Annotated in this window: 52 protein-coding genes, 1 tRNA gene and 2 pseudogenes (1 of these 55 running past the window's edge); 27 read left to right on the top strand and 28 right to left on the bottom strand. The window is 42.4% G+C overall.

Going from position 1 to position 57,671, the window contains the following annotated elements; genetic code table 11:
• Together V7L05_RS34315 and V7L05_RS34310 are read right to left on the bottom strand one after the other, a co-directional pair.
• Positions 1–696 carry the 5' portion of a hypothetical protein gene (locus tag V7L05_RS34315; protein WP_335170730.1) on the bottom strand. 417 nt of this gene lie to the left of the window's left edge, so 696 of the gene's 1,113 nt are visible here — the first part of the coding sequence; it begins with the start codon at positions 694–696; its stop codon lies off the left edge, out of view.
• A gap of 210 nt (positions 697–906) precedes the next feature.
• Complete coding sequence (locus V7L05_RS34310) at positions 907–2,391, bottom strand: galactose oxidase-like domain-containing protein (RefSeq protein ID WP_335170729.1); 1,485 nt, start codon at positions 2,389–2,391, stop codon at positions 907–909.
• Positions 2,392–2,997: 606 nt separating this feature from the next.
• Between V7L05_RS34310 and V7L05_RS34305 the strand changes: the two genes are divergently transcribed.
• The 3 genes from V7L05_RS34305 to V7L05_RS34295 all read left to right on the top strand — a co-directional run bounded on the left by V7L05_RS34305 (position 2,998) and on the right by V7L05_RS34295 (position 6,183).
• Positions 2,998–4,053 carry a glutathione S-transferase family protein gene (locus tag V7L05_RS34305; protein ID WP_335170727.1) on the top strand — a complete coding sequence of 352 codons (1,056 nt, stop codon included), beginning with the start codon at positions 2,998–3,000 and terminating at the stop codon, positions 4,051–4,053.
• A gap of 163 nt (positions 4,054–4,216) precedes the next feature.
• Positions 4,217–5,101: an aspartoacylase gene (locus V7L05_RS34300; RefSeq protein ID WP_335170726.1), complete on the top strand. Its 885-nt coding sequence runs from the start codon at positions 4,217–4,219 to the stop codon at positions 5,099–5,101.
• 98 nt (positions 5,102–5,199) lie between these two features.
• Entirely contained in the window at positions 5,200–6,183 is a 984-nt protein-coding gene (locus V7L05_RS34295) for a polysaccharide deacetylase family protein (protein ID WP_335170725.1), read from the top strand.
• A gap of 302 nt (positions 6,184–6,485) precedes the next feature.
• On the opposite strand, the gene V7L05_RS34290 is transcribed toward V7L05_RS34295, so the two are convergent.
• Positions 6,486–7,052, bottom strand: a complete 567-nt coding sequence (locus V7L05_RS34290; protein ID WP_335170724.1) for a hypothetical protein — start codon at positions 7,050–7,052, stop codon at positions 6,486–6,488.
• Between the two features lie 506 nt (positions 7,053–7,558).
• Here V7L05_RS34290 and V7L05_RS34285 point away from each other — a divergent pair.
• Positions 7,559–7,798, top strand: a complete 240-nt coding sequence (locus V7L05_RS34285) for a hypothetical protein (RefSeq protein WP_335170723.1) — start codon at positions 7,559–7,561, stop codon at positions 7,796–7,798.
• 723 nt (positions 7,799–8,521) lie between these two features.
• Here the strand turns inward: V7L05_RS34285 and V7L05_RS34280 are convergent.
• Positions 8,522–9,322: a CDP-diacylglycerol diphosphatase gene (locus V7L05_RS34280; protein WP_335170722.1), complete on the bottom strand. Its 801-nt coding sequence runs from the start codon at positions 9,320–9,322 to the stop codon at positions 8,522–8,524.
• A gap of 907 nt (positions 9,323–10,229) precedes the next feature.
• Here V7L05_RS34280 and V7L05_RS34275 point away from each other — a divergent pair.
• The 3 genes from V7L05_RS34275 to V7L05_RS34265 are packed head-to-tail and all read left to right on the top strand — an operon-like array spanning position 10,230 to position 12,518.
• Positions 10,230–11,828, top strand: a complete 1,599-nt coding sequence (locus V7L05_RS34275; protein WP_335170721.1) for an Hsp70 family protein — start codon at positions 10,230–10,232, stop codon at positions 11,826–11,828.
• Between the two features lie 5 nt (positions 11,829–11,833).
• The gene (locus V7L05_RS34270) at positions 11,834–12,133 is read left to right on the top strand and encodes a type II toxin-antitoxin system HigB family toxin (protein ID WP_335170720.1); all 300 of its coding nucleotides are present in this window, start codon (positions 11,834–11,836) and stop codon (positions 12,131–12,133) included.
• Positions 12,117–12,518 carry a helix-turn-helix domain-containing protein gene (locus tag V7L05_RS34265; RefSeq protein WP_335170719.1) on the top strand — a complete coding sequence of 134 codons (402 nt, stop codon included), beginning with the start codon at positions 12,117–12,119 and terminating at the stop codon, positions 12,516–12,518. The genes V7L05_RS34270 and V7L05_RS34265 overlap by 17 nt, the downstream gene beginning before the upstream one ends.
• A gap of 268 nt (positions 12,519–12,786) precedes the next feature.
• On the opposite strand, the gene V7L05_RS34260 is transcribed toward V7L05_RS34265, so the two are convergent.
• From V7L05_RS34260 to V7L05_RS34250, 3 genes are all read right to left on the bottom strand, one after another.
• Positions 12,787–13,326: a L,D-transpeptidase gene (locus tag V7L05_RS34260; RefSeq protein WP_335170718.1), complete on the bottom strand. Its 540-nt coding sequence runs from the start codon at positions 13,324–13,326 to the stop codon at positions 12,787–12,789.
• A gap of 766 nt (positions 13,327–14,092) precedes the next feature.
• Complete coding sequence (locus V7L05_RS34255) at positions 14,093–14,608, bottom strand: L,D-transpeptidase (protein ID WP_335170717.1); 516 nt, start codon at positions 14,606–14,608, stop codon at positions 14,093–14,095.
• A gap of 113 nt (positions 14,609–14,721) precedes the next feature.
• Positions 14,722–15,354 (bottom strand): bifunctional 4-hydroxy-2-oxoglutarate aldolase/2-dehydro-3-deoxy-phosphogluconate aldolase, encoded by a 633-nt coding sequence (locus V7L05_RS34250; RefSeq protein WP_335170716.1) that lies wholly within the window; start codon positions 15,352–15,354, stop codon positions 14,722–14,724.
• A 209-nt stretch (positions 15,355–15,563) separates the two neighbouring features.
• Here V7L05_RS34250 and V7L05_RS34245 point away from each other — a divergent pair, with 209 nt between their 5' ends.
• The 5 genes from V7L05_RS34245 (at position 15,564) to V7L05_RS34225 (ending at position 21,032) form a co-directional block, all read left to right on the top strand.
• Positions 15,564–15,827, top strand: coding sequence for a hypothetical protein (locus tag V7L05_RS34245; protein ID WP_335170715.1), 264 nt, complete (start codon positions 15,564–15,566; stop codon positions 15,825–15,827).
• 552 nt (positions 15,828–16,379) lie between these two features.
• On the top strand, positions 16,380–16,652 hold the full coding sequence (locus V7L05_RS34240; protein WP_334829023.1) for a GlsB/YeaQ/YmgE family stress response membrane protein: 273 nt from the start codon (positions 16,380–16,382) through the stop codon (positions 16,650–16,652).
• A 515-nt stretch (positions 16,653–17,167) separates the two neighbouring features.
• Positions 17,168–18,898, top strand: a complete 1,731-nt coding sequence (locus V7L05_RS34235; protein ID WP_335170714.1) for a PAS domain-containing sensor histidine kinase — start codon at positions 17,168–17,170, stop codon at positions 18,896–18,898.
• A 315-nt stretch (positions 18,899–19,213) separates the two neighbouring features.
• Complete coding sequence (locus V7L05_RS34230; RefSeq protein WP_335170713.1) at positions 19,214–20,044, top strand: metallophosphoesterase; 831 nt, start codon at positions 19,214–19,216, stop codon at positions 20,042–20,044.
• 160 nt (positions 20,045–20,204) lie between these two features.
• Positions 20,205–21,032, top strand: coding sequence for a metallophosphoesterase (locus V7L05_RS34225; protein WP_335170712.1), 828 nt, complete (start codon positions 20,205–20,207; stop codon positions 21,030–21,032).
• 606 nt (positions 21,033–21,638) lie between these two features.
• Here V7L05_RS34225 and V7L05_RS34220 read toward each other — a convergent pair.
• The 4 genes from V7L05_RS34220 to V7L05_RS34205 all read right to left on the bottom strand — a co-directional run bounded on the left by V7L05_RS34220 (position 21,639) and on the right by V7L05_RS34205 (position 23,508).
• A complete protein-coding gene (locus V7L05_RS34220) occupies positions 21,639–22,325 on the bottom strand; it encodes a hypothetical protein (protein WP_335170711.1) in 687 nt (228 codons plus the stop codon).
• A 294-nt stretch (positions 22,326–22,619) separates the two neighbouring features.
• On the bottom strand, positions 22,620–22,961 hold the full coding sequence (locus V7L05_RS34215; protein ID WP_335170710.1) for a WD40 repeat domain-containing protein: 342 nt from the start codon (positions 22,959–22,961) through the stop codon (positions 22,620–22,622).
• Positions 22,958–23,392, bottom strand: coding sequence for a WD40 repeat domain-containing protein (locus V7L05_RS34210; protein ID WP_335170709.1), 435 nt, complete (start codon positions 23,390–23,392; stop codon positions 22,958–22,960). Before V7L05_RS34210 ends, V7L05_RS34215 begins: the two co-directional genes overlap by 4 nt.
• A complete protein-coding gene (locus V7L05_RS34205; RefSeq protein ID WP_335170708.1) occupies positions 23,290–23,508 on the bottom strand; it encodes a J domain-containing protein in 219 nt (72 codons plus the stop codon). The genes V7L05_RS34210 and V7L05_RS34205 overlap by 103 nt, the downstream gene beginning before the upstream one ends.
• Here V7L05_RS34205 and V7L05_RS34200 point away from each other — a divergent pair.
• The gene (locus tag V7L05_RS34200) at positions 23,482–23,619 is read left to right on the top strand and encodes a hypothetical protein (RefSeq protein WP_335170736.1); all 138 of its coding nucleotides are present in this window, start codon (positions 23,482–23,484) and stop codon (positions 23,617–23,619) included. The genes V7L05_RS34205 and V7L05_RS34200 overlap by 27 nt on opposite strands.
• A gap of 233 nt (positions 23,620–23,852) precedes the next feature.
• Here V7L05_RS34200 and V7L05_RS34195 read toward each other — a convergent pair.
• Positions 23,853–23,925, bottom strand: a tRNA-Val gene (locus V7L05_RS34195).
• Between the two features lie 177 nt (positions 23,926–24,102).
• Here V7L05_RS34195 and V7L05_RS34190 point away from each other — a divergent pair.
• The 6 genes from V7L05_RS34190 to V7L05_RS34165 all read left to right on the top strand — a co-directional run bounded on the left by V7L05_RS34190 (position 24,103) and on the right by V7L05_RS34165 (position 30,630).
• On the top strand, positions 24,103–24,690 hold the full coding sequence (locus V7L05_RS34190) for a metal-binding protein (protein ID WP_335170707.1): 588 nt from the start codon (positions 24,103–24,105) through the stop codon (positions 24,688–24,690).
• Positions 24,691–24,740: 50 nt separating this feature from the next.
• Entirely contained in the window at positions 24,741–25,556 is an 816-nt protein-coding gene (mazG, locus tag V7L05_RS34185; RefSeq protein ID WP_335170706.1) for a nucleoside triphosphate pyrophosphohydrolase, read from the top strand.
• A 371-nt stretch (positions 25,557–25,927) separates the two neighbouring features.
• Entirely contained in the window at positions 25,928–26,896 is a 969-nt protein-coding gene (locus V7L05_RS34180) for a DnaJ C-terminal domain-containing protein (protein ID WP_335170735.1), read from the top strand.
• Entirely contained in the window at positions 26,893–27,195 is a 303-nt protein-coding gene (locus V7L05_RS34175) for a chaperone modulator CbpM (RefSeq protein WP_335170705.1), read from the top strand. Before V7L05_RS34180 ends, V7L05_RS34175 begins: the two co-directional genes overlap by 4 nt.
• A 391-nt stretch (positions 27,196–27,586) precedes the next feature.
• Positions 27,587–28,999 carry a folate/biopterin family MFS transporter gene (locus V7L05_RS34170; protein ID WP_335170704.1) on the top strand — a complete coding sequence of 471 codons (1,413 nt, stop codon included), beginning with the start codon at positions 27,587–27,589 and terminating at the stop codon, positions 28,997–28,999.
• A gap of 131 nt (positions 29,000–29,130) precedes the next feature.
• On the top strand, positions 29,131–30,630 hold the full coding sequence (locus V7L05_RS34165) for a carotenoid oxygenase family protein (RefSeq protein ID WP_335170703.1): 1,500 nt from the start codon (positions 29,131–29,133) through the stop codon (positions 30,628–30,630).
• Here the strand turns inward: V7L05_RS34165 and V7L05_RS34160 are convergent.
• Positions 30,602–31,792, bottom strand: coding sequence for a universal stress protein (locus V7L05_RS34160; protein ID WP_335170702.1), 1,191 nt, complete (start codon positions 31,790–31,792; stop codon positions 30,602–30,604). The two genes, V7L05_RS34165 and V7L05_RS34160, sit on opposite strands and share 29 nt — an antisense overlap.
• Before the next feature lie 59 nt (positions 31,793–31,851).
• Here V7L05_RS34160 and V7L05_RS34155 point away from each other — a divergent pair, with 59 nt between their 5' ends.
• Entirely contained in the window at positions 31,852–31,995 is a 144-nt protein-coding gene (locus V7L05_RS34155) for a hypothetical protein (RefSeq protein ID WP_335170701.1), read from the top strand.
• On the opposite strand, the gene kdpC is transcribed toward V7L05_RS34155, so the two are convergent.
• From kdpC to V7L05_RS34125, 6 genes and pseudogenes are all read right to left on the bottom strand, one after another.
• Complete coding sequence (kdpC, locus tag V7L05_RS34150; RefSeq protein WP_335170700.1) at positions 31,989–32,591, bottom strand: K(+)-transporting ATPase subunit C; 603 nt, start codon at positions 32,589–32,591, stop codon at positions 31,989–31,991. The two genes, V7L05_RS34155 and kdpC, sit on opposite strands and share 7 nt — an antisense overlap.
• A gap of 365 nt (positions 32,592–32,956) precedes the next feature.
• On the bottom strand, positions 32,957–35,062 hold the full coding sequence (gene kdpB, locus V7L05_RS34145) for a potassium-transporting ATPase subunit KdpB (RefSeq protein WP_335170734.1): 2,106 nt from the start codon (positions 35,060–35,062) through the stop codon (positions 32,957–32,959).
• A gap of 335 nt (positions 35,063–35,397) precedes the next feature.
• Positions 35,398–37,083: a potassium-transporting ATPase subunit KdpA gene (kdpA, locus tag V7L05_RS34140; RefSeq protein ID WP_335170699.1), complete on the bottom strand. Its 1,686-nt coding sequence runs from the start codon at positions 37,081–37,083 to the stop codon at positions 35,398–35,400.
• Positions 37,084–37,200: 117 nt separating this feature from the next.
• Entirely contained in the window at positions 37,201–37,470 is a 270-nt protein-coding gene (locus V7L05_RS34135) for a hypothetical protein (RefSeq protein WP_335170698.1), read from the bottom strand.
• A gap of 23 nt (positions 37,471–37,493) precedes the next feature.
• Positions 37,494–37,685, bottom strand: a pseudogene (locus V7L05_RS34130) (tyrosine-type recombinase/integrase); the annotation flags it as partial.
• Positions 37,686–38,020: 335 nt separating this feature from the next.
• A pseudogene (locus V7L05_RS34125) lies at positions 38,021–40,696 on the bottom strand (beta strand repeat-containing protein); the annotation flags it as partial.
• Positions 40,697–41,400: 704 nt separating this feature from the next.
• Here V7L05_RS34125 and V7L05_RS34120 point away from each other — a divergent pair.
• Together V7L05_RS34120 and V7L05_RS34115 are read left to right on the top strand one after the other, a co-directional pair.
• Positions 41,401–42,498 carry a sensor histidine kinase gene (locus tag V7L05_RS34120; protein WP_335170733.1) on the top strand — a complete coding sequence of 366 codons (1,098 nt, stop codon included), beginning with the start codon at positions 41,401–41,403 and terminating at the stop codon, positions 42,496–42,498.
• A gap of 92 nt (positions 42,499–42,590) precedes the next feature.
• Positions 42,591–43,262: a response regulator gene (locus V7L05_RS34115; RefSeq protein ID WP_442937126.1), complete on the top strand. Its 672-nt coding sequence runs from the start codon at positions 42,591–42,593 to the stop codon at positions 43,260–43,262.
• A 1-nt stretch (position 43,263) separates the two neighbouring features.
• Here V7L05_RS34115 and V7L05_RS34110 read toward each other — a convergent pair whose 3' ends face one another.
• The 8 genes from V7L05_RS34110 to V7L05_RS34075 all read right to left on the bottom strand — a co-directional run bounded on the left by V7L05_RS34110 (position 43,264) and on the right by V7L05_RS34075 (position 49,085).
• Positions 43,264–43,599: a XisI protein gene (locus V7L05_RS34110; RefSeq protein WP_334738668.1), complete on the bottom strand. Its 336-nt coding sequence runs from the start codon at positions 43,597–43,599 to the stop codon at positions 43,264–43,266.
• Entirely contained in the window at positions 43,587–44,003 is a 417-nt protein-coding gene (locus V7L05_RS34105; RefSeq protein ID WP_335170695.1) for a XisH family protein, read from the bottom strand. The genes V7L05_RS34110 and V7L05_RS34105 overlap by 13 nt, the downstream gene beginning before the upstream one ends.
• 330 nt (positions 44,004–44,333) lie before the next feature.
• The gene (locus V7L05_RS34100; RefSeq protein ID WP_335170694.1) at positions 44,334–45,542 is read right to left on the bottom strand and encodes a 4-hydroxy-3-methylbut-2-enyl diphosphate reductase; all 1,209 of its coding nucleotides are present in this window, start codon (positions 45,540–45,542) and stop codon (positions 44,334–44,336) included.
• 61 nt (positions 45,543–45,603) lie between these two features.
• Complete coding sequence (locus V7L05_RS34095; RefSeq protein WP_335170693.1) at positions 45,604–46,437, bottom strand: SGNH/GDSL hydrolase family protein; 834 nt, start codon at positions 46,435–46,437, stop codon at positions 45,604–45,606.
• Between the two features lie 174 nt (positions 46,438–46,611).
• Positions 46,612–48,009: an ammonium transporter gene (locus V7L05_RS34090; RefSeq protein WP_442937127.1), complete on the bottom strand. Its 1,398-nt coding sequence runs from the start codon at positions 48,007–48,009 to the stop codon at positions 46,612–46,614.
• A gap of 274 nt (positions 48,010–48,283) precedes the next feature.
• The gene (locus tag V7L05_RS34085; protein WP_335170691.1) at positions 48,284–48,466 is read right to left on the bottom strand and encodes a transposase; all 183 of its coding nucleotides are present in this window, start codon (positions 48,464–48,466) and stop codon (positions 48,284–48,286) included.
• Between the two features lie 112 nt (positions 48,467–48,578).
• Positions 48,579–48,902 carry a YnfA family protein gene (locus V7L05_RS34080; RefSeq protein ID WP_335170690.1) on the bottom strand — a complete coding sequence of 108 codons (324 nt, stop codon included), beginning with the start codon at positions 48,900–48,902 and terminating at the stop codon, positions 48,579–48,581.
• Between the two features lie 12 nt (positions 48,903–48,914).
• On the bottom strand, positions 48,915–49,085 hold the full coding sequence (locus tag V7L05_RS34075) for a hypothetical protein (protein ID WP_335170689.1): 171 nt from the start codon (positions 49,083–49,085) through the stop codon (positions 48,915–48,917).
• Between the two features lie 99 nt (positions 49,086–49,184).
• Between V7L05_RS34075 and V7L05_RS34070 the strand changes: the two genes are divergently transcribed.
• The 4 genes from V7L05_RS34070 (at position 49,185) to V7L05_RS34055 (ending at position 56,596) form a co-directional block, all read left to right on the top strand.
• Complete coding sequence (locus V7L05_RS34070) at positions 49,185–53,921, top strand: GAF domain-containing protein (RefSeq protein WP_335170688.1); 4,737 nt, start codon at positions 49,185–49,187, stop codon at positions 53,919–53,921.
• Positions 53,922–54,322: 401 nt separating this feature from the next.
• A complete protein-coding gene (locus V7L05_RS34065) occupies positions 54,323–54,748 on the top strand; it encodes a DUF4363 family protein (RefSeq protein ID WP_335170687.1) in 426 nt (141 codons plus the stop codon).
• A gap of 588 nt (positions 54,749–55,336) precedes the next feature.
• Positions 55,337–56,152, top strand: a complete 816-nt coding sequence (locus tag V7L05_RS34060) for a hypothetical protein (protein WP_335170686.1) — start codon at positions 55,337–55,339, stop codon at positions 56,150–56,152.
• 9 nt (positions 56,153–56,161) lie between these two features.
• Positions 56,162–56,596, top strand: coding sequence for a DUF488 domain-containing protein (locus V7L05_RS34055; RefSeq protein ID WP_335170684.1), 435 nt, complete (start codon positions 56,162–56,164; stop codon positions 56,594–56,596).
• A 327-nt stretch (positions 56,597–56,923) separates the two neighbouring features.
• Here the strand turns inward: V7L05_RS34055 and V7L05_RS34050 are convergent, their stop codons facing one another.
• Positions 56,924–57,214 carry a ribbon-helix-helix protein, CopG family gene (locus tag V7L05_RS34050; RefSeq protein WP_335170683.1) on the bottom strand — a complete coding sequence of 97 codons (291 nt, stop codon included), beginning with the start codon at positions 57,212–57,214 and terminating at the stop codon, positions 56,924–56,926.
• Between the two features lie 116 nt (positions 57,215–57,330).
• Here V7L05_RS34050 and V7L05_RS34045 point away from each other — a divergent pair, with 116 nt between their 5' ends.
• Complete coding sequence (locus tag V7L05_RS34045) at positions 57,331–57,615, top strand: DEAD/DEAH box helicase family protein (RefSeq protein ID WP_335170682.1); 285 nt, start codon at positions 57,331–57,333, stop codon at positions 57,613–57,615.
• Positions 57,616–57,671: the final 56 nt, after the last annotated feature.

Below are 57,671 nucleotides of genomic sequence, written 5' to 3'. Positions count from 1 at the left end.
TAAACCGATGAGTCGCCCATCATTAGTGCCTAGCAAGCTCCCAAGTTCTTGATCCTGGTTAAGTCCTGAGATGATCAAAGTTTTTACAGGTGTACTCAAAAATGTAATGCGAGTAGGTGCCGCCTGTATGTTAGTAGTGCTAATAGGAGTAACAGCTACGACAAGCGTGCCATCACTTAAAGAAGTGAAACCACTCAATATCTCATTAGACTGTACTAAAGGTGTAACGCGATCGGCAGGTTGAGCATCGCCTAAAGAGGTCAAGTTATTCAATATCTGATTAGGGTCTACTAAAGCTCTAATGCGATCGGCAAATGTGCCATCGCTTAAAGAACTGAAAATACTCAATGCCTCATTAGACTCCCCTAAATCTGTACCGCGCTTGGCAAGTATCTGAGAGGCTAGTGGAGTTAGAAGTTGATTCTTTCCTGAAACTAAGGATTGCAAAACAAGTCCTAGTCCTACAGGCTTAATATTTGTGAATACATTGTTTGAGCCATTGCTGTCTAATTCAGTGGTGTTTACCTCTGGAATAGCCCTTTGGTCAGTGGTGATGATATTGCCAGAACCTATACCGATAATTTTTAAACTTGGTGTTTGCGCCAAGACTTTGTTGCTTAGATAACTAATTCCAGATACTACAGTTCCAGCAAGTGCCAACTGGCCAAATTTTCGACGTGATAGCTTGTAACTCATATTTCCACTCCTAGAATTTAGGTAAAGTGCAGTGTATTGAACATAAACGCGTCAGGGACTGACAAATAAAAAAATACTCAACTTACTGATTGTGGGGTGGGCATCTCGAATCTCTTAGCCAAAGGCGGGCAAGACTTAGGCGTGAGCGCTCAGTCGAACGCTGCCCACCCCGCAAGATTGGATAATTTATTTGTTAGAAATCTCTAACGCTTACGATAATTGCGTCCAGGTTGCTACTGAGGGTGTCCCATTGTTGTCACTAATAAAAAGCATGTACCAGCCTGGTGGTGCGATGTTTCGATTGTCTGTTAGCGTGACATTAAGAGAAGTAGAGTTCCTATAACTAATTGGTACATCCACTAACCTTTGTTCTGCATCGCAGGAATGGGTGGTTGCCATTGGTCTAATCAGACTAACCCATTTAATATTCGCAGCCTGGGGTGTTTGAATCGTAAATTGCAGCCCGTAGCTCAATCTTTGAGGAGCCTTCTGAATGATTGGTCGTGACCGCGACATATATGCAGGACTGTAGATTTCTAATCGCAGTTCATTGACTCTCCGAGCGGGATTACCCCCAGCTGTGGCTACCCTACCATCTGGCAGAAGCAAGGCCACCGAGTGATATACGCGGGGGACATTTTGTTTAGCGACTGCTGTCCAGGTATTTGTGACTGGATTGTAGATTTCTGCTGGCAGCATTGATTGTGTTATGTCCTCATTCATTTTGCTACCATTGCAAACAAACACTGTGCGATCGGGCAACAAAACGGCGCTCAGATGCATCCGAGCATATTTTAGAAACCTTGATCCTACGTAAGTTGGGTTAGTAGCTTTTAGATTTACAATATTCACCCTGTTTGTTGCCGTAGTATTATTACCCCCACCCATAATCATCACCCTTTGGTCTTGTGCAGGTGGTAAAAGCACACTGGCAGCTTGATTACCGAAATCTGGGGCTTGCAGCCCTGGCACCACTTTTTCTGCAATAGATTGTGTAAATGTCCCTGGCAGGGTTAGTATCCTTGGTGTCACTCCACCGCCGCCCATGTAAGCACCTGAATAAAAGACGTTTCCACTACTTAGTAGAAATATTTGTGCGTATTGCGGTAAGGCACTAGTTGTTGGAAAAGCGTTCCAACCATTTGCAAATGTAGAAGAATAAATTTCTGGTTGTCTGTTGAGGTTGCCATCTTTATCCAATCCAGACACTGCAAAGATCCGACCACTGCCTAGTGTTAACAAAGTCGCATACCAGCGGCCATTATTCATTGATGGCTTCTTGACCCATTTCTCGGTAATGGGATCAAACATCAGAGCAGAGAATGAACCATAAAATGGATCGTAGCGCAGAGTTCCACCCGCAACCATTAACAGACCATCAGCGGTGAACGAGTGACCGGCGCAAAAAAGGTCAATAGGTTGATTATTACTATCCAATGGAGGCGCTTGGCGCGAAAAGGTTCCCTTGTTTACATCCCAAAGCACACTGTCATAGGGAGTATTTAAGTGATTGGGATCATTACCTGAGCCACAGAAAAATAATATCTTACCAGTACGAAGTAGGGCGGCATGTATAGGTAGGATTGGAAGACTGTAGGACAATACTTGCCATTTGTCTGTGGTAGTAGCCTGAGCTATCAAAGTTCCTAAATCCGTTTCCTCTCGAAAGTTAGTCTTGTTATTTGGTTGAGTCATTTTATTTACAATTATTCCTACGTAAATTTTATTTAATTTATTCCTAAATTTATATCTATACTTTTTTAGGTTTACTTAGTGTTAAGATGTGATGTTTTTTATAACAAGCTAATGTAAAATCAGTTTTGTCAAGAGTAATTACGCTGTTAACCATCCATGCTCCTGAGTATCTAATTACGCCTAGTATTGGGTTTTTGGGTTAAGGATAAACGATGCTTTTAAATATGATGGGTAGACGCAAAGAGAAGCTTGAGGGTCAGCTTCTTTTGCTCATAACTTTGAAAGCAGCTTGCATTGGGAATCGCTGGCTGAAAATTTGTGTTTCTGACCTCGATTTTTGACTAGGCTTGAAACACTATTACTTATTGACAAATATCTTAACTTGTTAACAATGGTGTGATGTGACAAAGGGTACATAGATACCAAGATGCAACTTGAATGACGATTAGCTTAAATCTGAGAGATTTTTCGCAATGAATAATGATATAAAATACAGGCAAAGCGTAGTAAAGTAAAGTAGTAAAACTCAGAGTGGGTTGTAAGCAGGGAAACCTACTGAGTAGAAACAGTGGTAATGTCAATCCCTCCCAAAGCAAGATTGTCGCCATGAGCAACTCAACTCCAATGGATGACCAGAAAAATCTCCCAAAGAAAAAGGGCAGGACACTCCCTCCCAAGCTGATCATCTGGCTGGGAAAGTATATCTGGACGACTATGTGGCAGATAATGATGTCAAAGCTTGCTCCTAGCAATCAGTCGGGAGCGTATATTCGTCCTAATAGCCAGTTTCGGAAGTTCATTGGTACAGAGTCAGGGAATCCTTACCCACCAGCAACAGGGCGCTACAAACTCTATGTTGGGCTGGGCTGTCCTTGGGCGCACCGAACCCTGGTTGTGCGATCGCTCAAAAAACTCGAAGCGGTAATATCAGTATGTATCGTCTCTCCTTCTCCCATTGAAGGCGGTTGGATATTCAACCAGGAAGAACAGGGTTGCAGCACACTAGCTGAATTTTATCAGCTGGCAGAACCTGGTTACAGTGGACGCTCTACAGTGCCAGTATTATGGGATAACCAAACAAAAACTATCGTTAATAATGAGAGTGCAGAGATTATTGTGATGCTGAACTCTCAGTTTAACGAGTTCGCCAACAATCCGACGCTAAATCTTTACCCGGAAGAACTCAAAGAGAAAATTGACTGGTGGAATGAGAAGATTTATCACGCCGTAAATAATGGTGTATATCGCTGCGGCTTTGCTCAAACCCAAGAAGCATACAATCAAGCCTGTAATGAACTGTTCGCAACTCTCGATGAGATTGAGATTGCATTGCAGAATAGTCGATATCTGTGTGGGGACAATCTCACACTCGCAGATGTCCGTTTATTCACAACGTTATTTCGGTTTGATAGTGCCTACTACGGTTTGTTTAAGTGTAATCGGCGGCGAATTCAAGACTATCAGAATCTGGGAGGTTATCTACGTGATCTATATCAGCTTCCAGGTGTTGCTGACACCTGCGATGTAGAAAGTGTGAAGCGGGATTACTACGGGAACCTATTCCCACTCAATCCGGGCGGGATTATTCCCGATGGCCCTGATATGTCTGATCTTAATCAACCACATGGGCGCGATCGCATCGGCAAAGTGCATACTTCATAAGGTACATTAAAATAATTCGTAATTCGTAATTCGTAATTAAGTTTTGTGACGGGGATTTGAATTAGGCTTCAATTCGTGCTGCCTGTCTTGCTGGGGAATTAAACTGAACATACTTTGTTGAAAACTGATACCTCGATGGCTGTATTCGGGAGTTGGTGTAATCGTGAACCAGATTAATCGAGTTGCAATTGTTGGTGGAACTCATGGCAATGAGTTTACAGGGGCTTACCTGATTCAAAAATTTGCCCAGTTTCCCGATTTAATTACTAGACCAAGTTTTGAGACAGTCACTCTGTTAGCAAATCCTAACGCTTTTACGGCGGCGAGGCGATATGTAGAGAAGGATTTAAATCGCTGTTTTCTCAAGCAAGATTTACAAGATCCGACTCTGAACAGTTACGAAGAATTGCAAGCTAAATCAATCCAGAACACCCTGGCATCAAATGCGGATAAACAAGCAGATTTCATCTTAGATTTGCACAGCAGTACAGCTAATATGGGTCTGACAATTATTTTAGTAAACAGTCATCCCTTAAACTTCAAATTGGCTGCTTATCTGAGCCATATAAGTCCTTTGGTGAGGATTTATCGCTGCTCTTTTAAATCAATTGAAGAAAACCCATTTGTAAATTCCCTGTGCGAATTAGGCTTTGCGATCGAGGTTGGGCCTATTGCCCAAGGTATTTTAAAAGCGACACTGTTCCAAGAAACAGAGGAACTTGTTGATACGGTTCTAGACTATCTAGAACAATTTAACCAGGGTCAAATTACATCAACTAACGAAACTTTGATTCTCTATGACCATTTATCAGTTGTGGACTATCCAAAAAAACAGGATGGGACAATCTTTGGAATGATTCATCCAGAGCTTCAAGACAAGGATTATCAACCCTTAAACCCAGGAGATCCAATTTTTATCACATTTGATGATAAAACAATTATTTATGAGGGAAAATCTACCGTTTGGCCTATTTTTATTAATGAGGCAGCTTACTATGAAAAGGGAATTGCAATGTGTTTGACTCAGAAGCAGCAAATCAATATCTAGTAAACTGTGGCGTAAGTTTACCTACCTTTAACCAGTTGCTCAAGCCCCTAACATTATAATAATTTACGTTTAAAATTGTCCAAAGACTTAAACTAATAATGCAAACCAAGCCACCAGTAAACAAACCAATAGCCAGTCTTTCTTTAGATTTGGATAATATTTGGTCTTATCTAAAAAATCAGGGCGCTCCGGGTTGGGAGACTTTCCCTTCTTACCTGGATATCGCAGTACCTCGTTTCTTAGATATTCTTCAGCAATGGGATTTGACAATCACAGTATTCATTGTGGGTCAGGATGCAGCGCTGGAAAAGAACACCAAGGCATTACAAGCGATCGCTAACGCTGGTCACGAAATTGGCAATCATTCATTTTACCATGATCCTTGGCTACATCTGTATTCAGAGGATGAGATTGAACAAGAGGTGGCGATCGCTGAAGAACATATCAAGCGCGTCACTCATCAACATCCTATCGGCTTTCGGGGGCCGGGATACAGTTTTTCTCCTGCGGTATTGAAAGTCTTAGCACGACGGGGATACGAATATGATGCTTCGACTTTTCCCACATTTTTGGGGCCGATAGCACGAGCATATTATTTGATGACCTGTAAACTGAGTAAGGAAGAACGCAAGAAACGGGAAGCCCTGTTTGGCGGTTTCAAAGACGGTTTGCAGCCTCTGAAACCTTACCAGTGGCACATGGGTAAGGATAAACTCACTGAGATTCCCGTTACCACCATGCCAATTTTCAAGGTGCCAATTCACTTCAGTTACATCATGTATCTGAGTACATTTTCTTCGGAAGTGGCGTTACTCTACCTGCGAATTGCCCTGTGGCTGTGTAAACTTACACGCGTCCAGCCTTCTTTGCTACTCCATCCTACAGACTTTTTAAGTCAAGAGGATGTGCCAGAACTATCATTCTTTCCTGGTATGAGTGTCCCTACCTACAAAAAGCTGGCAATAGTGAATAAAAGTTTAGAACTTATATCCAGTCAGTTCAATGTTTTGACTGTTGGACAACATGCCAAATTCGTAGCCGGTGCCCGTCAACTGCCTGTATTAGTGCCTCAAAAGAGGTAATATAGCAGTCCTAAATCATTTGTAAAAATAAATTAACCGCAGAGGCGTAGAGAACGCAGAGAGAGGAATCGGAGATTTTCACGACTCATTTAGGATTGCTATATCAGTCCAATTTGTATCCTTAATTACAGGCAAAAGAAACTTTGAACTCTCTTTGAGAAGGAGAAAATAGTGTTGGCAAAAAGATAAATTTATTTTTATAATAGTTCCCTATTCCAATGTCTTTATAAGAATAATCCCTCTTCCAGATGGTTGAGGGATTTTTGGTGAAATATTCCCAATTTGGGAAAAATGTTTTTGGTTTACTTAGTGGTAACGCGCTGTCCGATAAATGTAAACGTAAGTGGCACCCCTTTGGAACCAGTAGCTTCTTGCACAGTTGCATTTAAATCAAAGAAACGAAGCTGGATTGTTCCTTGCAGCGTCTGAGTACTTTGATTGAACTTGATGCTATAATTTTGACCACCAACGCTGAGAGGATTGCTTGCTAGAGGTAGAGAACCTGATAAATTGAAGTTTAATATCGTGGCGCTAATGTCCCCATTTTTATTACACTTCCAAGAACCGTGAGAGGTAGTGAAAGGATTGAACTGATTTTTACCTTGGTAAACACCACCTTGGTTAGAGTCTGTAACCAAGATATTACCGTCAGCGATCAGTGTGATCAGTGAGCGAGATGCGAACTTACCTGTTGAATCAGATATTGTCGTGAGATATGTACCAGTAGCAAACTTTGTGCAAACTGCCTGTTGTGAATTCGTATCATTCACAGATGCAGCATTTACCTTGTGAATGTTCCAGATATCAGAAATGCTTATTGCAGAAAGCACGCCAATTGTCAATCCAATCAAATTTCTACGAATTTTCATGGTACAACTATAGATAATTTACGAAACTCTACTAGAAACATACTTATAAACAAGAAACATTCTTGATAAATTTTGGTTAAGTCTTGGTTAAAAAAGGCTTTACCCGAATGGGAGATTGAGCCGAGATCGGTGAAAAATAGTGCCACTTAAGACAAACCCGTTATTCATTCGCGGGTTCGCATAGAATTCAATTGGAGAATTCTGGCTTCTGACTCCTGAATTCTTTCTTGATCAGATCCTTATTATCTTTTAACTGTTGATGCCAAAAATATTTTTTAACTTACTCAAATCAAAGTTTGAGATTAATTTTAGCTATGAATTTAGTTGGATTCGAGGAAAGATATCACAGTCTACTGCTCCGATCTTTATGCAATAAAACTTTTGTCTGTAAAAATCGGGGCTTTTTCAGGGGAGCCAGTTCTGTTGAAGCCAGCTGACATTTGCTAGCAAGAATGTGTAAAGTAAGTGAGTGCTATTACTATATTCAATATTTGAAACATCTATCTATGGCTAGAAAAAATCAACGTCTTTTGCTGCTAGTTCTTTCCTGTAGTATAACTGGTGTAATTTTAGGAGGTACTGCCGGTTGGGCAGAAAGTAGTCTCTGCTTGGATGACAGTAAGGTTACAAGTGAGTGTCTAACTCAAAATCCAATCCAAAAAACTATCCAAGGGATGAGTACCGGATTGGTAGCTGGGGCTGGGGCTGCTTTCGGTGCAGTATGGCAGTTACGGCATGAAGATTGAGCGTGAACTACCACTAACCCGGAGTTCCGGGTTAGATTAGGTTTCTGTACTAAAATCCTGATTTATGTGGCTTTGGAAGAATACCGATTTATTAATGCACGAGCAAATTTCTGGTGTTGTTCAGCTAGATTTTGAGGAGAGATGAACTGAGCATTGCCCATAAAGCGGTACACCCAGTGACAAAACTCCTCCAGCGATCGCTCAGGAAATTTAACAATATAATCTATGTAAGTAGGTTTGCTATGTGTCTTATTTATAAGTCTGGGTTAATCGCCTGGATTGGTGAACGAAATAATCAGCTTTTTGGTCACTTACGTTGTTTTATTGACAAAATATTACCCCAGATATACATTGCTGAAACTATTACTGTAAAAGGATTACGATTACAGCCTTAACGAACAATTTCCCCGTTTCGGCGATCGCTGAGGTTTTCGGGGTTTGTCATAGTGTGCGTTTTGGTGATCGCAGTATTGAAAGTGGCTCATCAAGTCCAAGCGCGTAACTTTCGGTATCACTGCTCATTTCACCCTTTGCACTATGCTGCCACTATGACCCTATCAAGGTTTGAGGCTTTATTTTCTAATACAAATTCAAATAATATAGCTAAAACTTGGAAACCAAAGTCTCGTAAGCCTTGCAGCGATTGCTTTCTCCAAGACTGATGATGAAAGAGGGCTAAGTAAAATTTACCATTTTTCCCTATTGACGCAACAACGCCTGTCGTCAAGGTTTCTGAGCGATGGTGCAGGCATGGTCAAGCAATTCCTCCCCATCAGCGAAGTCGCCTTGCAGTGCATCCGCCGTATCTGTCAGCAAGATGAAGCCATCGCTTCCATCCTCGAATACCACCCCCAGCACCACGAGAGTCTGGCGTTTCATGTCATGTACCATGGATTGTTGTACATCTTGTGCCAGCAGCACGAATGGATTCACGCCTTGCAAACTTGCGGAATCGACGCGCCTAGCCCGATAGGGATGCCCATCCAGATGGAAAGGCAGATTCGCCCAGTGCGACCCGATGGCGCTTAAGTGGGCACGTAGTTGCGCCCGCACGTCGGGGGCTATGCAATCGATATGGATGTGCAACTGGTTCTGGCTGCGTCCAAAGGCGGAATTGACCGCCATGCCTATCGCATCCCTCGCCAGCATTCGTCCCAAGCGCTGCGATATTAGAGCGCGCGAGTCCCAGGCGAACTTCCAGTAATTTGAGGTATCCCTCGCCAGCAGGCTAGCGCTTTCAATGCCGGAAATCCGGGCAGTTGGTAGAAGCAGATATTGCGTCTTTCCTACCCGGTCTTTCAACAGGACATAGCCCTGTTTCAAATCAACCAAGGTACAAGGCGCGGGATTGCCTTGCTTTTCTTGGTTGGGGACGCAAGCCTCATGGACGATGCGCCACAAGGCATTGCTCTTGCGAGTATGATCGGCAATCAAACCTGTCACCGCACCTACCAGTACTAGCGCGGTAACAGCCCTGCGCCAGAGACGGGACTTGGGCAAACCTCTTGTAGAAAATAGGCGCATTACTTACTTCCTATGTGGCATTGACAGTATACAAATTCTTAAAAGTTTACCAATTAGAGGTGCTACTTAGCAAAATTAGCTTGACAGACTACTACTCTGTAAAGTTTGAATTGAGGGATAGAGTCAGGGAAAATAATCTAAAAGGAATTGTGACTGAAAAAACTTAGCACTGATGCCAAAGAAAAAGTACATCGTCACCTTGACAGCCGAAGAGCGAACAGTATTAGAAGAGTTGACTAACCCTCTTTTGTCACTCACTCTATGCAGAGGAAAAATAGAAATCGGAGTTAGACAGTAAAATAAAAAATGGTGATCGCTTCAATAGGCGATCATACAAACTGACTTTTCCCGTTAAGTCTTGAAAAGCTTGCTCACAAAGGATTTAAGAAACAGCACAGCAAATATGGTACACAGTATCATAATCAAAAGCACCGCCAATAACAAACGTCATTTCTTCCTCTGTCAATTCTTCAATCTGTGGTTGCTGATTTTCAATTTTAATTTTAGCTTTAATAAAAACCCTCTTAATCGCTTATTCCTCAAACTACTGAAAAAATACTAGCAATGCAATAGCTTGATAGGATTCGGGCGATTTATGACATTTCAGCATCTGCGTGTGAAGTGAGTTTAAGCACCTCATGCCAATAAGAAAAAGACTGCAACTATGATAAAGCCTGCTGTTGAGTTTATTGCTCCTTTTATACATTTACAGCCAATGATTTCCATGCTTTCTGACAAGCCAATTGTCTAACTGTGCTAACACTTAGCTGCAACGGACTGAATCGATATCTGGGTTGGGATGCAAAGAAGCAAGCGTGTGGGCGCATTTGCATTCTTGGTGGGTTATAGAGAATAATCACAGATAAAGCAGCTTTGGCATCTTCGTGCGAGAGAATAAATATAAAATATGGCGATCGCAATCGATTTTGGTACTAGCAACACAGTCATTGCTCGTTGGAACCCTGTCACCCAGCAGCCAGAAACCCTGAATCTACCAGGTTTATCAATTAAACAAAGTCTCAATCCGCCACTGATTCCCAGCTTGGTTTATGTTGAAGACGCAACCCAAAATAAAGTCTTAGTCGGGCAACAAGTACGCGATCGCGGTCTTGACCTCAAAGGCGAAACGCGATTTTTCCGCAGCTTCAAGCGGGGTATCGGTGCAGATATCCAAGGTTTCTTACCCGAACTAGATGGGCAAATTGTCACTTTTGAACAAGTCGGGCAATGGTTCCTTACTCAGGTGATTGAACAACTAGCGCCCCTGCAAGGGGGTTTAGATTCTCTAGTTTTAACGGTACCCGTAGACAGTTTTGAAGCCTATCGTCACTGGTTGGGAAAAGTTTGTCAAGCCCTTCCCGTCGAACAGGTGCGAATGCTGGATGAACCGACAGCCGCAGCTTTGGGTTATGGCTTGGCAGATCAAGAAATTCTCTTGGTGATTGACTTTGGTGGTGGCACTTTGGATTTGTCCCTTGTGCGGTTGGATCAAGGTGTGCAAGCAACCACAAAGCCCTTGGGATTTCTCCTCAAGTGGGGTAATAAGTCCTTGGCTGAAGATTCAAAGCAAAAAGTCAAAACTGCCCGTGTCCTGGCGAAAGCTGGGCAAAATTTGGGCGGTACTGATATTGATAATTGGTTAGTAGATTACTTTGCCAAAACTCAAGAGTTGGCGGTAAGTCCCTTGACAACACGATTGGCAGAACGGGTAAAAATTCAGCTATCAACCCAAAACCAAGCTAGTGAAGTTTATTTTGATGATGAGACATTTGAAAGCTATGAACTGGAATTAAACCGCGACACTTTTGAAAATATCCTCAAAGAACACGCATTTTTTGAGTTATTGGATGAGTCGATGACAACACTGTTGCAGCAAGCAAAACGCCAAGGGATAGAACTTCCAGATATTAATGCAGTTTTATTAGTTGGTGGGACAGTGCAATTACCAGCAGTGCAGACATGGATTAAACAGTATTTTGAGCCAGAAAAAATCCGTTGCGAACGTCCTTTTGAAGCGATCGCTCAAGGTGCATTACAGTTAGCTCAAGGGATACAAATCAAAGACTTTCTCTACCATAGTTATGGTATCCGCTACTGGGATCGCCGCAACCAGCGTCACAAATGGCATTCTTTAATTAAAGCTGGACAGGCATACCCAATGAGTCAGCCAGTAGAATTAGTCTTAGGCGCTTCTGTGGAAAATCAGCCTAGTATTGAACTAATTATGGGAGAATTGGGAGCAGATACGGGTAGTACTGAAGTTTATTTTGATGGCGATCGCCTGATTACTCGCCGTCTGGACAATAGTGAAACCAGCGTCAAACCCCTCAACGATCAAGAAGGTGCGAGGACAATTGCCCAACTGACACCAGCCGGATATCCTGGAAGCGATCGCGTCAAAATCCTCTTTCAAGTTGATGAACAACGCTTTTTGCGAATCACCGTTGAGGACTTGTTAACTAATGATACACTTTTGGAAAATCAACTTGTGGCACAGTTGAGCTAGATATAATGCACATCATCAGTCGTAAAAAGCTGCGGGAATTTTGCCAAAAGTATGCTGATTCCTGTGATGCGCTTAACAGCTGGTACAAGGCTGCCAATAAAGCTACATGGAATAATCTTGCCCAAGTGCAAGCAGTTTATCCTCAAGCAGAAGCTGTTGGGAATTTTACTGTTTTTAATATCAAAGGCAACAAATATCGTCTGACAGTTGATTTGGTTTACAGTGACCAAATAATTTATCTTAAATACATTTTGACGCACGCAGAATATGATCAGGATAAGTGGAAAAATGACCCTTACTTTTAACCGTGAAACTTATGCTAGTTTGCTTGCTAAATATCAACCCAAGGTTATTAAAACAGATGAGGAAAACGAGCAAGCTATTGCACTAGCTGAAGAACTGTCTCATCGAGTTAACCGAACTTTAGAAGAGTCGGCATTATTAGATTTGTTGATCGCTCTGATAGAAAAGTATGAGGATGAGCATTATCCAATGGGAGAATCAACGGCACGCTCAATGTTTCTCCATTTTATTGATGCTCAGAGTGTTAAGGAAGCTGAGTTGGTAGCAATTCTCGGTTCAAGAGAGGTTGTTTCTCAAGTTATGAGTGGAAAACAAGAAATTACTCAGGAGATGGCTAAAGACTTAGGCAACTTTTTTCAGGTTGATACTAGTTTGTTTGAGAATTAGGCGATGTCTACGACGGGCTACGCCTACGCTTTTTCTCATTCCAGCCGAGTTATTGCTAACCACCCATTTTTAACCATCCAAAAACTTGATTGACGGTTAGTGCAAGTTCAATTTCTGGTAATACAGTGTTTTTAGTCTAGCAGTATGTATTGAAAGGTGCGTTCACGGAGTGGAACACACCTTTCCATAAATCAAGGTAAGAATTGCCGCAACAATCAATTCATCATCACGATAATTCGTAATGAAACTCTTAATTACGAATTACGAATTATTTCCGTACCACTACTAAAGTTCCCATTGAAGCCCAGTTGTAAAGATTGCGAGCTTGCTTAACAGGTAAATTTACGCAACCGTGGCTGACTGGAGTCCCAAAACGGTTATGCCAGTAAGCACCGTGGATGGCATAGCCTCTGTAGAAATACATTGTGTAAGGAACGTCAGGAATGTTGTAGTCCTTACCTCGCATTCGGTGAGTGCGATATTTGGAATTAATCCGAAATCTACCTATGGGTGTAGGAGTCGATCGCTTACCTGTGGAAATGCGGTATGAATGAATAACTTTATTACCTTCCCATGCACGTAAGCGTTGCTCTGACAGGTCAATTTCAATCCAGCGAGGTTGGGATCTTTGCCTGATATTAGATAGAGTGATGCTGTTTTCATCGACTGACGTGGCTGTTGCTGTAGTCGAGTTGGGTGTACCTGCTAACGGTGATGACCAAGAGAATAAAGTCACCACCATCAGCGCCACGCCTGTACAAAAAGTTCCAGAGGAACGAATTCCACCACTGCGAATCCAGGTTTGCATTGTGCCTCATTTTCTAAACTACGCAAAAATTATGAAGTGAAGTAATTTTCTGGAACTCTACAAATTTCCAGATCGACTACTCGCTTCCTGTGGAGGATTTACGCAATTCATCCGCTAATGCTTCTCAAGATAAGTCCTAAGCTAATCTGCGTCCAATTTGCACATTTGTCATTTGTTATTGACTACAGGAACACAGATTTATTCGTCTAGACAATTCAGGTCATATGGAAAAGCCCACAAAAAACCTAACCCCCTAACCCCCTTCCCGATGCGGGAAGGGGGAAAATTCAAAGTCTCTTTCCTTTTAGGAGAGAGAAATAGAAGTGAGGTTTTCCAGATACCGTGAAAAGTCAGATTTATTTGTAGGGTGTGTTACGGCTTCTGTAACGCACCAAAAATATCGGAATGGTGCGTTAGCCAAGGGCATAACGCACCCTAGAAAACAGAAGTTTTGCATTTTGTTTAATCCACATTCCTAATGACTAATTACAAAGGACAAACTTTACAAAAAATCTGTCATTTAAATGCCTAAATGCAAACCTTCCCCGAATTCATATTTGCATTTGTAATTTCACACAGGAATTGTCAGGATTTACGCTTATTTCTTTAGGCAGTCGTGCAAATGCTCTCTTCTATATTTTATTTCAAGTTCAGTAATTCCGACTCCGAAGATTCCCAGCATAAAATCTTGCTGGGAATCACTTAATTGTCTTGATTTATTGTTATTTATGATTTTACCTAAATTGCCTTCTGGCTACTTCACCTACTATTTCTGGATAACAACTGGTGTCCCTACCGATGCCCACTCGAATAGCCATTTAGCATGTTTAGGTGCTATATTCACACAGCCGTGGCTCACTGGAGTGCCAAATCTCTTATGCCAGTAAGCTCCGTGAATAGCGTAATTACCTTGGTAAAACATTGCATAAGGAACGTTGGGAACATTGTAGTCTTCTCCCTGCATCTGTGTAGTTTTGAACTTGGATTGAATCTTAAAAGCACCAACAAGAGTGGGAGTGGATTTTTTGCCGGAGGAAATAGCACTTCCATAAACCACTCTGTCACCTTGCCAAGCTATTAATCGTTGCTTTGAAAGATTAATTTGAATCCAGCGCTGATCCGATTGTTGTAATGTCTGGATTGTTTGTGCAATCACTTGATCTTTGGAATTCGCCCAAACTTCACTCGTTCCAGTAGTAGTAAAAACACTTAAGGACAGTGCTGTACCACTGAGGAGTATTTGTAAACGACGCACCCAGTCAGGATAAATCAGTATTTTCATTTTAGATACACTCACATTCAAATCATGGGATATTGAGAAACTTATCAGTTTTCACCTTTATTTCCATATCTATTACTTTAATAGACGTGAATTTTTGATGATTTGATTCTAAGTTAAGCTAACTGTTGAATCAGCTTTCTTGCCCCAGATGCGATCGCCTGCCAATTTCCCTCTGTGACAAGCTTTTGAGGAAATAATTCACCGCTCAAACCGACAGCGATCGCTCCCGCTTGCAAAAATTCTTTGGCATTTTCCAGAGTCACGCCGCCAGTAGGAATTAAGGGAATCTGACCTAGCGGACCTTGCAAACTTTTGATATAATCAGCCCCTCCCACTGCTTGCACGGGAAACACTTTTACACAACTAGCGCCCTGACTCCAGGCGGTAACAATTTCTGTAGGAGTCATAGCTCCTGGTATAATAGGAACATTTTTTTCTTGTGCCGCCTGAATCATTGCGGGGTCAACGTGTGGTGTGAAGAGGAATTGCGCCCCAGATGCGATCGCTTCTTCTAGCTGTTGCACATTAAATAGCGTACCAGTGCCAATGATACAAGCTGGTAATTCTGAGCGTAGTTGACTGATTAATTCCCCAGCGCGATCGCTATTCCAGGTAATCTCAATTAACTGCATTCCCCCAGATGCTACAGCCATTGCCATTTGCTGTCCCACTTCTATTTTAGAGGCGCGGATGACTGCGATCGCTCGATGTTTTTGCAATTGTGATAACCAAATTTGATTAGGCATTTTGACTGGAGATTGGGGACTGGGGACTAGAGAATAGTTTTCCTAATACCTAATTTTCAATACTAATACCCAGTACCAATGCCCATCCCCTTAAAACTTGCTTCTTGCATCAAGCTATGAGATATTACATATAAACATCATAAAATCTATCGACTTACCGTATTTTAAGATTAAATACCTCAGTGTTTAGGTCTAAAGGAGTAATTAAAATGACAATTGCGCGACAAAACACAGCAGCATCCTTAGCAATTAGCATTCAAGATTCTGAAAGCGTAAATATAGGCAGCTTGTGGAAGCTTGTGCGACTAGGTGCAGGATTTTGGTGGCACACTAAGGCATATGGAACGATTCTGGGCGTCATGCTGCTGGCCTTGGTAAGCCTAATTCTCTTAAGTATGCATTGGTTTTACCGCAGACTGTTCCCATTTATCAGCCATCGAGTCATTAGCAGTGATGACGGGATAAGCAATTAAATAATTCGTAATTCCTAATTCGTAATAGAGCCTCCGGCACGCTACGCGAACGTAATTAAGTTTTGTAACGGGGATTTAGCGCAAAGTCGAGCCAGTGCGTTGGGCGCCCGTCATACATATTTAGGACTTACGCATAAGAGATCCCCCAACCCCCTTAAAAAGGGGGCTTTTAGATCCCCCCTTTTTTAAGGGGGGTTAGGGGGGATCTCCTAATATTGCCTGATTTTGCTTCCTTTACATTACTTTAGAGGCAGTCTTTGAAAACTCAGCTTAATTCTTCTAGTAGAGGAGAGAGCTAGTTAAAAGGCATATACTGCAATTACCAAGCAATAGTTTGTTTGATAAGCCCCTAGTTAAAGACCTACTAGGAGCTTTTTTTAATTGATTATCTACCTCAATTGGTTCATATATTAAAAAACTTAGTATCGTCAGTATCGATTAAACTATTCCTTATGGATATAATTAATTAATTCTGATGATAGATGGAATCAAAAGATTAAGATTGCTAATATATTTGAAGTGAAGTGAAAAACGTTTACCGAATTAAGAACAATGAATATTCTTGCTTGGATTGTATTAGGTCTAATTGCTGGTGCGATCGCAAAAGCTATCTACCCTGGTCATCAAGGTGGCGGGATTCTGGGAACAATCGTGCTAGGAATCATCGGTGCTTTTGTTGGCGGTAGTTTAGGTGTATTCTTTAGTACGGGAACCTTAGCTCTAGCATCTCCTACTTTCAGCATTCCAGGAATTGGGGTAGCAGTTCTTGGTGCAATTGTCGCAGTCTTCTTGTGGAATTTGTTAACCAACCGCAGTGCTGTGTAGAAATAAAGTTGCGGTGAATCAATGACAAAGATTTAGCAAATTCATCTAACTATTTTTAACTTGGGAATTAAATAAAAAAAATAGCATCAGCCTAATAACAGGCTGGCGCTATTTTTTTTATTATTGATAAATCAAATAATATGATGTTGGATGTTATGAGCAGCTTTAGGGGTACTAGCAGTAGTGGGTATCCAATAGTCGGTAGCAGCTTATCGGCGAGCGGCACTAGTGGCTGATTGTCGCCTCGCAAGAGCAACCCTTATAAAAAACTCCACCCACTCAAGGGAATTGAGTTATTAGTCATTAGTCATTAGTCATTAGTACCAATGACCAATGACTAATGACTAATAACTAAAGCGGCGGGGCGGCTATCCCTCTACAGACACCTGGGGATGGAGTTTCCCGCCGCTTTCTATAAATCAGCAATAAATCTGGGAATAATAAATATCACTAAGGCTGAGACACGCATAGCTAGACGTTTAAGTTTTTGCTTGATTTTAGATCCAACTAAGCGTATGAATGATTGCAAATCTCTCAATGACTCCTCTGACAAAGAATATACACAGCAGCAAAACTTCTCGCTGGCTTTTCTGCTGCGGATGATCAACGGTATATCTGACCCAATTTTTGTCAAAAACTACCAACATCAGTGGATACTACTTAACGATGCCTTCTGTAATTTCATCGGGCATAGCCGAGAAGAATTAATTGGCAAATCTGACTATGATCTCTTTCCCCCAGCAGAAGCTGATGTGTTTTGGGAAAAAGATCAACTGGTTTTAACTACAGGCATAACTGATGAAAATGAGGAATTTTTTACAGATTCCTATGGCTTAACACACTTTATCCTGACCAAAAAATGTTTGTTTGAGGATGAGCTAGGTAATCATTTCTTAGTTGGGACTATTCGTGATCTCACACAGCAAAAGCAGGTAGAAGCTGCCCTGCGCCGTAGTAATGCTGTGCTACAAGCTCAACAAGAAGCTTCAATCGACGGCATTCTGATTATTGATGAAAATCGTCAAATTGCATCATACAACCAACATTTCTCCCATTTATGGCAAATTCCTCCGGCAATAATCCAGAGTGGTTCAGACTGGCAACTGCTAGAATGTGTGCTAGACCTACTAGAAAATCCAGCAGAATTTCTCGCTCAAGTCGAATATCTGTACCAGCATCCAGAGAAAAACAGCCATGATGAAATTGTGCTGAAGGATGGACGGACGTTAGATCGTTATTCTGCGGCAGTGCGCTCCCCCGATGGAGATTGTTACGGCAGAATTTGGTATTTCCGAGATATCACAGAACGCAAACAAGCAGAAGTAGACCTCCGACAGCAAGCACAAGAACTAGAAACAGCATTATACAAACTACAAAGCACCCAAACTCAGTTAATTCAAAGCGAAAAAATGTCCAGTTTGGGTCAACTAGTTGCAGGTGTGGCACACGAAATCAACAACCCACTTAGCTTTATTTACGGCAACCTGAACCCGGCTGATGAATACACCCAAAATTTATTTTCACTGTTAGATATCTACCAAAGACATTATCCCCAATCAGTTAAGGCAATTGATGAGTTTGCAGATTTAATTGAACTAGATTTCTTAAGGTCAGACTTACCCAAATTATTCCAATCGATGATCATGGGAACAGAGCGGATTCGAGAGATTGTGCTTTCCCTGCGGACTTTCTCACGCTTAGATGAAGTGGGAATGAAAGCGGTTGATATTCATCAGGGAATTGACAGTACGATGATGATCATCCAAAGCCGCCTCCAAGCTACTGACCAGCGCCCGAAAATTGAGTTGATCAAAGAATACGACAACCTTCCCTTGATTGAATGTTATGCTGGGCAGTTAAACCAAGTATTTATGAATATTTTAGTGAATGCCATCGATGCTTTAGAAGATTCATTGGTTATAGGTCGGTGGGCAACAAAAAAACAACTAAAAACGGATAATCCCCGAATTTATATTCGCACCCAATTACTAGCGCCAAATCAAGTCACAATTTGCATTGGCGACAATGGACTGGGAATACCAGAAGATGTTTTAAAGCAAATATTTAATCCCTTTTTTACGACCAAGCCCGTTGGACGAGGTACGGGGATGGGGCTGGCTATTAGTCACCAAATTATCACAGAAAGACATGGCGGTTCTTTAGAATGCCTTTCGCAACCAGGAGTTGGTGCTGAGTTTATCATTTGCATTCCCCTCATTCAACAACGTCAAATTTCTAACTCCTGACACGGAAAAATTATGCTGACAGTCACATAGCAGTTGAGTTGTTGCGGCTCTTAAGCTGCGCTTTTCCCTTGCGCTCCAAGTAATTAAAAGATAAGCTAAGTTAGGCAATCATTGCTTAAGCCGACAAAGAGTAACTTCCATTAATCCACTTTGATGTCAGTCAATAGCAAAGCTGCATTGAACTTAGGCAAGTATAAATACGGTAAAATCTACAATTTTCATGAATTTTTCAATAAATTGCGCTGGTCGCTACACACAATCTGACAATGTTTAGTTAAGCTGTAAGCGCTATGATTGAGCTTTATTGAACGTCTTATGCATTGGTTATTATCTGGGCCGTTGAGTACAGAGAAATTGACGGTTAACATTGCAGGCTTGCCTGCATCGTTACAAGGTAAGAAGCTGGTGCAGTTGTCAGATTTTCACTACGATGGTTTGCGGCTGTCGGAAGATATGCTAGAAAAAGCGATCGCAGTTACTAACGAAGCTGAACCAGATTTAATTCTATTAACTGGTGACTACGTAACTGACGAGCCGACACCGATTCACCAACTGGTACTTCGACTCAAACATCTGCAAAGTCGCAGTGGTATATATGCTGTTCTTGGAAATCACGATATACATTATAGACACGCAAAAGCAGAAGTTACAGATGCCCTTACTAGCATTGGAATTCACGTCCTTTGGAACGAAATTGCCTATCCACTAGGAAAAGAATTGCCACTTGTTGGACTGGCGGATAGTTGGTCACGGGAATTCCACCCTGCACCAGTTATGAACCAGCTAAACCCGGACACACCCTGCATCGTTTTATCCCACAACCCAGATACTGCGGAAATATTACAATCCTGGCGAGTCGATTTACAATTATCGGGTCATACTCACGGTGGTCAAATCGTGATTCCCGGAATTGGCCCTGCGGCGTTGTTTTACGAAAAGCTTGTAAAAAAAATACCCAGAAAAGTACGGCGTCGAGTCCCATTTTTGAAAGTCAATGTTTCTGTAGTCAGTCATTGGGAATGGGCACAGGGTTTCCATCGGGTAGGGAAAAATCAGCTATATGTCAACCGTGGTTTGGGAACTTACCTCCCAGGACGTTTATTTTGCCGCCCAGAAGTTACTATAATCACCCTACAAGGTGAATGAGAAGGCAGAAGGAAAACCCTATAACTAAATTCAGCGATTTCAAATAAATCAATTAGTTAATTATATCTGGAGTATATGACATAAATTATTGCAGTTTCTCAAGTTGTATTTTGATTTTTGGTAAGCTGTAAACGCTGGTATGAGGAGTATCGGTTGCCTTATGCATTGGTTGTTTACGGGACATTTAAGAGTAGATAAAATAACGGTTAAGATTGCAGAACTTCCTGCATCTTTACAAGGTACAACGCTCGTGCAGTTGTCAGATTTTCACTACGATGGTTTGCGACTGTCGGAAGATATGTTAGAAAAAGCGATCGCACTTACTAACGAAGCTGAACCTGATTTAATTCTATTAACTGGTGACTACGTAACTGACGATCCGACGCCAATTCACCAATTGGTACTTCGACTCAAACATTTGCAAAGTCGCTATGGTATCTACGCCGTACTTGGTAATCACGATATCTATTACAGCCACTCAAAAGCAGAAGTTACCCAGGCGTTAACTAGCATTGGGGTGCATGTGCTTTGGAATGAAATCGCCTATCCATTAGGAAAAGAATTACCACTGGTAGGACTAGCTGATTATTGGTCACGGGAATTCCAGCCCGCACCAGTCATGAATCAACTAGACTCCGTTACACCCCGCATCGTTTTATCCCATAACCCAGATACAGCCAAGATATTGCAACAATGGCGCGTAGATTTGCAACTATCTGGTCATACTCACGGTGGTCACATCGTAATTCCGGGCATTGGCCCTGTAGTATTTTATTATAAAAAGCTACTCAAACAAATTCCCAAAAAATTACGGCGTTGGGTAACATTTTTCCTGGGCGACTGTTCTAAAGTAGTGCGATATTGGGAGTGGGCGCAAGGGTTTCACAAGGTGGGAAAAAATCAACTATATGTTAATCGGGGTTTAGGAACTTATAAACCAGGACGCCTATTTTGTCCGCCAGAAGTGACTGTAATTACCTTAATTTAGTCATTAACAATTCTGAATTTTTTAATTAACTCAACGCAGAAACCGCCTGAAGCTGCGATGGATAACTATCAGCAGCTTGCGGCGGTTTCTTGAAGATTGGAGAATTCAGAAGTAAATAACTCAACTAACTAAGGTGGACAGCATTAGCGATCGCTATACTCAGAATTGCACATCCTTAGATTTCAATTAAACAGGCATTTCCTGGCTGTGCGTTCTCAAACCTCCAAAACAACTCATTGAACTTAAGGTAAAAATACATTCAATGGATGCCACAACTTCAGAGCGATGTCTACGACGGGCTATGCCTACGCAAGAACATTAGAGCAGGAGGCACAGGCTCTAACTTGAAAGTTTTTGTTTAACTTTTAACCTGTTTGTACCTTGCTCTTAATCTAGCCTATGTTTGTTCAGCTACACCACATCTTTACTAAACTTAAATACCATTAATCTATCGCAATAATTCAGAAATATTGCTTAAAAAATTGTCCTACTTGATAATGTTGGGGTTAATGCCAGCATTATCAAGTGGGCTGAAAGTTCAGAAGCCGTTATTGAGCAGAACTACCTGTAGTAGCATCTATTAGATGTACTGTTTGACTGGTCTACTTATTGAGGTGGAGTGGTTTTAGAGGTGTCACTTTTCGTACTTGGAGCGACACTATTAGTAGAAGTATCGTCCTTGTTCTGCGGAGTCGGAGTAATACTAGTTGGACTCGTCGGAGTTTGTGTCGCTTTCGGGGTTGGCTGGGTTACAGGTGCTTTTTCTGCCGCAGGCTGCTGGGGTGGAATAGTAATGTTAATATTCGGTTGGCGAGGTGCAGATGGAGGTGTAACCTGCTGTTGTGGAACAGGAACAGGAACAGCAACAGGTATTTCCCTGGTTCTTTCGATGATTGTCGTTGGTTGAGGAGATGCACTAGGGATTGGACTACTCTTACTCGGTACAGGAATCACGACCGGCACAATATTGTTAACCGGTGCGTTATTCTGCTGGCTGAAGTACCAGACCCCACCTATAACCAAAGCAAGCACGGAAGTAATAATAATACCCAACACCAAACCACCATTAGCATTGTTATTATCACGCTCGGCTAAATCAGCTTGCTGATTGGTATGCTCAGTATTTCGACCTTGTACGTAACCTTTTTGGTAAGAGTTGGGATCAGGTGTGTTGGTTTTAGATGTTTCAGTGCTTTGTGTCAGGTGGGTGTGAGTATTACCATTAGTATCGGTGTAAGTATCTTTCTTAACTTCACTATTTTCGCTTTCGCCTTTATTGGTAGGAATAGGCATAGCTGTTGATTTCACTCCTTGATAAGATATTGACAAACTAAAGCTTTGTAAAAACAAGAGGTTTTAATCAGTCGAAAAATGTATGTTGCTGATACATCTTGAGTTTTATTTGCTACTGAGTTGTTGGGAGTTATCAGTATAACCTCTGTGATCAGCAAGTGGCTCTATCTCTAAGGAGTTAATACTTAATTTAAAGAAACAGTATCCCAAAGATGGATGTTCTTAAACTGTTATCTGATTTTTTTAGACAAAATCTCGCAATTTACTGAAATCATCTAAATTTTCAATTTCTCGTTAGACATCGCAGCGCCAAAGCTTGATTGTCATATCTCGACTACCACTAACCAAAGTTTTGCCATCAGGACTGAAAGTGACAGAGTTAACCCAATCGGAATGGTTATCAAAAGTGTAAAGATTTTGTCCCGTGTTAACATCCCATAGTTTCACAGTATGATCTGCACTACCACTAGCAATATGCTGACCATCGGGGCTAAAAGCGATCGCACAAACATAATTATGATGTCCGGCAAGTGTATTAATTAGCTTACCTGTATTAATGTTCCATAACTTGATAGTCTGGTCATAACTGCCACTAGCTAAAATTTGTCCATCAGGGCTAATGGCGACACAAGTCACCCAACCTGAATGCCCCCACTCAGAATAGTCTGACCATCTGGACTAATGATTACAGAAAAAACTGGGGTTGAATGTACTTTGAGGGTGTTGAGTAATTTAGCTGTAGACACTTGCCAAATCTTGATGCTGCTGTCATCACTGCCACTAACCAGAGTTTGACTATCTGGGCTAAAGGCTAGGCATCTTACCCATTTTGTATGTCCAGTGAAAGTATATAATAATTTACCTGTGTGGAGATGCCAAATCTTGATAGTATTATCACTACTTCCACTAGCCAGAGTTTGCCCATCTGGACTGATTGCAGTTGTAAAAACCCAGTTCAGATGAGTCAGGGTGTGTACACATTTCCACGGTGAAGGTTGAGACTGTGATTTAGGTGGTGGTGGCGATGTAGGTTTGGGTGCTGCTTTTTTCTGGGTTCGAGAAAACAATCTGGATGCGAAGTTTTAGCCATCTGGCGATAAGCTTGTTTGACCTGATCAACTGATGCACCTGGTTTTAACCCAAGGATATTGTAAACATGATTTATATCAAAGCGATCGCTCATACTAGGAATACTAAAAAATCAGCAGCAAATCTTACTACACTTAGTATTCCCCAAATACAAGTATTATCTAACTCAAGGTATGATGTCGCCGTCGGAAACAACACGCATTAAAAGAGCGGTTAGAAACTTATAATATTAAAGTTTTACAGGCGAGTTGAAAGGAGCGCCTGCCTAACAATGAATATTTTATTGAATAATAAATACGCTTTTAAGCGACATCAATTTGCTAATAGCATCAAGAGTCGCTCAAAAGCGTTATTTGCATACAAAGGACAGTATCCTGCGAAATTCGACATTAAATTGCGAACGGCGACATTTAATCTGCGAATGTACAATTTACTTAATGGGCAGTACCAGACTCGAACTGATGACGTCCTGCTTGTAAGGCAGGCGCTCTACCAACTGAGCTAACCGCCCAATCCTTAACTAATATAGCAAAACATTTCGGATTGCGCTAGTAGTTTTGGGAAAATCTTTTTTTCTCTTATACTGACTCAGTGAGAACTCTGAGCGGCGGTTTCCGCCAATCAGAAGTTCAATGATTCAGTTACTCAGCACGGGCTAAACGCCCCGCTATCGCTAGCAGGATTTAGGATGCCCTCTGGTCGGACGCATGATCGCATTACTATGTATGCTCTGCCGTTCGTGGCGGGCGTTACTTTCTGGCAGACTCGCAGTAGCAATACGACTTTGTTGGTTGCAGGCGGGTTTCTCTTTGGAGGGCTGATGTTTGGCCCCGATTTGGATATTTACTCTGTGCAATTTCAACGCTGGGGTTTCTTGCGCTGGATTTGGCTACCTTATCAAAAAAGTCTTCGCCATCGTTCTTTTTTATCCCACGGGCCGATTATTGGCACGATCCTCCGGGTACTTTATCTCGGCTGTTTACTCGCTATCTTGGCAATTTTCGTTTTGACAATCGCCGAAAAGCTGGGGAATCTGAGTTTTACTTGGCAGGATTTAGGGGGAACTGTGGGGCGATCGCTTGTGGATTACGATACTGAATATATCGCTCTGTTTGTGGGGTTGGAACTCGGTGCGATGAGTCATTCTCTCAGCGATTGGGGCGGTTCGGCATACAAGCGCGTGCAAAAACAGGGGGTTCGGGGGTTGTTTCCTAATGGCAAAATTAAGAAGCGGAAAGTGATGCGGGGTGGTCGTCGGCCGAGAGTAAAGAAATGATTTTTTAAACGCTTTAGGTAGCTGAGGGAAGCGCAGAGGTACGCAGAGGTATGGAAAATCAAAATGAGACTTTGGTGGCGTTGCAGGAATTGATTGAGGTGGTGGCGAAGTTGCGATCGCCTGATGGTGGTTGTCCTTGGGATTTGGCTCAAACTGCCGAAACGCTGATACCTTATGTGATTGAGGAAGCTTATGAGGTGGTGGATGCAATTAAGGGTGGGGATAAAGGCGCGATCGCAGAGGAGTTAGGCGATTTATTATTACAGGTGGTACTGCAAGCCCAAATCGCTAGCGAATCTGGGGAATTTTCCCTCAAAGAAATAACTCAGGGGATTTCCCAAAAGTTGATTCGCCGTCATCCCCATGTGTTTGGTGATGTGTCGGTGGACAGTGTGGATGAGGTGCAGCAAAATTGGGAACAAATCAAAGCTGCGGAAAAAGGCGAAGCATCTCCAGACGCGCAAAAACTCAGTGCTAAACTCGGTCGTTATGGACGCACCCTTCCGCCACTGACGGCGGCGATGAAGATTTCTCAAAAGGCTGCGGCGGTTGGGTTTGAATGGGAAAATATTCAGGGCGTCTGGGATAAGTTTTATGAGGAGTTGGGGGAGTTTCAACAGGCTTTAGCTGAGGAAACACCAAAACGACAACAAGCAGAATTAGGCGATTTACTGTTTGCGGTGATTCAGTTAGCCCGTTGGCATGATCTTGACCCTAGCGCTGCTTTGCAAGGCACAAATCAGCGATTTGTCCAGCGATTAGAAAAAATGGAGGCAGCTGTTGATCGTCCCCTTTCTGATTACAGTTTGGATGAGTTGGAAACTCTCTGGCAACAGGCAAAAGCCCAACTTGCCAAAGAGCAATGATATAAGTTGCATAAAAAAAGAAGGCAGTTACTAAAGGATACTAATTACTAGTTTCGACAAAATATAGCATTCCGTTGACGTTGGTTAGTACGTTCACTCAACCCTTCTTTTCGACCGCCCAGTTTACAGGTTTGACAGGGAAATTAGTAGAATTTAGATGATGTCCTAGATGGATGCGATCGCATTCTCAATCACGAGTTTTCTGATACACCAGAGCGATCGCTCTACATGGGTTCAAAATTCCAAATTGTTCGCGTAGCGTCTCGTAGAGAAGAGAGTTACATCAGAGGGTTTAAACCCCAACTGAATTTTAATTGACTCAGCACTCCTAAATACCCACCCCCGAATAACCCGCAATCGAGAGGTCAATGATGGCAACTGCAACGGACTTTAAGGACTATTACACCATATTGGGAGTGAGCAAAACCGCAACCCCTGAAGAAATCAAACGGGCTTACCGCAAGCTTGCCCGCAAATACCATCCTGACCTTAATCCTGGAGATAAAGGCGCAGAGGCAAAGTTCAAAGACCTGAACGAAGCCAATGAGGTACTCTCTGATCCAGAGAATCGGCAGAAGTACGATCGCTTTGGTCAGCACTGGAATCAAGTCGTTCAGAGCGGATCTCCGCCACCTGGAAGGGGTTCTACTGTCTCGACCGAAGATTTTGATCAGTATAGTGACTTTGATTCGTTTATCAACGATCTGCTGGGTGGAATGAGAGGTCAATCAAGACATAGAACCCAGACGACGGCGACTGATGGTTTTAATGATTTTGGTGACGGATTTCGTTCTCAAGCCCCCGCACCGGATACCGAAGCCGCGATCGCACTCACATTTTCCGAAGCGTTTCACGGTGTCCAAAAGCGACTGCAACTCGACGAGGAAACGATCAACGTCCGTATTCCCGCAGGCGCAAAACCAGGCAGTCGAATTCGGATCAAAGGTAAAGGTCGTCCTAGTCCGTTCTCTCCACAGCGCGGCGATTTGTATCTTACCATCGAGGTGTTGCCCCATACCTTCTTTCGATTTGAGGGCGATGACCTGGTTTGTGACATTCCAATTCGCCCCGATGAAGCGGTTTTAGGCGCACAAATCAGCGTGCCAACCCCCGATGGGGGCGTGACGGTGAAAGTTCCCAAAGGCGTGCGATCGGGGCAATCGCTAAGACTGCGCGGCAAAGGCTGGACATTGCCAAAAGGGGGACGAGGTGACTTATTTGCCAAACTTCAGATTGTCACACCGAAAGACCTCAGTGCGATCGAGCAAGAATACTACGAAAAAATCCAAGCAAATAGCAGCTTTAACCCGCGTGCCCAATTAGAGGAGATTAAATTATGACTTTCAGCCTTTCAAAAACCGTGGTTTCACCCGAAGGTGAGCAACTCTACACCTTTGAATATGCCGCTTTAATAACTCAGACTTCGATTACCCTTGTAAAATTTTATGCTGAATTAGGCGTAATCGAACCGATTGGCGACCTGCTGCATTCCCGCGAGATTGCTCGAATTGCTCAGATTCAGCGTTTGCGTCAAGATTTGCGGCTGAACTTAGTGGGAGCCGCAATGGTGCTAGATATGGCTCAGGAAATTGCTCAATTAAGGGCACAGTTAAAAGTGTATCAGTCTCATCAATCGTGACATCTCCTACACTGAACCGAACCAAAATACATTACAGCTATTTTCAGGTAAATAGACCACGCGGTAGGCGCACCTTATGCCATTGGTGTGCCCCTACCAACGTATTTGTATCATTATTTATCATTAATTAAAGTAAAACGGTATCAGAATTCAAGAGTCAGAATTCAAGACGCTCGTGGACTCGCTCTAAGCGTTGCCGTAGCGTCTCTAAGAGTTGCTATGCCAAAGGCTTTACCCTGCGCTAGCCGCTAGTCGTACAGAATTCATTCTGGATTCTGGACGGTAGTTGCTCTACTTGGGGAGACCCCAAGACCGCACTACCTCCTCCTGACTCCTGAATTCTGTTTCGATATGATAGAAAAGTAAATAAAAGTTAAAAAATGTTTATCGAATGGTGGATCAATCATCTGGCTTGTCCAAGGTCAAAGACTCATTAACACAAAAAATCTTCTTGGGTAATGAACCTAATGCGGAATTAATTGCAATTCTCACCGTTTACTTTGTCCAAGGAATTTTAGGGTTATCCCGTTTAGCCGTTAGCTTTTTCCTGAAAGATGAACTGCTGCTGAGTCCAGTCCAGGTGTCGGCGCTATTGGGAATTGTCTTTCTACCTTGGATGATCAAGCCGGTGTTTGGCTTTATCTCTGATGGCTTGCCGATATTTGGCTATCGTAGGCGCCCTTACTTGATTTTATCCGGGATACTCGGAACTGCTTCCTGGGTAAGTCTGGCCACAATAGTTCATACTAGCTGGGCAGCGACATTAGCGATCGCTCTTAGTTCTCTCTCTGTCGCCATGAGTGACGTGATAGTTGACTCGTTGGTTGTCGAACGAGCCAGAGGGGAATCGCAAGCGAAAGCCGGTTCACTACAATCTCTGTGCTGGGGTGCTTCGGCGATCGGAGGTTTAATAACAGCATACTTTAGCGGTCTGCTGTTGCAATATTTTACTACCCGTACCGTCTTTGGGATTACTGCCTTATTTCCTCTCATCGTCTCAGGGGTAGCTTGGTTAATTGCTGAGTCGCCCGTTAACAAAGATGCTCAAGATAGTAATCACACCAACTCTTTACCAATCAAACATCAACTGGGGCAGCTCCGCCAAGCCATTAGCCAAAAATCAATTTGGCTACCAACGGCGTTTATCTTCATCTGGCAAGCTACCCCAAATGCTGACTCAGCCTTTTTCTACTTCTCTACCAACGAACTACACTTTCAACCAGAATTTTTGGGGCGAGTGCATTTGGTGACAAGTTTCGCTTCTTTAGCAGGTGTTTGGATTTTTCAACGTTTCCTCAAAAGCATCCCTTTTCGCGTGATTTTTGCTTGGAGTACCGTCATTTCCTCAGTTTTGGGGATGACGATGCTGTTGTTAGTGACTCACACAAACAGGCTGTTAGGTATAGATGACCACTGGTTTAGTTTGGGTGATAGTCTTATTCTCACCGTGATGGGAAAAATTGCCTTTATGCAAGTGATGGTGCTAGCAGCAAGGCTTTGTCCCTCTGGTGTGGAAGCGACATTATTTGCCTTGTTAATGTCGGTGTTTAATTCCGCAGCAACGGTTTCCCATGCATTCGGGGCATTAATCACCTATTGGCTGGGGATAACCGCAACGAACTTTGAATCACTTTGGCTATTGGTGGTAATTACTAACCTCAGTACACTGTTACCCCTACCATTTATCAACTGGCTACCTGCTGAGGAGCAAACTGAGACATCAAAAGATGGCGAACAACCGTTTTTGCCTAATTTGATGTCTGAGTTGGTATTAAGAGAATCAGAGTCGAAAATAGTGGAATAGGTATTGAAGAAGAATTCAGAAGTCAGAATTCAGGAATCAGAATGAATCAGTCGGGGATTCAGCAAAGTCGCAAAGAAATTCTTTTAGCGGCTAGATATTTTCGTGCAAGCTAACAACAAAAAACAAAGTAGATGCAGAGTTTTAAAAGTCAAGAAAGCCCAGTTACAGAAAAATCCTACACTCGTGCAGACTGGGAAGGAGGATATAAATCTCTCATCCAAGAGTTTGATTATTGGATTGATGATATCGAAGGGCAAATTCCCAGAGAATTACAAGGTACGCTGTTTAGAAATGGCCCTGGTTTGCTGGATGTGAATGGGCAATCTCTTGATCACCCGTTTGATGGGCATGGGATGATTAGCAAAATTACCTTTACCAACGGTCGCGCTCATTTTCGCAACCGCTTTGTCCGCACAACTGGCTATTTGGCAGAGCAAAAGGCGGGAAAAATCCTCTATCGCGGTACTTTTGGTACTCAAAAACCCGGCGGTTGGCTAGCGAATATCTTTGACTTCAAACTCAAAAATATCGCCAATACAAATGTTATCTATTGGGGTGGGAAACTGCTAGCACTGTGGGAAGGTTCTGAAGCACATCGTCTCGATCCCTACACTCTTGAAACCTTGGGGAATGAATATTTTAATGGTGTTTTGTCAGCAGGTGAAGCTTTCGCTGCACATCCCCGTTTGGAAAAAAATTGTAACCAAGATGGGGGTGAACCTTGCCTAGTAAATTTCTCGATTAAGCCGGGATTATCTACCACAATTACTATTTTCGAGCTAAACCCGGCGGGTGAAATTGTTAGACAGCAGGCTCATAAGGTTCCAGGTTTCTCTTTCATTCACGATTTTGTGATTACTCCCAATTACTGCATCTTCTTTCAAAATCCTGTCACCTTTAATCCCATACCTTTCGCCTTGGGAATACGTGCGGCGGGAGAATGTATCAAATTTCAGCCAAATCAGCCAACTCAAATTCTAATTATTCCCCGCTTCCCTAAAGAAGGGCAAGAAAAGATAAAAATTATGGAAACTCAATCGGGTTTCGTCTTCCACCACGTTAATGCTTTTGAGGTAGGAGAGGAAGTTTTGGTTGACTCCATTTGTTACCAAGAATTATCAAAAGTCCAACCTAAAAGCGATTTTCGACAAGTTGATTTTGAGGCGTCTTCACCTGGGCAACTCTGGCGATTTTATCTAAATTTAAAGAATGGGACAGTCCGGCGGGAATTGATTGATGGCCGTTGTTGTGAATTTCCCAGCATACATCCGGCGAATGTGGGACAGCCTTATCGATATTTATATATAGGTGCGGCTCATGCGGAGACTGGTAATGCTCCCTTACAAGCATTTCTGAAAATTGATTTAGAGTCTCTTGAAAGACAATTTTGGAGTGCTGCACCCCGTGGTTTTGTCGGTGAACCGATTTTTGTCCCGCGCCCAGGTTCTGAAAAGGAAGATGATGGTTGGGTATTAGCTTTGGTTTATGATGCTGCTGATCACCGTTCAGATTTGGTAATTTTAGATGCTAGTGATTTTTCTAAAGGAGCGATCGCCCGGCTACATCTTAAGCATCATATCCCTTATGGTCTGCATGGGAGCTTTACTTCTGAGATTTTTGGGGAAATTTGATCCCCTCTTTGGGTGAAACCCTTTTTTCGCTGGAAATGATATGCAAATCGATATTTTTGAGCAAACGGACTAATTTTTGCGTCAAAGATCCTTTGAGGAACATTTGCCAGCGCGATCGCTGACTCTCTCCAATTACAATTTGAGTGATCCGATATTTCTCAGCGACTTCAGCGATCGCATTGGCTACGTTACTATTCGTAACACGAAGAAAAGTACCTTCAAATTCTTTACAAAGTTTCTCACAAGTGTCAATATGTAGGCTTTCCTCCTTGGTGAGGAAGCGTTCTGGATTGGCAACGAACAAGGTATAAAGTGGAGCATTCATATAGTTAGCCAGCCTCGCAGCCCGGCGTAACAGCTGCACTGAGTTGGGATAAGTGGATATGCACACTAAAACCCGCTCGTGAATATTACAGGATTGGCCGTTGGGGATAGTGGCGATCGCATTTTCTTCTACGTTATCTGCGACTTCGCGCAAAGCCAACTCCCGCAAAGCAATCAGGTTACGGCGTTGGAAAAAATTATCGAGGGATTGTTGGATTTTTTGAGGTGCGTAAATCTTCCCTTCTAATAACCGTTCTTGCAGTGTTTCCGGTGTGACATCTACTAGTACTATTTCATCTGCATCATCCAGAATCCTGTCAGGAACCCGCTCACGGACTACCACACCTGTAATTCGGGCTACTAGATCATTGAGACTTTCCAAATGTTGCACATTCATTGTGGAATAGACATCAATACCTGCTGCCAAAACTACTTCTACATCTTCGTAACGTTTTTCGCGTGGTGAACCAGGGACATTAGTATGGGCAAGTTCATCAATTAAAACTAATTGGGGCGATCGCTTTAAAATAGCATCTGTATCCATATCCGTTAGCGTCAACTCACCCCGAAGATATTGCTTGCGGGGTAAAATCTCCAATCCCTGTGCCTTCTCAGCTGTTTCCTTGCGCCCGTGGGTTTCCAAAAGCCCAACGAGAACATGAATCCCTTCATGTTTGAGTGAATGTGCCTCTTCCAGCATCCGGTAGGTTTTGCCTACTCCAGGAGCCATACCAATAAAGATTTTATGCTTCCCTCGCCGTCGTGCCGGATAAAACGAGTAACTTGCAGAATTTAAAGGTGCAGTGCCAGCCGAACTAGTATTACTCTGATCTGACATTTCATTCTTGGTTTCTATAGCAATCCTATTTTATCGGAAAGGAAAACAGCGCTTTACCCATGCCCAATACTTCGGCAACGCTCAGTACAACTGCCCCATGCCCCATGCCCCATGCCCCATGCCCCATGCCCAATGCCCAATGCCCCATGCCCAATGCCCAATGCCCCATGCCCAATGCCCCATGCCCCATGCCAATTTATTGATTTTGCTGACGATTAATATCTTGCAAGTCAAGAGCATAATTTAATCGGAGAACATTGACTCCTGGTTCGCCAAAAATCCATAAAAATCTGTCATCAGTATACTTATTAATTAAACGTAGGATCTCATCTTCTTTGACTCCACGCGCACCAGCAACCCGCGTCAATTGCTGCCGTGCTGCTTTGAAGGAAATATGCGGATCTAAACCGGAGCCAGAAGTATAAACTATATCAGCGATCGGTTGAAGATTTTCGTCTCGCAATTGATTTGCCTGTTCTAGAATCCGCTTTAGTAGCTCTGGATTGCTAGCAGCGAGATTGCTGGCTCCAGATATGCCAGTTGGCTTGGCTTTTTTTCCTTGGCTATATCTAACAGTACTGGGACGAGGATGAAAATATCGCTCAGATGTGAACACCTGCCCAATCAAAGCCGAACCAATTGGTTCATTATTTAGATTCCGCATGATGCTGCCATTAGCTTGATATGGCAGAAAAACTTGACCCACTACCAGGATAATCAGAGGATAGATAATTGCAGTCAACAACCAAAGCATCAGAATTATGAAAATTGCTCTGATGGTTTCTCGAATCATAGCCATAAAAATTTTCCAATTGCTGCTAATATTTTATTTTTAATTTTTTATCTAAACAGAATTCAGAAGTCAGGAGTCAAAATTCAGGAGTCAGAATTCAGAATAAATTGGAGTCCGACTGCCGTTAACGTAGCCGTAGTAATTGTGCGTAGCGTCAACCGTGCCCCTACGGGGAAGCAAGCTTCGCGTAGCGTAGCGTCTTTAACAGGAGAAAAGCGAATGAATATAGCGTTTCCTAATCACATCAGGTACATCTTAGCCCCCTCTCGAAGAGCGGGGAGGGGGTTGGGGGTGGGGTTCTTACCTCACAATGGCCCAGAACCGCTATAAGTGGGTTTAAGACTCCTGCTAAATCTCGTTTCCCAGCCTCCTTAAGCCAAGCCCACAACTGTAATTAGTATATCGATCAACTTAATGGCGATAAACGGCGCGATCGCACCACCTAAGCCATAAATTAAGATATTGCGTTCGACTAGCTGATTAGCTGTCAGGGGTCTAAACCGCACACCTTTCAATGCCAAGGGAATCAAAGCGGGAATAATTAAAGCATTATAAATCAGCGCCGATAGTACAGCAGACTTAGGGCTAGTCAAATTCATAATATTTAGCTTTTGCAGGTTAACAGCGACAAAGATCACTGGGATAATTGCAAAGTATTTCGCAATATCATTAGCGATGGAAAATGTCGTCAATGCCCCGCGAGTAATCAACAATTGTTTGCCAATGCTAATGATATCGATCAGCTTTGTGGGATCGGAGTCCAAATCAACCATGTTGGCGGCTTCTTTTGCAGCTTGCGTCCCTGTATTCATCGCGACACCGACGTTAGCTTGGGCTAATGCTGGAGCATCGTTAGTTCCATCTCCCGTCATGGCAACCACTTTGCCTGCTGCTTGTTCGCCTTTAATGACGTTGATTTTGTCTTCTGGTGTGGCTTCGGCAATGAAGTCATGCACCCCAACTTCTTTGGCAATCACAGAAGTTGTAATTCGGTTGTCTCCAGTCAACATGATACTACGCACTCCCATCCGTCGCAGTGCGAGAAAGCGATCGCGGATACCAGGTTTGACAATATCTTTAAGATAAACAATCCCATAGATTTCGTTATCTAGGCTGACGGCTAGGGGTGTACCTCCCAGGCGAGAAACTTGTTCGTAGGCAGCATCCAATTCTGCGGTATCGCGTCCGTTGCGGGAACCGACAAATCCTTTAATGGCTCCGACTGCTCCCTTTCTGGCCTCATATCCACCGGGCAAGTTAGTGCCACTCATGCGGGTTGTGGCGGAAAAATCGACTGCTTCTGCCTGACTGGAATCAAAATCAAGCCGTGCTACTAACATTTCTGCCAGTCGGACAATGGATTTACCTTCTGGTGTATTATCAAAAACACTAGCTGCCCAGGCAACATACGCAATTTCCGACATTGAATGACCGTTGATTGGAATAAACTTTTCCGCCAAACGGTTGCCGAGGGTAATTGTACCTGTTTTATCGATAACTAAAGTGTTGACATCACCACAGGTTTCAACTGCTCGTCCTGAACTGACAATGACGTTAAATTGGGCAACTCGATCTATCCCACCAATGCCGATGGTACTTAGTAAGCCGCCAATGGTTGTAGGAATTAACGCCACTAACAGGGCAATCAAAATTGGGATGCTGACTGGACTGTTGACATAGTAGGCAAGTGCAGGCAGAGTTACCACAGCAAACAAAAACATTAAGCTGAGAACTGTCAGCAATACTGTTAGGGTAATTTCATTGGGTGTTTTGCTGCGTTCTGCCCCTTCTAAGGAGGCAATCATCCGGTCAATGAAACCTTTGCCTGGGTCGGATGTGATGCGGATAATTAGTTCAGCTGAGATAATCCGCGTCCCACCAGTGACGGAACTGGCAACGTCGGAACCTGATTCTTTTAATACTGGTGCAGATTCTCCAGTAATTGCCGATTCATCTACTGAGGCAATACCCATGATTACTTCGCCATCGGCGGGGATGATATCGCCAGCAACGACGTAGATGGTATCGCCCTGTTTGAGGCTGGTGGATGAAACTTGACTAATTGTGCCATCGGCAGCAAGTTTTTTCGCGATCGCCTCTGATTTTGTTAATCGTAAGGCATTAGCTTGGGCTTTCCCCCGCCCTTCTGCCAGTGCTTCGGCAAAATTGGCAAACCAAACTGTCAAGAATAAAATCCCCGACAACAAGCCGTTGAAAAGTTGGGGGTTCTTTTGCAGGGCTGGGCCAAATAAATCGGGATCAATTGTGAGCAATAGGGTGATGATTGTCGCTAGCCAAACTATAAACATCACGGGGTTTTTGATTATATACTTAGGGTTTAGCTTGACAAAAGCATCTTTAATTGCCCTGAAGTACAGCCACTTATGACTTGCCCTGGCCTTTTTACGTGCTTGGCGGCGATCGCCAGAACGAGAATTTGGGCGTCTAGCTTTGAAGTTAGTTGCCACTTGATTTATAAATAAAGTTAGGAGTTAAGAAGTAGGAGTTAGAGACGCGATTAATCACGTCTGTACGTTAGGAGTTAGAAACGCGATTAATCGCGTCTGTACGTTAGGAGTTAGAAGAGACGCGATTAATTGCGTCTGTACGTTAGGAGTTAGGAGTTATTAAGAACTTACAATAAAAAACAGATCAAACCTGTAGGGTGCGTTACTCAACTCACCTTCATCGGATGGTGCGTTACGCTATCGCTAACATACCCTACGAAACTACGAAACCCGATAATTTATTTATTTTTTGATATTCTCTTAATTCCAAACTCATAACTCATAATTCATAACTCATAAATTTTCTAACCGCCAGATGCTAGTTTCAAACCCTCAGCTATGGGGCCTAAAGCGAGAACGGGGAAGAAAGTCAACACTCCTAAAACCAGTGTCACTCCGGCGGTGATGCTAGTAAATACCAGAGAATCAGTTCTCAGGGTACCAGGGGTTTCTTGTACTTGTTGTTTGCGAGACATCCCATCAGCGAACAGCAGGATGGCAATTATCGGAATGTAGCGTCCTCCGATTAAGCTAACTAAAGTACTCAAGTTCCACCACAGGGTGTTATCTCTCAACCCCTCTAAGCCGGAGCCATTATTTGCTGCTGCTGAGGCATATTCATAAACTACTTGAGAAATGCCGTGATAGCCAGCGTTGCTAATTCCAGACAACGAGATGGGATAAGCTAAGGCGATCGCACTGGGAATTAAAACTAGAATTGGGTGAATCAATAGCACCACACCGGCGAGGACGATTTCCCGCTTTTCAATTTTGCGTCCTAAAAACTCTGGGGTGCGTCCTGCCATTAGTCCAGTTAGGAATACTGTGAGAATTAAGTAAATAAATAAGTAAGCTGTTCCAGTTCCCTGTCCACCCCAGATCACCCGCATAAACAAGTTGAAGAGAGTCGAAAATATTCCTTGGGGCATCAAAGAATCGTGCATCCCGTTCACAGCGCCAGACATAGTAGCAGTAGTCGTCACTGCCCAAAATGCCGTCTGTGCCCAGCCAAATCGAACTTCTTTCCCCTCTAAATTGGGCTGTTCTAATCCAAAGGTGTTATTAACTAGGGGATTCCCTTGCAGTTCTCCCACGGCTGTTACCCCCACCAGAACGACAAAAATCACAAACACCATCCAAAAAAGTAGCCAAGCTTGTTTGATGTTGTTGGCAAATATACCGTAGGTGTAAATTAAGGCTGCTGGTATAGAAATCATCGCAATCATTTCTATCAAGTTAGAAGCGCCATTGGGATTTTCAAAGGGATGGGCTGAGTTGACGCCAAAAAAACCACCGCCGTTATCGCCCAAAAGTTTGATCATTTCAAATGATGCCACTGGGCCTCTGGCAAGATATTGCGTTCCACCGTCTAAGGTTCTCACATCCATAGTCCCAGCTAATGTTTGTGGTACACCTGATACAAGCAAGGCGATCGCACCAATAATCGAAATCGGCAGCAATATTCGCGTAATTCCACGGACGAGATCGACGTAAAAGTTGCCCAGTCTTCTACCCGTCAACCCGCGAATAAAGGCAATTCCCACGGCTAATCCTGTGGCTGCGGAGGTGAACATCAAAAAGCCTAAAGCCGCTACCTGGCTAAAATAACTTAAGGTTGTCTCACCAGCATAGTGTTGCTGGTCGGTATTTGTCACAAATGAAATGGTTGTGTGCAGCAATACATCCCATGTAGTAGCACCGAAGCCGTTAGGATTCCAGGGTAAGAGTCTCTGAAAATATATTAGTAAATATACTGAAATGCCCATCAGGAAGTTGCTATACAGTACAGCCCGGATATACTGCGAACCTGTCATCTCATCTTTTCTCCGAACACCCGCTACTACGAACATACTTCGCTCTATGGGGTTCATTAAAAAATCAAGCAGTGTTCTTTCTCCCAAGAAGACACTTGCTATGTATTTTCCGAATAGTGGAGTGATTGCGATGACGATACACAGCGTTAAGCCAATTTGCAAAAAACCTTGTCCCATATATTTCGCGCTCAATTAAATTTAAGTCCTAGCAAGCCAATTCTTAGAAATAACAGATTTTGAGGAATTTACTATTTTCGGTTATTACTATTTTCCAGATACTTATTCGAGTTTTTGTTAAGAATATTTAATTTTTACTCTTAATTCATTGAAAGCGGCGGAAAACTCCATCCCCAGGTGTCTGTAGAGGGATAGCCGCCCCGCCGCTTGGGGCATAGGGCATAGGGCATTGGTAACTTCTTCTCCATGACGGCAGTTGCTCCACTTGGGGAAACCCCAAGACCGCACTGCCTCCCCTATGCCCCATTCCCCATGCCCAAAAACTCCATCTCCTTGTGGGTGGAGTTTTTTATCTATTTCACTAGTTAGGATTATTTGTTTATACAATACATTTTCCAAGTTTGCAGAACTTACGCACTCAGATCCCCCATCGCATTGCTCCCTGACAACATCGACAACGCCGCTACCGCCCCCAATACCCGATCGTCATACACTTCCAAGTATCTCTCGAACTGCTCTAAATTCCGATGCCCTGAGATTTCCTGAATTACCCGCAGTGGGATACCAGCGTTGCTGATCTGGGTTAAGGCACTACGCAGAAAGCCTGCGATCTAAAGACTATAACGATTTGACTCCGATTAGTCAGAATTGCTTGACTGAGATTAGCGTAGCTTGCCGCCGTAGGTATCGCCCCTATATATCTCCAATTACTGCATTAGGGGTGATCGTGACATTTTGGGAAAATTGTACTTGTACCGGATAGGTTAAAAATTAATTAAAAGTTCTCTTTCGTGTTCACAAGTATATAGTTGATTATATCTGTGCAAAAATTGCGATCGCTGCTGAAAATGACTTGCATTGATCAATCGAATGAGAGGTGCTGAAAATAACACCTCGCAACACATACTGCTTAGTAATGGTAAAACGCTATTAACGATTAAATAACCACAAAATTGTTTTGGGTTAGTGACAATCCAGCAGGTAATTGTGCAAATTTTAGCTGAGTAAACCCAGATCCACTACCGTCTTGGTCAAAGAACAATGCACCTGTAATGTTATTGTAGATAAATCGCTGAAGAAGAGTGGTTGCAGATGTTCCGATCGTAAACTGATCCGGTTTGAGTGAAGGTGTTGACAACCCGCCACCAAAATTATTAGCCGATACCTGAATCAGGTCATCAGTGGCGTTGAAGTCATAAAGACTATCAACACCTTCGTTGTAAGTATTGAAAGCAAAGGTAGCATTACCAGCCCCTCCATAGAGGGTATCATTACCATCCCCTCCATAGAGGGTATCATTACCATCATTACCTGTGAGGATATCATTGCCAAAACCACCATAAAGGATGCTATTACCATCATAATCGCTACCACTTAACAAATCGTCACCAGTACCCCCATTTATGGTATCATTGCCAAAAGCGCCACCAGAGAGCGTATCGTTGCCATTGCTCCCAACAATATTGTCATCCTGGTATGTACCAGAAATATCTAATCGTTCGATATTCTTGTAGGTAACCAGATTCGTGCCTGTCGTAATTGATCCAATGTTGGTAGTAGGATTGAAAGTTGAAGTGATTCCCTGGATATTACCGTCCAAGCTCAAGACCAACGAATCGTCACCTGTTCCCCCATCTACGGCTTGAGTCACTAAGTCAGAAGAGGCAGTAGATCCGATATATAATTCTAAGGAATCATTGCCATCGCCCCCGGAGAGCAGGTTATCGCCTGATGAACCACTAGCACTCAAGGTATCGTCACCAGCACCACCGTTGAGGGTGTTTTTGCCAGATGAGTCAGAAAGGGTCAAAGAATCATTGCCATCATCCCCAGAGAGCACACTATTGCCTAATGAAGAGTCAACCTCTAAGTAATCGTCACCAGCACCACCATTGAGGGTATTATTGCCCATAGTATCAATGAGAGTATCATTCCCCGTACCACCCCTCAAAAAGTCGTTGCCATCATCCGCAAAGAGCAGATTATTGCCTGATGAAGAGTCAACATTCAAGTAATCGTCACCAGTACCACCATTGAGGGTATTATTGCCCATACCACCAATGAGAGTATCATTCCCCGTACCACCCCTTAAAAGGTCGTTGCCACTTTTGCCGTCAATGATGTCATTACCCCCTTGACCATTGATGACATCATCTGAGTTATCAAAGCCGTTAACATTGTTGTCGAGGTCGTTAAGGAAGGTGACTGTGTTTTTGTTGAAAATAGTGTTTTGGGTGGAGTTGGCATTGAAAACATCAAAGCTGTCCGTAATGCTAGTTTGCCCATCAAACTCTATATTGCCTAAGTCTACACTGGCTCCTGTAGATTTGCTGAGGTTATCTAGGTTTTCCAAAGCAAAGTTTTGCAGAATAACCTTGTGAAAATCATCTATCCCTTCAAAGCCGATTTCCAGATTGTTGCCATTCTGGGTCAGCTGTAGATTTCGGGCAGTCAAGCGATCATCGCCTGAAAATGTTAGGGTGTCCACTTCGGCAATGACTGCTGCTGTGGGGTGTGTTCCTCTACCTACTCCACCGAAATCGGTGATAGTATCACTGTTGTGACCCAAGTTGTCGTATTTATCCTTGCCACCGCCACCTGTGAGGATATCAATACTATTACCATTACCACCTGTAAGGTAGTCATCGCCATTACCACCGTTGAGGGTATTATCGCCATATGAGCCAGAGGCGTTAAGAGAATCATTGCCATCACCCCCAGAGAGCAGATTATTGCCTAATGAAGAGTCAACATCTAAGTAATCGTCACCAGCACCACCATTGAGGGTATTATTGCCCATAGTATCAATGAGAGTATCATTCCCCGTACCACCCCTCAAAAAGTCGTTGCCATCATCCGCAAAGAGCAGATTATTGCCTGATGAAGAGTCAACATTCAAGTAATCGTCACCAGTACCACCATTGAGGGTATTATTGCCCATACCACCAATGAGAGTATCATTCCCCGTACCACCCCTTAAAAGGTCGTTGCCACTTTTGCCGTCAATGATGTCATTACCCCCTTGACCATTGATGACATCATCTGAGTTATCAAAGCCGTTAACATTGTTGTCGAGGTCGTTAAGGAAGGTGACTGTGTTTTTGTTGAAAATAGTGTTTTGGGTGGAGTTGGCATTGAAAACATCAAAGCTGTCCGTAATGCTAGTTTGCCCATCAAACTCTATATTGCCTAAGTCTACACTGGCTCCTGTAGATTTGCTGAGGTTATCTAGGTTTTCCAAAGCAAAGTTTTGCAGGATAACTGAGGTATAATCTGCAACTGCAAAGCTGATTTCCAAATTGTTGTCATTCTGGGTCAGCTGTAGATTTCGGGCAGTCAAGCCATCGCCCGAAAATTTTAGGGTGTCCACTTCGGCAATGACTGCTGCTGTGGGGTGTGTTCCTCTACCTACTCCACCGAAATCGGTGATAGTATCACCGTTGTAGTTGGTGAAGTCGTAAACAAATTTATCCTTGCCGCCTCCACCAGTCAAGGTGGTGTGGCCATCATAGTAAGATGTAATGGTATCGTTGCCTGCTTTACCGTTAATCGTGTTGTCCTCATCGCTGCCCACCAGAGTATCATTACCATTGGTTCCAATGAGATTTGACATTATTTTTACCTCCCTAAATAAATCGATTTTTTCAGTAACTTAAGTTGTGAATTTGCAGTTTGTGCTGTTTCAAGGCACAAATAACTTGGTTCAAAATTGATGTTTTCGGCATACTTCATCCATTACCCTTAAGGAAGAGTAATATTTCTTGAAGATTCACCCATACTGACTTCTACGTAGCACGGAATTTAACCTGTTAATATTTCTGTGATTTGGTTACAAAAAGTAATACCACAAGGTTAAGTGCTGCATATTACAGTCAGACATTACCATTTACCGTATTCATGCAAGAACGCCTTTACAATAAATTTATATTTACTTCATCAGAATGAATTATCTTGATGGGACTCAATAGAGTTCAAATTAATTCCTATTTATTGAGCGGTAGGCGCGATCACGCTGACGGCAGTATGCCCCAAATATATTTCAGGAGTAGCCCTTTCAAGGTGGTGAAATTTGGAACGAAGAAGGTTGGTTATTTCAACTTTCAAAAAGCCCAAAATCTGAGCGGAGGATTCAAGATGGTAGCGCTAAAACAACGTATGTTCATTTGTCACCTTGAAAGGGCTAGTACAGCACGGCGCAAGTAAACCACCCATTCCAAATCAATAAAACGCTTATACTGTATTAATTTTGAATTTTGAATTCCGCCTTGCGGTACTAATCCTATAGTTATACAGATTTTTAGTAAATCATAAATGACGATGTTAAGTCGATTATTGACTATAAAAGAAGCTATAAGTGAGCGTGGGGAGACGTATGGGCTAATCGCGATCGCCTTTGCGATCGTGATCAGCTTAGAATATTTAACACCACCTGAGTACGTATTTGGCTACCTCTACACAGGGACGATTTTGTTAGCGGATTCTCGATTGAATCGGGGAGCAGTTTTGGGAATCACTCTTGCAGCTACAGGATTAACATTGTTGAATTTATTTGTCCCAGGAGGAGAAATGATTCATTCCCCAGCGTTGGCAAATAGGTTGATTGCAGTATTGGCTTTGCTGGTAACGGGTTGGTTAAGCGATCGCAACCACCGCAATGAAGAAGCGATCGCTTATACGCAAGCACAATTACGCTCTCAAGAACAACTAGCTATCATGCGTGAAGATTTTGTTTCTACCCTAACGCATGATTTGAAAACACCCCTATTAGGAGCAATTGAAACGCTGAAATATTTTCAAAATGAGCAATTTGGTGAAATCACGCCAATGCAAGCAAAAGTCCTCCAAACAATGGCTCGTAGTCATCGGAGTACACTGCAATTAGTCCAAACTCTTTTAGATGTGTACCGCAATGATACCGAAGGGCTGAAACTACAGATATCACCTGTTAACTTGGTGACAGTGGCGGAGGAGATCATCGCTACCCTGGCTGAACTAGCGAGAACACGTCAAGTTTATATTTCTCTGCACTATGGCGAATCCGATTTTCGGAGCTTTCTTTGGGTAAATGGCGATTCTTTGCAACTTGGGCGAGTCTTCACCAATCTCCTCAGCAATGGCATTAATCATACCCCCCGTGGCGGTAAAGTAGAAGTAGTACTTGAAGGTTATTCTAGCGATCAAGTAGTAAAAATACTCGATACTGGTTCCGGTATTACCGAAGAAGAGTTACCCCACTTATTTGAAAGGTTTTACCAAGGACATAGCGATCGCCACGTTTCAGGATCTGGATTGGGGCTTTATTTGACCAGACAAATTATAGTAGCTCATGGGGGTACAATTTGGGCAGAAAATCGCTCACCACGGGGCGCACTGTTTGGTTTCCGACTCCCAGCTTATCCACCACCGGGGAGTTGAGAAATCAATTCAAAATTCAAAATTCAAAATTGAAGAACTCTTGCCTTCTGCTTTCTCTTTCCCAATGACAAATGCCCAATGCCCAATTACAAATGACGAAAATCTTACTTGTTGAAGATGATGAATTATTTCGGCTTGGTCTGCGGATGCGGTTGCAACAAGAAACCAGTTTGGAGATTGTCGCAGAGGCAGAAGATGGGGAACAAGCTGTAGAATTAGCTAATCGCTATCCCCTGGATTTGGTCTTGCTGGATATAGGTTTACCGGGAATTGGCGGGATTGAGGCTTGTCGCCAAATCAAGCAGAAGCACCCAAATTTACCAATTCTCGTTTTAACATCTCGTTCGGAAAAACCCTTGATTTCACGGTTAATTGCGATCGGGGCGCAAGGTTACTGTCTCAAAGGTATTCCAGCTGAGTCTCTAATATTGGCGGTGCGATCGGTTGCAGCCGGGGCTTCTTGGTGGGATCAAACAGCAACAACAGAAATTAGGGCGGCTTTTGATGTCAATTCTCTGGCGGTGCTGCCCACAAAAGAGGAATCCTTAGAAAATCCCCTAACGAAGCGGGAGCAAGAAATTTTGGCATTGGTAGCACAGGGCAAAAGCAATCAAGAAATTGCTGAAATTCTCTACATTGCCCCTGGTACAGTGCGGGTTCATGTCCATGCTATTTTGCAGAAACTAGAAGTACGCGATCGCACTCAAGCCGCAGTTTTAGCTATCCAAAAAGGATTGGTAGCACCAGAATTATTAATCAATTAGATTAACCCACAGCAAATCCCGTGTATTGCCTTACCAAGGGTTCATTAAATGCCAAAACAATATCTTCCTTTGGGACTCCTAACTTTACTAACTCATTGGCAATGCCAATCTCAGTTCCATCATATTGTATCCAAATCTTCCCATCTTTGATATCAAGATGCAAAACACAGCCATATTGCCGTCGTCGATTCTTCCAGCCTACATATACTAATTGATAGTGATCGTGAATAGTATCAAAAATAACTTGTTTTTCTATTTCACTCTTTGACGAACTTCGACTAGCATATTCTGCCAGTGATTGTTGAATATAACCTCGATATTGCTCTAATTTTTCCATTCTACAATCACCTCATTCAGAGGATCGTAAACGATTAGCTTTAGTTGAGAGCGCTGAATAACAATTTGAATAAATTGCAATGCGAAGAAGCTGCTATAAGTTCCGAAAGGAACAGCTAAATATAAAACTCGTTCTGGTTCTTGAATCTCTAAAGCAATTTTATAGTTGAAACATTGACCCAATGCTGTATGAAATTCGTAAATATTTGATGCACCAAGAAAACTCTTAATCTCAACCGCTATTTTATCTCCTGCTCTCTCAGCTGCTAATATTGCCTCTGCACCCAAATCAATGTACATTTCAACTCCACCGACTTCAATTTCTAGAGGATCATCTGTAATCACCCAACCTTCTTTCTCTAGCCCTTTTCTAACAGCATCATGAAAAACATCTCTTGCAGCCATTCAAATATAACTTTCTTAATTATGTAGACGCGGGAAGTGCGGCTTCCCTCAGGGTATTACGAAGTGGTATTGTCTCTAAATATAGCACTGGTAAAGCCAATACCTGACCTCATCGATATTCTCGTATTCCTAATTATAAATTATTAATTACTAATTAAAACTTGACGCTAATTAATAATTATGAATTATTCCGTCAACTTTGGTAGAATAAAGTTTATAGTGTTTGCTTATAAACAGCCATTTGTTTTAGTTGATCTAAAAATTATCAATAAATAGATAAGCAATTAACACCCCTCAGTGTTGCTAAAGAGGGGTTGGAGGTGAGGTTTTTTAAACCAGTGTTGCTGTTGCTTTCACAGCAAAAATTTTCTCAATCACATCTTCTACCACCTTATCTGGCGTGGAAGCACCAGAAGTAATTCCTACAACAATTTCTCCATCTGGCAACCAGTTTTCTGTAGTTATTAACTGCCCATTTAATTGCCGATGTTCAATGGAATATCCTGATTTAAGGCGTTCAACAGTATCAATATGATAAGAAGGAATTCCCCGCTCAAAAGCAATTTGTTGCAATTGAGTAGTATTCGATGAATTAAACCCACCAATTACTACCATCAAATCTAAATTATGTTGCACTAACTCCAACATGGCATCTTGCCGTTCTTGGGTGGCATCACAGATAGTGTTGAAGCTTTGGAAATGCTGATTTAACTCGGTAGGCTTATACTTCTGCAACATAGTCCGCTCAAAAAGCTTACCAATTTGCTCAGTTTCACCTTTAAGCATCGTAGTTTGATTGGCAATGCCAACTCTTTCTAAATCTTGATCGGGGTCGAATCCTGCTGAACAAGCTTTAGCAAATTTTGTCAGAAACTCTTCACGATTTCCACCATTGATAATATAGTCAGCAACATATTCTGCTTCTGGCAAATTCAACACTATTAAATACTTGCCCGCAAAGGAACTAGTAGCAACTGTTTCTTCGTGCTTATATTTACCGTGAATAATGGAAGTGTAATCGACTTTTTTGTGCTTTTCTACTGTATTCCAAACTTTAGATACCCAAGGACAAGTTGTATCAACAATTTTGCAGCCTTTATCGTGAAGTGTCTGCATTTCTTGAACGCTAGCCCCAAAAGCGGGTAATATGACTACATCACCAGTTCCAACAACAGAAAAGTCTTTTTGATTTGCTTCAATGGGGATGAATTCTACTTCCATCTCCTGCATACGCTGATTTACAGAAGGGTTGTGAATAATCTCGTTAGTAATCCAGATGTGTTCTGTAGGGAAGTGCTGACGGGTTTCGTAGGCCATGGCCACAGCCCGTTCTACACCCCAGCAAAAGCCAAAGGCTTGTGCTAGTCGGATTGTGACATCACCGCGTTGTAGAGTGTAATTGCGATCGCGAATTTCCTGAATCAAGTTACTCTGATACTCAGATTGCAACTGGGTAGCAACTTCTGCTTGATGACCAAAGCCTTTGCGATTGTAATTTTCTGAATGTTGGAGGCTGCGCTTAAAAGCTTTTGTATCCATTAGATTTGTCTACTTAAACCACTATTTTTTATTTTCTCGCACCCAGACGCGATTTATAAGATTAACGTTGGGATTTTAATTCGATGTCGCTATAAATCTGCAATGCAGAACGCCAAACTATATAGCCTTCAGGACTTAAGTGTAAGCCATCAGTAGTAAATTCGCGGCGGAGATTACCTTGCTTGTTGGTAAACAGGGGATATAAATCGAGATATTTGACACCTTTTTTGGTAGATATGCTTTGCAGTTGCTGATTCAACTCACGAATGCGACTATTGGCAACAATCAACAGTTTATCTCGTCCTTTCCAAGTTGCTGACTCTGCTCCATGTGGCAAAATCGATTGGACAACAATTTGCGCTGTGGGATGCACTTTTCGTAGGTAACTGATAATTTGCCGTTGATGATCTAAAATTACCCTGTCGCTCATCCCCCTAATTAGGTCATTAATGCCAATCATTACAAAAATCACCTCTGGCTGGGTGCGGTCAAATATATTCAATCTTTTCAAAAGTCCATTGCTGGTTTCGCCAGAAATTCCTTGATTGAGCCAATTTTTACCTTCGGGTAATAACTCAGGGGGAAACCACAAACTCAGAGAATCTCCCGCCAGTATAGTTAAATGTGGAGGACGTTGGTCAGCTGCAACCTTGGCTTCTTGCTTGAGGATGTCTACCCACTCTTGGTAAGTGAGTTGGTGACGGCGACCCAAATCAGGAGTAACAATTTGGCGATCGCTGTTCAGGTTGATTTGCTCCGGGGATGTTATTATCCCAAAAAAAGCGGCCAATCTCTGCTGTTGCCAAATTAGCAGAATGACGGCCAACATGAGGATGCCGTTGGTTAACAGCGATAAAAATGCCCAGATCGGAAAGGTTTTAAATGAAGTAGACACGACTAGCCAAATTTACCAATTATTTGAATCAAATTTTAACGCTAGCGATCGTAAATAACACAATCTTAAATTGGGGATGAGGGGGATGAGGGAGATCGGGATAATTATCTTAATTCCTAACTCTTGTACAGACGCGATTAATCGCGTCTCTCCCCACTCCCCACTCCCCACTCTTTACTGAGTAGGACGATCGCCAAACTCGGAGTTGTACCCTTCTTCACCGTGTTCGTTGATATCCAAACCTTGTAATTCAGCTTCTTCTTTGACTCGCAGCCCGACTGTCGCATCGATAATCTTGAGAATAATCCACGTACCAACACCTGCGATCGCATAGGCAACGGCAATTGCTACTAGTTCAACTCCCAATTCTCCAAAATTACCACGCAGCACTCCGTCTTTACCTCCTCCGTTGACTTGAGTCGTGGCAAAGATGGCCGTTAAAATTGCCCCCACTGTACCACCAATGCCATGCACGGGAAAGGTATCTAAAGCATCGTCAATTTCTAGCTTGTGCTTGAAACTGATCGCGTAGAAGCAAACAAAGGCGGTGATGAAACCAATTAAAATCGCTGATAGCGGTGTGACAAATCCGGCGGCGGGTGTGATGCCCACCAAACCAGCGACGGCTCCGGTAGCTGCTCCCACGGCGGTTGGTTTACCTCGTAAAACGCTTTCCAAAATTAGCCACATTAAAGCCGCCGCCGCCGCCGCCGTATTGGTGGCGACAAAGGCTGTTGTTGCCACATTTGTGACTAAGTTACCAGAAGTTCCACCAGCAACAGATAAAGCACTCCCAGCGTTGAAACCGAACCAACCAAACCACAGCAAGGCAGCACCCAGCAAAATAAACGGAACGTTGTGTGGCGGGCTAAGACGATCGGGATGGGTTTTACGAGGGCCAATAACGATCGCAGCTACTAGGGCGGAAACGCCGGAACTAATATGAACTACTGTGCCACCGGCAAAGTCAAGGGCACCCAAACCACCATACAAACCTAAAAATCCACCTTTCGCCCATACCATGTGAGCCAGGGGAGCGTAAACAAAGGTTGACCACAGTAGGACAAACAGCGAATAGGCACGAAAACTCATCCGCTCTGCGATCGCTCCAGAAATTAAGGCTGGGGTGATAATGGCAAACATGGCTTGGTAGATCATGAATGCCTGATGAGGTATCGTTCCGGCATAGGAGACGACTTCCGCCGGATTTGAGCCTTTGAGATAATCGGTTACTTCTAAACCGACACCATTCAACCCGAACCATTGCAATCCACCGATAAACGGTAAACCTGGCGCAAAGGAAAGACTATAGCCCCACAGAATCCAACTAACTCCCACGATCGCCATCAACACAAAGCTCATCATCAATGTGTTTAAGACGTTGCGCGATCGCACAAATCCACCATAGAAAAACGCCAATCCTGGTGTCATTAGTAGCACGAGTGCTGCTGAAATCAGCATAAATGCTGTATCTCCAGTATCAGCAGTCGGCACAGCAGCGACTGGTGTTTGGGCGAAAGCATTGCCCATCAGTGGTACTCCCAAAAACAGTAGGGTGATAGCCCCAATCATCACAACTTTCTTCAACACTTGTTTTTCTTCCTAAGACCAATGATTTGTATTCTTAACTACATTTGATTACTTTTATTGACACATTTTTGTCTTGAAAGATACTTAACCTTAATTATTTGGAAATGTTAACAAAAATATAATCCTGATTGTAGTTGCCAAAATTTAAATAAGGGTGTATACAATCATCACATCTTTTTTTTGAACATTCTTCCGTCCTGCATTCTTCGTCCATGTAATTATGGGCGGGGTTAGGGAGGGGCAGGATCTAAATTACTCAACTACCAGGTTTATTCTGGTTTTGGATGTATTGCTTGAGAACTTCTAGCGGCGCTCTGCCTGCGGATATGATACAGTACGCACCTGTCCAAAACATAGCTTTCCAGTAGAATTTATTGATGTGTTCAGAGAACTCTTTCCAAATCTCCGACTTGAAGGAAATGCCGCCGCGTTGTCTCAACTTGGCAAGACTTGGCAGTAAGCATAAAGCTCAAAAGACTGGACTCAATCGCTCCATACTTGATGTAGACATGGGCGCGTTGAGATCGGCAATTGAGTACAAGAAATTTTACTTAAGCTCTGGGTGCAAACATGATAATTAAAACACTCAGTAAAGCGAAACTTGCTCCTATTAGGTCGTAGCGGTCTGGAGTTACCCCGTCTACCTTCCAACCCCAAAGCATTGCCATTGAGATGAATACGCCACCGTAAGCCGCATACACTCTGCCAAAATTTGCCGATTGGAGAGTTGCAATAACCCCATATAAAACTAAAGCTATTCCCCCCAATATGCCCCACCAGAACGGCTTACCTTCGCGCAACCACAACCAGATCAGGTAGCCGCCTCCGATTTCAAATAAACCAGCCCACAAAAAATACAGGAGGGATTTAATCATTTGACCGATTATTTAATAAGTCGAACTCAGTAAAATTACGCTAACGCTTTTAACTAAACTATTGCCATTAATTGAAGTAAGTTTGTTGAACTGGGCATTGGGCATTGGGCAAAACAGTTCCGTTAGCGGTAGCGGGGCGTTTAGCCCGTTCTGAATGAAGAAGTAAGATTCCTCACTCAGCACGGGCTAAACCCTAGCTATTCGCTAACAGTACTTCTGAGGAGCATTGGTTATTTACTGCTGCCCTGCCGCCAGTTCCCAGAATATAGATAAGGCTCAAGGATGAAAGCACCATTACCTGATAACGAAGCACGGAGAATCGAGACGCTTTTGGAGTATAAGATTCTTGACACGCCAGCTGAAGCCGCTTTTGACGACCTCACCCGTTTAGCCTCGTATATTTGTCAGACTCCTATTGCCTTAATTAGCTTAATTGATGCAAACCGTCAGTGGTTCAAGTCAAATGTCGGTTTAGATGCCTTAGAAACACATCGAGATTTGGCATTCTGTGCCCATGCTATTTTACAGGCGGATGTTTTTGTTGTGCCTGATGCAACAGATGACGAACGGTTCGCTACAAACCCACTGGTAACATCTGACCCAAATATTCGGTTTTATGCTGGTGTACCTCTGACTAACCCTGAGGGATACGCGCTAGGAACTCTATGTGTGATTGACTACGTACCACGAGAACTGACTCCAGAACAATTGGAGGCATTACGAACATTAGGTCGTCAAGTTATCAAGCAACTGGAATTGCGCCGAAATTTAGCAAGTTTGGTACTTGTTACCAAGAAAAGCAAACAGGCACAGGAGGTACGCCAGCAATTTTTCCAAAAGATTGCCGTAGGTTTTGGTTTGGTGTCGGTAATTTTAGTTCTGATTGGTGTGGTTTCTTATGAAAATATAAGAGTATCTACTAATAATCGCAGTATAGTAAAAAATATTTATAAAAAAATTAAAAGTCTAGACGAGCTACAGTCCCAGATCAAAGATGCCGAAACTGAACAAAGTAGTTACATCCTGAGTGGAGAAAAAATTTATCTAAAACCTTATCAATCAGCACTTACGAACGTCAATCAAGAAATTGTCAGGCTGAAGAGTTTAACAGCAGATCAACCGAACCAACAAAAGCAGATTGCAACGCTTGAATCTCTGATAACGGCTAAACTTACTCAACTAAAACAGACTATCGACTTGCGCCAAAACCAGGGATTAGAGGCGGCGTTGCAAGTACTACTCAGAAATGAGAGACAAAATCTCATCGATAATATCGGCAAGATGATCGATGAGATGAAAAACGAGGAAAGGGGGCGGATTCAGCAACAGTTAGAAACAGGAAAAACTCGGACTCGCAACACAATTCTGACACTTGCGATCGCTATCTGCCTAACTATTATTGTTCTGGCTGTAGTCTACTACTTCATCTATCGTGAGATGATTGAGCGGAAGAAGACAGAAGAAGCCTTAAACCAAGAACGCAACTTTATCTCAGCAGTCCTTGATACAGTCGGCGCGTTGGTAATAGTTTTCGATTCTCAAGGGCAAATTGTTCGCTTCAATCAAGCCTCTGAGGAAATAACGGGTTACTGCTTCGATGAGGTGAGGGGTAGGTATTGCTGGAACTTGTTGCTAATTCCTGAAGAGGTGGAGTCGTTCAAAGCAGTTTTTGAGCAGTTGCGTTCTGGTCAAATCCTCAATGACTACGAGAACCATTGGGTAATGAAAGATGGCAGTCGCCGACTGATTGCTTGGTCAAATACCTTCTTAAAAGACTATGAAGGATCAGTAGAATACATTGTTAGCACTGGCATTGACATCACCGATGTCTCCGACGAGCTTCGCTTACGCAAACTCGCACAACAGCATCTGACTGCACAATATGCTGCAACCCGCGTTTTAGCGGAGTCCACCACGATTAGCGAAGCTACTGGCCAAATCCTGCAAGGAATCTGCGAGAGTTTGGGATGGGATTTGGGTGAAATTTGGATGGTAGATCAGCAAGCAAATGTGTTGCGTTTTCTTGATATGTGGCACAAAGCATCCCTTGAGGTGCAAGAGTTTGAAGCACTGAATCGGCAAACCACATTTCCACCAGGAATTGGACTACCTGGCCAGGTTTGGGCTAGTTGTGAACCTGTTTGGATCACTGATGTCGTTAAAGAACTCAGTTTCTCCCGCTTCAAAATCAGCGCTCAAGTAGAACTACGTGCAGCTTTTGGTTTTCCGATTCGCAGTGGTAAGAAAATTATCGGTGTCATTACCTGCTTCAACCGGGAAATCCAGGCGCCTGACCAAGATTTGGTAAATACGATGAATTCCATTGGTGAGCAAGTGGGGCAGTTTATCCAGCGTAAACAGGCTGAAGAGGAAATACAACGCCAAAACTTGCGATCGCAATTATTTACCGAAATCACTCTCAAGATTCGCCAATCTTTGCAAATCGAAGAAATTCTCCAAATCACTGTCCAGGAGATCCAAAAGATTCTCCAGACTGACCGAGTTTTGATCTATCAGCTTTTGGCAGATGAGTCTGCACCCACCGTTACTGAAGCAGTAGTTTCTGGCTTACCAGTAATTAAAGAGCAAAACATCACCACCCTCTACTTACAAGCGGAATATTTACAACAGCACTATCTACAGCAGTACCGTCAAGGACAGATTTTCGGGCTGGGTAACTTCGATTTGCCGGAAGTTGAACAAAGCCATCTGGAATTAATGCAACAGTTTGGGGTCAAAATCAATTTGGTTGTGCCTATTCTGGTCAAAGAAGAACTTCGCGGTTTGCTCATAGTTCATCAGTCTGACGATTCCCACCACTGGTCTAGCTTTGAAACTCATCTTTTGCGGGAAATAGCCGACCAAGTAGGTATTGCCTTAGCCCAAGCCCAACTATTAGCAGTAGAAATTCGTCAGCGACAAGAACTTGAAATTGCCCGTCGCCAAGCCGAATTAGCTTCTCAGACGAAAAGTGCATTTTTGGCGAATATGAGTCATGAAATTCGGACTCCGATGAATGCTGTCTTGGGAATGACCGGTTTAGTGTTAGATACTCCCTTAGATGCAGAACAGCGAGATTTTATTGAAACAATTCGTAGTAGTGGACACGACCTTTTAACTTTAATCAACGAGATTTTGGATCTTTCCAAACTTGAGGCTGGACAGATGGCTCTCGAAACTCTAGATTTTGATCTATCCACTTGTGTGGAAGAAGTGGTAGAATTATTGGCTCCCTCAGCCCATAAAAAGGGATTAGAAATTGCCGCACTGATTGAGCACAACGTCCCCACCCACCTCAAAGGAGATGCTGGTAGGCTGCGGCAAATTCTGATGAACTTAATCAGCAACGCTATCAAGTTTACCAGCGCTGGCGAAGTTTTTGTGCAAGCCGAATTGCGATCCCTTTCTCCGACTACAGCCACTATCCATTTTGACATCACAGATACCGGTCTTGGCATTAGCCCTGAAGACCAACGCAAACTCTTTACGCCATTTACCCAAGTGGATGCTTCTACCACTCGCAAATATGGTGGTACCGGTTTGGGATTAGCCATCTGTAAACAACTGGTAACTTTGATGGGAGGAATGATTGGGGTAGAAAGTCAGATGGGGAAAGGATCGAAGTTTTGGTTTGAGGTGCTTTTTACAAAGCTTGTTGAGCCTGTTTTGCCAAAAAATGATGTCTTTACCAACGCCAATGCCGAAGAACGCGGACTTTTGAGCGATCGCCGCTTATTAGTGGTGGATCATAACACTACTAATTACAAAATTATCTACCATCAAGCTACTCATTGGGGAATGCAGGTAGATTATGCTGACAGTATTGCTGCTGCCCTCAAAGCTATTCAGTCAACTGGTGAACAGGGGAAATCCTATGATATCGCCTTGGTTGATATGCAAATACCCCGAATAAATGGTATGACAATAGGCGAACAAATTAAAGCTAATTCGGCAATTGCTGAGATACCTTTGATTATGCTCACCTCTACTAATCAACGGGATGAAGTGCAGCAGGCGCTCAAAATCGGATTTGCTGCTTATTTGGTCAAACCCATTAAGCCATCACGACTCCTTGATACTATAATAACTATTTTAGAAACTCAGCCGGAATCAGAACAAGCAGCTAGAGACTCGAAGCTAAAGGCTACTGAAGAAATCCAGAGTATAGAAACTTCAGGCATTCTGACTTCCTCTTCCTCTAACCCCTCTACTAAATTCAAGTTAAGAATTCTCTTAGCTGAAGATAATTTGGTGAATCAGAAAGTCGCCTTGAAGCAACTCCAGAATTTGGGCTACAAAGCCGATGTCGTTGCGAACGGAAAGGAAGTTTTGCAGCTATTAAAAAAAATTCCTTACGATTTGATTCTCATGGATTGCCAAATGCCAATTCTCGACGGTTTAGAAACCACAAAAGAAATTCATCGTTGGCAAGAAAGGAGCTTTGCCCTGCGTCGTCGTCCTGTGGTGATTGCGATGACGGCTAATGCGATGAAAGAAGACGAAGAAATGTGTCTCAATGCCGGAATGGACGACTATCTGAGTAAGCCAGTGTTTAAAGAAAAATTGGCTGCGATTCTAGAGCATTGGACAGGCGTGATCATTTCACAACAAGAGGCAGTTATGTATGAACAGGCAGTTTCCAGTGACTTAGCAATTGATTGGGAACACTTACATCAAATATCGGGAAATGATGGAGAATTTGAATTAAATCTATTGCAAGCATGCTTTGAAGATATGAAACCCCGTTTAGAAATAATTAAAGCCGCGATCGCATCTGATGACTTTGGACAAATTGCGCGAGAAACTCATCAACTTAAAGGTGCTAGTGTCAACATTGGAGCCATAGCTATGTACTTAGCAGCTGAGAAACTAGAACAATTGGCTTACCATCAAGAACGTAGAGGTACTACCAACTTAGTTTTAGAGTTAGAAGAATTTGTCAACCGTATTCAAGACTTTTTAATCAAAAAAAAAGTAATAAATAACACCTTATTGCCAATCAAAAATCATGGAGCTTAACAATTCCAGAACTTACGCAAACAATAGCCGAAAAGAATGATTTTCTTCTTAGGAACGTAGATTAAATAAAATGCAAAACTTCATCCTGTATCTAGCTTCCCTTTCCAATATATCGGAGAGGGATTGAGGGTGAGGTAAGCTAGGGACATAAATTGTATGTTATTTAATTCTTATTTCTTAGGGGCAATTCATGAATTGTCACAGAGCGCGTCTAGTTTTGCTTAAGTCCTAAATTCAAAATTGTTCGCGCAGCGTCTTTTAGAGAAGAGAGTTACATAAGGGCACTTAAACCCTTTAATTTAAGATAAATTAGACTTTACAAACATCCTTTTAGACGACAGGTTTGCTAATCTAGTAGCTGATACCGTCAGTACTTGACGATTTATTATTCCAGAGGTATTATGAAACGCTTAATCTACATCATCCCCGTTACTGCAATTGGCTTACTGACATTGGTAGGATGCAACAGCCCTCAAGAATCTGCTACCCAGACTCCTGCTACTAGTGAAACTACTGCGGCAACAACAGTATCCAAAACTCCTGGTGCTACGCAGGTAGGTTTTGATACTTTGGTCAGTGTAGTTTCAAATACAAAAACTGCGGTGTCAGCCGGAGACTTTGGCAAAGCTCAACAGGAATTTGATAAGTTTGAAAACTCTTGGTCTAAGGTTGAGGATGGTGTCAAAACTAAATCTTCAAAAACCTATAATGCGATCGAAGATGCTGCGACTCAGGTAAAGGGTTCGCTGAAAGCAAAAGATAAAGTGAAAGCTCTTAAGGGGTTACAAACACTTGACACAAATATCGCCACTGTTTCTAAAGGTTAATTAACATATCAGCAGCAATCAAAAGACAGTAAAAAAACAAGCTTTAAATCTGACTGTGAGATAAATAGTTCTGTACCTCATCAAGTTGCAAACTGCTATAATTTCCACTGAAGAATTTGGATAAATGCGTTGTGTGACTTTAGAATTTGGATAAATGCGTTGTGTGACTTTACCCATAACTTTGCCGCAGATGGAAGCATAAGTTTGCCGCAGTAGGGTCTAAAACCCTTATTGTTCGGTGGGGATATGATCCTTATTTCTCAAGTAATGGAAGCATAAGTTTGCCGCTAGTATAATTTTGAAGCATAAGCTTGCCGCGAGTCATTTTTCTAACAAAGAGTGACAAGCGGTTTATAAAATCAACAAAAAACTTTCCCATAATCTGTTAAATCTATTTTGAGAAATTACGGCTGTTGCTTATCTGCATAATTACCTCTGTACTTGCCATACCTTAGTATCGTAAGAGACAATAGATAAAATTCTGAAAAAAAAGAGTTTGCCTTAGAAGAGAACGCTAACTACTCACGACTGAGTAACAATTTTTAGACAGACCTTTTCTCAATAGCTCAAATACCAAAAGCAATGTGTATGGAACGGAGAACAATATTGATAGCGACAAAAACTTATCCTTCAATAAGCGTTAAGTATAAAGAGACAGTCTGTACAGCAGGAATTTTATTAGATGATAATGAAAAACCTTTGCAGTGGATTCGCATTTATCCAATTCGTTTTCGAGAATTAGAAATTGACAAACGCTATCCAAGATGGAGTATCATTAGCGCTAAAATTGAAAAAAATCAAAAAGATTATAGAGCAGAAAGCTTTCATATAGACGACACTTCAATTGAAATTATCAAGAAAGTGAGTACCGAAAATAGTTGGGCAGACATAAAGAAATTAATTTTACCATTACAGTTTAAGTCTCCAAAGGAAATAAAAGAGCAGAAAAAATCTTTAGGAATTATAAAACCTTTAAGTATAGAGAAGTATTTTAGTGAGCCAACTGAGCGCGAATGGAATAAAAAACAGCAAGCAGTACAAGATCAGCTTGACTTGTTTGATTTACTAGAACCATCCAATCCAATGTCCAATCTTGAAAAAATTCCTTACACATTTGGCTATAAGTTTACAGACTGTGATGGAATTAAGCATAAATACACCATAAGCGATTGGGAAATCATGCAATTATATAGAAACTGTAGAAACAAATCGAAATTCCCTGACTTAGAGTTACAAGAAAAAGATGCTTTGGAAAAAGTAAGACAAAAACTAGAAACCAGTTTTTTACATGATAAAGATTTATATTTTATAATAGGCAATCTAAAAGCCCACCCCCAAAATTTTATGATTATTGGCTTAGTATACCCACCTATAGTAAAATATGAACAGATGAGTCTTCTTTAAATTAAAAAAATGGTTGCAACATACGAGAACCAAAATGCTATTGCTAGTAAATACATCTTAACTTTTGGCTATGGTAATAGAAAAAATTATGACGAGTTTTTTAGTTACTTAGAAGAATTTAATGTTGTTTGTGTTGTCGATGTTAGATTACATCCTCGTGCTTGGAGCCGGAAATGGTATGGTGAAATAATTCAAAAAAGTTGTAATGAAAAAAATATCAAATATGTATCTAAAGCTTTTTTGGGTAATACATCAGGTAACAGTAATTGGATTCCTCCTAATGACGAAGAAGCAGCTATTGCACTTCAAGAAATTTCAGAAATAGCTCAAACTGGTACTATCTTGCTACTATGTGCTGAAAAGAAGTCTTATTGCTGTCACAGGGCGGAGGTGGCGCTCCATCTACAAAAGTTAGTAAATAATGAAATTAAACATCTAGGGTAAACAGCAAACGCCGTATTTGAAATATTCTTCGGGTATTACTTGGTGTAGCTGCCATAACAAGGAAGAATTTTCGGTAAATAAAAACGAGTTATCCCTAAGTCTAGATAACTCGTTTTTATTTGTCCTCTTCTTGAATTAAAAAAACTTGAACTTTTTAGTCTTAAAGGTTGCGCGTCTCAAGGTAGCCAGAATGCGACTTATGTTCGCGCTATTCTCCCCTGAAATTTTTCCCTTGGATTGAGGTCTCTGTCAAGAATTGAACACAGCGCGATATTTGGTTGACTAGTTCTTCTATTAGCTCATCTTCCCACGAGTAATTATAAAATTTTATTTCTTGTAGCGCCCCATAAGCACAGCCATCAGCTGATTCAACTCGTTAAGCTGTATTTCTAACAAATCAGTTCTTTCCTCTGTAATCTCAACTTGTTCGCGTAATTTATCTATACTTTGCTCCAAAAAATCCACCCTCTCTTCAACCGAGTTTTCTGCTAAACCTAAATAGTGAGCGATCGCCTCCCTAATTACTTGAGTCCTGTCTTTCTCATCAACAATGGCACGAGCATCCAGGGCTTCCAGCATAGCTTGGGACAGTCTGATTGATATAGTTTTATCTTTCACCAATTTTTGACATATTATTTTTGAGATACCACCGTGCTATTCTTGAGATACAAGAGATACGGTTAAACTACCAATGCTATATAAAACTACGCCAGATACAGGGGTGAAGTAAAACTATGTCGTCATATTTTCTGCCAAGAGACTGGCAAGAGCGGTTTGTAAGAGCGTATCAAACAAACCTCAAAAAGAATTTTTTGCTTGAAGCCTGTACAGCAGCGGGAAAAACCGCTGGAGCGCTACATGCTTTTGACTCTCTGAAAAGCGTTTTGGACTGGCGTTTCTTAGTTGTTGTCGTACCTGCGGAACACTTAATGCAGCAATATGCTCAAGATGCATTCAACCTCTTTGGTCTTAATCTTTTTGTAACTGCCCAGGTAGGAAAGTCAGGGATATTCCCGTGAGGGAGGAAAGATGGTAATGTTCAAGGATGAGTCCAGAAGAAAAAGATCAAAAAATA

Source organism: Nostoc sp., from assembly GCF_036917755.1.
GTDB lineage: Bacteria > Cyanobacteriota > Cyanobacteriia > Cyanobacteriales > Nostocaceae > Nostoc.
Note: the sequence above shows the minus strand (reverse complement) of the source record. Positions and strands in the feature narration are given on the sequence as shown.

What these genes read in the sequence shown, in the direction of transcription:
- V7L05_RS34310 (WP_335170729.1), bottom strand. Translation starts at nt 2,391, where the DNA reads ATGACTCAACCAAATAACAAGACTAACTTTCGAGAGGAAACGGATTTA.
- V7L05_RS34305 (WP_335170727.1), top strand. Translation starts at nt 2,998, where the DNA reads ATGAGCAACTCAACTCCAATGGATGACCAGAAAAATCTCCCAAAGAAA.
- V7L05_RS34295 (WP_335170725.1), top strand. Translation starts at nt 5,200, where the DNA reads ATGCAAACCAAGCCACCAGTAAACAAACCAATAGCCAGTCTTTCTTTA.
- V7L05_RS34290 (WP_335170724.1), bottom strand. Translation starts at nt 7,052, where the DNA reads ATGAAAATTCGTAGAAATTTGATTGGATTGACAATTGGCGTGCTTTCT.
- V7L05_RS34285 (WP_335170723.1), top strand. Translation starts at nt 7,559, where the DNA reads ATGGCTAGAAAAAATCAACGTCTTTTGCTGCTAGTTCTTTCCTGTAGT.
- V7L05_RS34280 (WP_335170722.1), bottom strand. Translation starts at nt 9,322, where the DNA reads ATGCGCCTATTTTCTACAAGAGGTTTGCCCAAGTCCCGTCTCTGGCGC.
- V7L05_RS34275 (WP_335170721.1), top strand. Translation starts at nt 10,230, where the DNA reads ATGGCGATCGCAATCGATTTTGGTACTAGCAACACAGTCATTGCTCGT.
- V7L05_RS34270 (WP_335170720.1), top strand. Translation starts at nt 11,834, where the DNA reads ATGCACATCATCAGTCGTAAAAAGCTGCGGGAATTTTGCCAAAAGTAT.
- V7L05_RS34265 (WP_335170719.1), top strand. Translation starts at nt 12,117, where the DNA reads ATGACCCTTACTTTTAACCGTGAAACTTATGCTAGTTTGCTTGCTAAA.
- V7L05_RS34260 (WP_335170718.1), bottom strand. Translation starts at nt 13,326, where the DNA reads ATGCAAACCTGGATTCGCAGTGGTGGAATTCGTTCCTCTGGAACTTTT.
- V7L05_RS34255 (WP_335170717.1), bottom strand. Translation starts at nt 14,608, where the DNA reads ATGAAAATACTGATTTATCCTGACTGGGTGCGTCGTTTACAAATACTC.
- V7L05_RS34250 (WP_335170716.1), bottom strand. Translation starts at nt 15,354, where the DNA reads ATGCCTAATCAAATTTGGTTATCACAATTGCAAAAACATCGAGCGATC.
- V7L05_RS34245 (WP_335170715.1), top strand. Translation starts at nt 15,564, where the DNA reads ATGACAATTGCGCGACAAAACACAGCAGCATCCTTAGCAATTAGCATT.
- V7L05_RS34240 (WP_334829023.1), top strand. Translation starts at nt 16,380, where the DNA reads ATGAATATTCTTGCTTGGATTGTATTAGGTCTAATTGCTGGTGCGATC.
- V7L05_RS34235 (WP_335170714.1), top strand. Translation starts at nt 17,168, where the DNA reads ATGAATGATTGCAAATCTCTCAATGACTCCTCTGACAAAGAATATACA.
- V7L05_RS34230 (WP_335170713.1), top strand. Translation starts at nt 19,214, where the DNA reads ATGCATTGGTTATTATCTGGGCCGTTGAGTACAGAGAAATTGACGGTT.
- V7L05_RS34225 (WP_335170712.1), top strand. Translation starts at nt 20,205, where the DNA reads ATGCATTGGTTGTTTACGGGACATTTAAGAGTAGATAAAATAACGGTT.
- V7L05_RS34220 (WP_335170711.1), bottom strand. Translation starts at nt 22,325, where the DNA reads ATGCCTATTCCTACCAATAAAGGCGAAAGCGAAAATAGTGAAGTTAAG.
- V7L05_RS34200 (WP_335170736.1), top strand. Translation starts at nt 23,482, where the DNA reads ATGATTTATATCAAAGCGATCGCTCATACTAGGAATACTAAAAAATCA.
- V7L05_RS34205 (WP_335170708.1), bottom strand. Translation starts at nt 23,508, where the DNA reads ATGAGCGATCGCTTTGATATAAATCATGTTTACAATATCCTTGGGTTA.
- V7L05_RS34190 (WP_335170707.1), top strand. Translation starts at nt 24,103, where the DNA reads ATGCCCTCTGGTCGGACGCATGATCGCATTACTATGTATGCTCTGCCG.
- mazG (WP_335170706.1), top strand. Translation starts at nt 24,741, where the DNA reads ATGGAAAATCAAAATGAGACTTTGGTGGCGTTGCAGGAATTGATTGAG.
- V7L05_RS34180 (WP_335170735.1), top strand. Translation starts at nt 25,928, where the DNA reads ATGGCAACTGCAACGGACTTTAAGGACTATTACACCATATTGGGAGTG.
- V7L05_RS34175 (WP_335170705.1), top strand. Translation starts at nt 26,893, where the DNA reads ATGACTTTCAGCCTTTCAAAAACCGTGGTTTCACCCGAAGGTGAGCAA.
- V7L05_RS34170 (WP_335170704.1), top strand. Translation starts at nt 27,587, where the DNA reads ATGGTGGATCAATCATCTGGCTTGTCCAAGGTCAAAGACTCATTAACA.
- V7L05_RS34165 (WP_335170703.1), top strand. Translation starts at nt 29,131, where the DNA reads ATGCAGAGTTTTAAAAGTCAAGAAAGCCCAGTTACAGAAAAATCCTAC.
- V7L05_RS34160 (WP_335170702.1), bottom strand. Translation starts at nt 31,792, where the DNA reads ATGTCAGATCAGAGTAATACTAGTTCGGCTGGCACTGCACCTTTAAAT.
- V7L05_RS34155 (WP_335170701.1), top strand. Translation starts at nt 31,852, where the DNA reads ATGCCCAATACTTCGGCAACGCTCAGTACAACTGCCCCATGCCCCATG.
- kdpC (WP_335170700.1), bottom strand. Translation starts at nt 32,591, where the DNA reads ATGGCTATGATTCGAGAAACCATCAGAGCAATTTTCATAATTCTGATG.
- kdpA (WP_335170699.1), bottom strand. Translation starts at nt 37,083, where the DNA reads ATGGGACAAGGTTTTTTGCAAATTGGCTTAACGCTGTGTATCGTCATC.
- V7L05_RS34120 (WP_335170733.1), top strand. Translation starts at nt 41,401, where the DNA reads ATGTTAAGTCGATTATTGACTATAAAAGAAGCTATAAGTGAGCGTGGG.
- V7L05_RS34115 (WP_442937126.1), top strand. Translation starts at nt 42,591, where the DNA reads ATGACGAAAATCTTACTTGTTGAAGATGATGAATTATTTCGGCTTGGT.
- V7L05_RS34110 (WP_334738668.1), bottom strand. Translation starts at nt 43,599, where the DNA reads ATGGAAAAATTAGAGCAATATCGAGGTTATATTCAACAATCACTGGCA.
- V7L05_RS34105 (WP_335170695.1), bottom strand. Translation starts at nt 44,003, where the DNA reads ATGGCTGCAAGAGATGTTTTTCATGATGCTGTTAGAAAAGGGCTAGAG.
- V7L05_RS34100 (WP_335170694.1), bottom strand. Translation starts at nt 45,542, where the DNA reads ATGGATACAAAAGCTTTTAAGCGCAGCCTCCAACATTCAGAAAATTAC.
- V7L05_RS34090 (WP_442937127.1), bottom strand. Translation starts at nt 48,009, where the DNA reads ATGATTGGGGCTATCACCCTACTGTTTTTGGGAGTACCACTGATGGGC.
- V7L05_RS34080 (WP_335170690.1), bottom strand. Translation starts at nt 48,902, where the DNA reads ATGATTAAATCCCTCCTGTATTTTTTGTGGGCTGGTTTATTTGAAATC.
- V7L05_RS34070 (WP_335170688.1), top strand. Translation starts at nt 49,185, where the DNA reads ATGAAAGCACCATTACCTGATAACGAAGCACGGAGAATCGAGACGCTT.
- V7L05_RS34065 (WP_335170687.1), top strand. Translation starts at nt 54,323, where the DNA reads ATGAAACGCTTAATCTACATCATCCCCGTTACTGCAATTGGCTTACTG.
- V7L05_RS34060 (WP_335170686.1), top strand. Translation starts at nt 55,337, where the DNA reads ATGGAACGGAGAACAATATTGATAGCGACAAAAACTTATCCTTCAATA.
- V7L05_RS34055 (WP_335170684.1), top strand. Translation starts at nt 56,162, where the DNA reads ATGGTTGCAACATACGAGAACCAAAATGCTATTGCTAGTAAATACATC.
- V7L05_RS34045 (WP_335170682.1), top strand. Translation starts at nt 57,331, where the DNA reads ATGTCGTCATATTTTCTGCCAAGAGACTGGCAAGAGCGGTTTGTAAGA.